The following is a 55,130-nucleotide window of genomic DNA, read 5'->3' on the forward strand; positions in this document are numbered from 1 at the left end:
GACGAACAGGGGAACACACTTGCCGGCAACGGTGAGTTGGAGGCGGCCGCATACGAACAGTTCCACGGTCTGGGTAGTAGGGTGAGATATGCGGATTGAAAGTGTCAAGAAGAGCGACCATGGTCGTTTGATAGAAATATGGGAAGCGTCCGTCAGGGCAACTCATGACTTTCTAATGGAAGAAGATATAGAGGTGCTCAGGCCACTTATACTTGAGCAATACTTTGACGCGGTTGAGCTTACCTGTGCCCGGGATGAATCCGGCGAGATTAAGGGATTCTGTGGCGTGAGCGAAGGAAACATAGAGATGCTGTTCATCACACCGGAGGCACGCGGAACCGGTGTCGGGTCTTTACTGGTGGCGCAAGCCGTGGAGTGGCAAGGTGCCACAAAAGTAGACGTTAATGAACAGAACGACCAGGCTCTGGGTTTCTATAAGCGCATCGGTTTTTCGGTAGTGGGTCGCTCGCCTTTGGATGGGCAGGGTAAACCCTACCCACTATTACACATGGAATTGGCTTAGTCGGCCTGGCTGCGATCCAGAGATTCGTGCACTTCCGAGACGGCTTTGTCCCTTATCGCGCCGATTTACGGATATGAGCGACTCATCGGCTTCCTGTACTACGATCTGCCGTTGAATGGCGGGGACGGACCTGGCCGCGAGCTTTCGTCTGGAAAGCGTCGATGACGCGCTGAGTGTCATTCTGGAAGAGATCCATGTGCTCTAGATGGAGATCAGCGATGGCCGGAGCGGGAGCGATGCTGTCTGGTGGCGTTGGCACGGCAAAGCATCGGGCAGGATCAGGCAAGGGGAGTACCTTGCCGTTCGCCAGGGTTTATGTTGGCATGCTACACGTCAACCGACTTTGGCTAATCGTGAGAGCATTCCAATGACCGACGACACCTATACGCCTCCGAAAGTCTGGCAATGGGAACCCGGCAACGGCGGCAAGTTCGCCAACATCAACCGGCCCATCGCCGGCGCAACCCATGACAAAGAGCTGCCGGTGGGCAAGCACCCATTACAGCTTTACTCCCTGGCCACGCCCAATGGCGTCAAGGTCACGGTAATGCTGGAGGAGTTGCTGGCTCTGGGCCACACTGGCGCTGAGTATGACGCCTGGCTGATCAATATCGGCGAAGGCGATCAATTCGGTAGCGGCTTCGTGGAAATCAATCCCAACTCCAAGATTCCCGCCATGATGGATCACAGCGTGGATCCGCCGCAGCGTGTTTTTGAAACCGCCTCCATTGTCCTGTATTTGGCGGAGAAATTCGGCGCTCTGATACCCAAGGAGCACGGGGCCCGCACCGAGTGTATGAACTGGCTGTTCTGGCAGCAGGGCGCGGCGCCTTTCCTGGGCGGTGGTTTCGGCCACTTTTATGCCTATGCCCCGGAGAAGTATCGCTATCCCATCGATCGCTACACCATGGAAGTGAAACGCCAGCTCGACGTGTTGGATCGCCACCTGGCGGAGAACACTTATCTGGCCGGTGATGAATATTCCATCGCTGATGTGGCCACCTGGCCCTGGTACGGGCAGTTGGTATTGGGACGTTTGTACGACGCCGCTGAATTCCTGGATGTGACGTCCTACAAGAATGTGACCCGTTGGGCCAACGAAATTGACGCTCGCCCGGCGGTGAGCCGTGGCCGTATGGTGAACCGGACTTTTGGCAAGCCCGAAACCCAGCTCCGTGAGCGTCATGACGCCAGCGATTTCGATACGCGCACCCAGGATAAGCTTGAGGCGTCCTGATCACGGATGGCATGAGCAGGGATGAGTGCACTCTTTCATAACGGAAGGTACAGGCTGGATACCGTGCCTCGTGAGATGAGAATGTCTCACTGGGTCCATGCTCCGGTGCTCATTGATACGGAGACGGCCGAGGTCCTGCTGGATCTCGGCGACAGTCCTTGGGACTTACGAGGCGCGAAGGAGGAAGGGCGGGCTATCCTGCTGACACTGGCGCATTATCCGGATGGTAATAGAGAATACGAGCTGCTTTTGTATCCTGATGCCGGAACGATGGCCGTTGGTGGTTGTGAGTATCCGTTGGCCAGAGCCGCGGAGATCTTGAAAACCGCGCTGCCATAAAGTCCATTGCAAATAAAGTGCACCGTGCGACTCTGTATGCGGTGCCTGTTGGAAGCGGGGTTTACGTCATGACTTCTTTCAACCCTGTATTGGATAGAAAGGCGCATATTATCGTGGACAACAACGAGGTGGACAGGCCGTTTATCGTTAAATGGGATGATCGTTCACTGGATTGAAAGGGGCATGCGTGACCCTGGCAAGGTAAAAAATCCAATCCCCACGTCGCTAGGCGTGGTCAGTCGCTCCCCAGGAGGGAACGGATATGTCTCTTTCAGTGGATACGCTGGGTGAAATACGGGCCCTGGTGCGCGGTGGGTTCGATGAGCGTGATGACATCATCGGAATCCTGTGTGAGGAGATGTATGAACCGGGAGAGCTGGACGAGCAGGCGGTGGAGCAGGCCGTGGACGCTGCTTTCAGTGAATTGGAGCATGAAAAACGTCAATGGCCGACGGTAACGGATTGCGACCGTTTGGAGCAGGCGTTCCTGGCGCTCAATAAGCGGGGTGTGATTGCCTTGCACAATGCCGGGTACACGCAGGATGACGGCTATGCCGACGTTCAGGAAGTGTTCGCCGAACACTCTGAGCAGGACAGCGTTAGCGGCTATTGCTTTTATCACGGTCAGGATCTGGAATGCGTGGTGTCCGGCGGCGGTCTATATCTGGCCTTTGGCCCCATGGATCCGCCGCATGAAGAAACGGAGGGGCCGGTGGTGGGTGCCCTGATTGTGGAAGAGCTCACCAAAGCCGGCCTGAATGTGCAATGGGATGGGACCTTCGCCCACCGCATCTTCATTCCCGATATGGACTGGAAGCGTCGATAACGTCGCGGATTATTGCCATTTGCTTTCGATGGGGGTGCCCCGTCCCACGGTCTTGGTCACCGGGGTTTTGGCGGCGATCTCCAGTAGCCGCTGCCGTTGCTCGTCGGTCAGCTCCCTGCTGCAGGACAGGGTCCGGTCGATGAACTCGTTGCCGTCTTCGTCGCGACGGAAGTGCAGATGCACGCTGATTTCTCCCAGATCCCAGCCCTTGCGATCGGCGTACATGCGCAGGGTAATGGAGGTACAGGCACCCAGGCCGGAGAGCAGCAGTTCGTAGGGATTGGGGCCGCTGTCCTCTCCACCCAGATCGGCGCCCTCATCGGCCTGAAGGCGATGGTGGCGGGCGTGGATATGCTGCTGGTAGTGGGTGTCGCTGTATACCGATACCTTGGCCATTGCGGTCTCCTTGGCGAGGGGCGAACAGAGTTCATACTGTGCCACACCCATGCCGGTATCGGGAATGCCCCTCGCCGTTGGAATCCTGTCTCCGTCGGGAGGGGCGGTCTGAATCAGACTGCGTGGGAGGCCAGATCATTATCGATTTGCCGTGCCTTGATGGCCGCGGGGCGCTCCATCAGATTGGCGCAGTAGCGTTCGAATACCGGCCGCTTTTCAATGGCGCCGACAGCCATCTCGTAACCCAGGTAAGCGCCAGCGAGCAGGTCGGCGGCGGTGAATCGCTTTCCAACCAGGTAATCGCGCCAGCGTAGTTCGTTTTCCAGCGTATTCAGTACCCGGTCCAGCGTGCCATATCCGGCGGTGGCCGCCTTCTTGGCATCGTTGCCGATCTCGAAACCCAGCACATGGTTGGTGCAGGCGGCATCGAACGGGCCGGCGATGAAAAACAGCCAACGATAGTAAGCGCCCCGCTCCCGGCTGGTCGGAGCCGGTGCCAGTCCGGCTTGCGGGAAGGCATCGGCCAGATAGGTGCAGATCGCCGAGACTTCGGTGACAACGGTGTCGCCGTGCACCAGGGCGGGTACCTTCCCCATCGGGTTGATCGCCAGATAGTCCGCGTCTCTCATCCCCAAACCGAACGACAAAACATGAGTGCGGTAGGGCTGATTTACTTCTTCAAGCATCCACCGCGCCACCCGCGCCCGAGACATGGGATTGGTATAGAAAACCAGATCCTGACTCATGCAATCCTCTCCGTGTCGTTATTGATTGGAAGAGGAGTGTAAGAGTGTCTCCTGTCAGATAATGGCAGCAGTGTTGCCGGACGGGGCGTCAGCCCTTCTTCGCCACTTTCTCCAGCGCCAGCAGGGTATCCATGTAACTGACGAAGTGGCTCAGATAGTCCGGTGACAGGCCGCGCAGGGTTTCGACGCTGCGGGTAACCAGGCGGTGTGCGTTGAGCGGGCCGGCGTCGCCGGGTGTCTGGGCGATGGCGTGGTCGATGCGTTTTTGGGTATGCAGGCGGGCGCGGGTGGCGCGCAGCTGGCGCAGGGCCTTGAGTTCCCGCGGCGATGTCAGGGGACGGATGTCGCGAGGCCCCTTGCCGGCGACCTTCTGAAACAGGTTGGGATGGTCTCTTAGCAGGGAATCCAAAGGGGTGTTGTCGGCGTCTTCGTCGTCGATATCGTTGTTTTGCAGTGCCTCCAGCAATGCCACCAGCGGTGACGGTGATCTCCATACCTGCTGCTCGGCGAGGCGCTGGAAGGCGCGCAGGTCACCGCTTTCGAACAGATGATCCAGCTGTGCCTGTGTCGTGTCGTCGAGAGTGTCATAAGGCAAAGCGGCGCGTCGTGCCCGGGCCGCCTCCCGCGCTTCTTCGAAGCGTGTTTGATAGTCCGTCAGTGCTTGCTGCAATTTGTCCTGCTGAGCCGGTGCTGGCGCGCGCGGGCTTTCCGCCAGCCGTCGCGCCAGCGCTTCCAGATAACGGAAGCGCACTGGATCGTAGCGGTCGGCGCGGTCGTCACGTAACCGGGCAAGGCGGTCCAGAGGCGTGGGGGCCGAATTGACGTCACTCATCATTCTCTGCCTGATTGCTCTGGCGCGGTACGGTGGTGATCTCCACCCGGCGGTTCTGGGCGCGGGAAGCCTCGCTCTGGTTCGGAACCACCGGCTGGTTATCGCCGAAAGCGGCGGCGAAGATGCGATCCGCCGGCATGCCCTGGGCGATCAGGGTGCGGGTGACGGTCAGCGCTCTCTGTGCTGAGAGTCCCCAGTTGTCCTGATAACGCGGATTTCCTTTCTGGATTGCCAAGTCGTCGGTGAAGCCGCTCACCATCAGCAACTCATCATGCTCGCTGAGATAATTCCGCAGCGGTTCCACCAGGCTGCTCAGCAATTTTTCGCCCTTGGGTTGCAGGACATCGGAATTGAGCGCGAACAGCACACTTCCGCTGATGCCGATGCGGCCGTTATGGAAAGTGATGCGACCGCTGGAGAGGGGATCCCGCAGGGCGTCTTCCAGGGCGATACGGCGCTGTTCCTCCACTTGGCGGCGGGCTTTTTCCTGTTGCAGGGACTGGCTCAGCTCCAGCTGGATGCCGATCACCCACACCGTGATCAGCACAAAGATGCCCACCAGTGCCGCCATCAGATCGGAGAAGATGGCCCATACCGGCGTGGCCTGGGCCTGGCTGTCGTGCAGCTCGTCCATCAGCCGGCTCCGTTGCCGTTGGTGGCCGACTGCTGGCGCACGGCGCCAAGCGCCTCAAGCACATCCTTCTGCGAGGTCATGCTCAGGTCGATGACTTCACGGGCTTGCTCCACATAGTAAGCCAGTTGTTCGTCGCTGCGTGCGGTGGCCTGTTCCAGCGCGGTTTCCACCCGCTGAAGATGATCCACCAGCTTGTCATTGGCGTCGCTGAACAGCTGCACGGCGACGGAGAACGCCTCGCTGAGGCTGGCCACTTCATGGGCGCCGCCGGTGACGTCCGACGTCACTTCATCCAGCTTGCGGCTTTGTTCGTCCACCTGCTGCGAGAAGGCGTCGCTGACGGTTTTGAGGATATCTCCGGAATCGCGGATCAGGCTTTCCACCGCCTCGCGTTGGGCGGCGGCGGTTTCACGCTGAGCGGCCAGCAGGGTTTCCAGCTCCGCCATGATACGCCGGCGCTCCTCCAGCATTTCGTTGTCGCGTTCACTGCCGCGAGCCATCTCCTCGCGCAGCTGGCTGATCACTTCGGCGGCGGCCTTGGGCGTCTCCGAAGCGGTTTCGATCAGTCTCGTCATGGGCGCTTCCAGAGCCGCGCCCAGGTCGCCGAGATGGCGGGTAACCGTGGTTTCCAGTTCTGCCAGCCGCGCGGTGGCGGTTTCGCCGCGCCGGGCTTCTTCATCGCGCAGCGCGGACAGGGCTTCGCCCGTATCCGTTATCAGTTTCTCCAGGCCGCCGCGCTGCTGCGCTATAAGCGTCTCGGCGGCGTTCTGGAATTGCGCATTGTGGCTTTGCAGTGTCTGGGTGATGTTCTCAATCAGGCCCGCGGCGGAACGCTGCTGTTGATCCAGGCCGTGGCGCCAATGTTCGGCGGTTTGCTCGGTGGTGGCCTGGAAGCGATCGGCCAGTGTCGCCAACTGCTGCTCGCCGGTGCTTTGCAGCTGCTGGTGGTGCTCGCGAGTCTGCTCCAGCAATGCAGTGCTATGTTGGTGGAAAGTGTCGTTGTGGTCTTTCAGGGTGGCGCCAAGGGTCTCCGCCAGGTGGGCGTTGGTTTGCTGTTGCTGGTTCAGGCCATCTCGCCACAGTTCCGCCGCTTGCTCGGTGGTGGTCTGGAAGCGCTCGGCCAGCGCCGTCAATTGCGTCTCACTGGCCCGCTGCAAATGCTGATGATGCTCTTTCGCCTGAGCCAGCAGAAGTTCGCTTTGTTCACGGAAGCGTTCGCTATGCGCCCGCAGCGCTTCGGCTACTTGTTCCGTCAACTGGCGGCTGTGTTGTTGCTGTTCGCCAAGACCGGATTGCCAGACCCGGGCGGCCTGCTCGGTGGTGGCCTGGAAGTGTTCGGCCAGTTCCGATAATTGTTGCTTGCCCGTTTCGCGCAGTTGCTGATGGTGCTCCCGCGTCTGTGCCAGCAGTTCGCTGCTGTGTTGTTCGAAGCGGCTGTTGTGCGCCTGGAGCGCGGCGTCGATATCGGCGACCAGTTTGCCGCTGGTCTGTTGTTGCTCGGCAAGCCCCTGGCGCCAATGCAAGGCGGCTTGTTCGGTGGTGCTCTGGAAGCGTTCCGCCAGGGCGCCGAGTTGGCGCTCGCTGATTTCGCTGAGCGCTTGGTGGGTGCTTTCCGCCTGCTGCCCAAGGCGGGCCATGGCCGCTTCCACAATCGGGCGGGTGCTCTCCGCCGCGATGCGGCCGCTGTCCGCCAGACTTTGTTTCAGGGTCTCGCTGACCGAACGGGCCAGTTGTTGGTAGTGGCCGCTGACATTGTCGTGGAATTGCTGCTGGTTTTGCGTCAAGGCACCGCTGACCTGCTCGCTCATGTGTTCCATGCGTTCGGCAAGATGACCCAGTTGGGCGACCACTTCGGGGAAGGCGGCGGACTGCTCTCGCAACGCCTGGTAAGTGTCGCGCTGTTGCTGGCCGATCGAGAACGCACGCAGTTCCGTGGCGATATGACCGTCCAGCTCGCGGCCGGCCACAATCCGGTCACGGCGGCTCAGGACGGCGGCCAGGCCCAGCATGGCGGAGCTGGCGACACCGGCGATGGAAGTGCCGAACGCCAGACTCATGCCGCTGATCGGCGCGGCCAGCGCATTACGGATGGCGTGCAGCTCGCTGCCGCCTTCCAGGGCGGTAACGGCACCGCGCAGAGTCACGATCATGCCGATGAAGGTGCCGAGCAGGCCGAGCATGACCAGCAGCCCGGAGAGGTAAGGGGTCAGCATCGGGCCGGGCAGGGCAGCCGGTTCCCCTTCCACCCGGCGGCGTACCGTGCCGCGCAGGGAGGCCGGCAGGCCGGCGAGCCACTGACCCAGGCTTTCCGGGCTGCCCGGCAGTTGCCCCAGGCTCTGGCGCATTTGATCGGTGGCGCGGCGAAACTGTCGCAGTTCCAGAAAGCCCAGCCCATAGACCAGCGCGATCAGCAAGGTGGCGGTCAGCGCCACCAGGTCGGTGCCGAGAAAGCCCAGGCCCACCCAGATCACCGTGATGGCGCCCAGAATGAAGGTCAGCGCGAAAAGAAAACGTGTCATTGCGGGAGTGGTTCCTCGTGATTCAATGCGTCCAGCAGGCCTTGCACCGGTTCCAACCGGGTTTCCAGCTCGGCCAGCAGCAACGTCTGCATTTCCTGTCGAAACTGGTGTAACCAGCCCCCCGGCGCCACCCAGGCGTCGGCCGGATCGGGCTGATCTTCCGGTTGTTGATTGCGGTGCGCCCGCCAAAGAGAGCGAAAGCGTTTGCCCAGCACCATCGGTATGGCGGCGAAGCAGTAACGGCCATAGCTGGCCAGAGTGTTGTCGAACACCGTGTCGAGCACGGCGAGCTGGGCGAGAGTGTGATTCTGGGCGGCGAAGCCGTCACGCAGGCGTTGCCGCAGATACTGGATGGCGGTGATCAGCTGTCTCTGATGAGACAGGTAAAAACGTTCATAGGGTTTGAACACCGGTGGCGTTTCGACGGTCCGCGGCAGCCGCAGCTTCACCTTGGCCTCGCCGGGATCAAAACTCAGCGTGATGCCGCTGATGAGGGTGTCACGGGTCTGGTTGAAGTCCGCCCGGAGACGTTCCGTCAGACCTTCTTCGGGGCGGAATGGCCCCATGGACTGGTACTTATAGGCGGCGTCCAGCGCAATGGTATCGGACAGGTCAAACAGCCGGCCCATGCGCTCCGCGAAGCAACCGTGAGTACCAAGGCCGGTGCCGTTGCCCAGTGCGGCCACCAGCTGTACCAGTCGGGCGCTGGGAGGAGCCGGTTGCGCTTTTTTTTGCGTCCTGTGCGTGCTGTTGCTCATGGGCCGCCGTGGCTAGGAAAAAGGTATGACCATGCCGTCGCCTGACGCGACGGGAAACCGCCCATTCTAATCAACTGCGGCGGCCCCACCAATCCTGCGGATGCCTGAGTCGGGTTGGCGGTCAGCCGGGATCGTTGGCGGCGGACATGCTAACCACGCCCTGGGCCCGCAGAGCGTCGATAGCACTATCGGTGAAGCCGGCTTCCCTGAGCACGGCCCGGCTGTCATTGCCGAGGCGCGGCGCCGGCCGATCCGGTTGCGTCGGGGCATTGATGAAGCGCAACGGGTGGCGGGTGGCGAGCAGCTTCCCTTCGCTGGGGTGATCCACCTGTTGAAAGAAGCCCACCGCGCGTAAATGGGGGTCGGCGAGCAAGTCTTCCAGCGTGTTTACCGGGCCGCAAGGGATATCCCGTGCTATTTTGAATCAAAGGTTCACACAGTGAACCAGCATTGAAAGCCAATAGTATTCAAAAAGAGTGAGGCGCATGGGATACGCACCGGTATCGGCGGTCCTGAAAGGACTGAAAGTGTTGGAAGTGGTGAATCGTCTGGGGCCGGCAAGCCTGCGCGACATCACCGATGCCACCGGCCTGCCCAAGGCGTCCACGCTGCGGTTGCTCGATACCCTGCAGCATGCCGGCTATGTCTCGGTAATGAACGAAAGCCGCCGCTACATCGTCACCGCCCGGGTCTTGTCCCTGTCCAACAATTTCCGTCCGGACGACGCGCTTCTCGCGGCCGCCGTTCCGGTATTGAAAGCGTTGCGTGATAAAACCGGCTGGCCATCGGATCTGGGTATCTATCAGCACGGCAAGATGGTGATCGCCGATACCAACCGGCAGCCGGGCGCCTTTTCAATGAATCGTTCGGTGGGATCGCGGGTGTCCATGACCACCACTTCGCTTGGCAAGGTCTACATGGCGTTTTGTCCGGAGCCGGAACGGGAACAGATACTTCAGCACTTGTCACGGCTTGATGATCCGGATGAGAACGGTGCACTGAAAGGCGAAAAAATCGAGCGTTTGCTGAAAAAAATTCGCAAGCAGGGGTATGCCACGAGCGATCAGGAACAAGGCAAGAGTATTCGGGCGGTGGCGGTGCCGGTGCTGCTTGGCGACCGGGTCGCGTGCTCGTTCAATGTCATCGTGCCAGCTCAAGTGATGTCGATGGAGCAGGCGGTAACCGACTATGTGCCATTGATCAGCAGCGCGGCCCGGGAGATTGAACAACGTATTCAGGGATAGGCCGGCCGTGGCCGGGCATCACCATGGTAAAGGAGAGGTAACGTGATCGAGGCCTTGCTGTTTCAGGCTGGGCCGAATCAAAACAACGCACGATAAAGGTGACGTAATGAAAATAACAACGTCGATTTTGCGAAAACAGCTCCCGTTCTGGGGGTTGATGCTGACTCTTCTGTCCACGCCCTTGGCTCAGGCACGGGACATGACCCTGGCGGATTCGTTTCCTTTGGATCATTACTTGTCCAGGGAAGGCACGGTGTATTGGATGCGGAGAGTCACCGAACTGACCGGGGGTGATCTGTCCTTCCAGCATTATCCGGCGGAGCAGATCGCCAAGGCCTCGGAGATCATGCGCCGGGTTCAGGATGGCGTGGTGGATGTAGGGTACGTGGGCATTGGTTATGTCAGTGATCGCATGCCCCTGAATGGCGCCACCATGCTGCCCGGGGTGGTGCGCGACTCGAGGCGCGCGAGCCTGGCGTACTGGTCCGAATTACAAGATCCGGACAGTGTTTACCGGAAGGAGTTTGACAAAAACGGGCTGGTACCCGTGTTCGCGGTACTGTTGCCGCCTTACCAGGTAGTACTGAACAGGCAGGCCATCGACTCGCCTGGAGATTTCAAGGGATTGAATCTGCGCTCCTCCGGTAGTCTGGACCTGGCGGTGCAGGCGCTGGGCGCGTCACCGGTCTCCATGGCGGCGCCGGATATCTATCTGGCTCTGCAAAGAGGAACGCTGGACGGCACGCTGTTGCCGGTGACGAGTATCACCCCCTATCGGGTCGACGAGGTGACCTCCAGTGTCTCCACCAATGGTGCCTTCGGCAGTTTCGCCATCACCGTCGCCATGAACGCCAGTCGCTATGAGGCCCTTAGTGACGCCCAGAAGCATGCCATCCGACAGGCCGGCGACGAGACCGTTCGACATCTGAGCGAATACGAGGCGGAACAAGTGGATCAACTGCTGACGCATTTCAAGAACGAGGACATTGACGTATACGCCTTCTCCGACGCCACCTTGAAAACCATTGAGCAACGTTTGGATGGTGTTCGTGAGCAGTGGGTGGCGCGCATGGAGAAACGTGGGCTGGATGGCCGTAAGGCCTTGCAGTCCATGGAGCATGCCCTCGAACAAAACCGCCGGTAATGCCGATGTCCCGGTATCTGAAGTTGTTGGAGCAGAGCCTGGCGGCCATTGCCGTTGCCGCGGTGCTGGCGATGATGTTATTGGTGAGCCTGGACGTGATCGCCCGTTACCTTTTCAAGGCACCGTTGACCTTTCAATACAATCTGACCGAAGACTATCTGATGGTCATCATGGTGGCGCTGGCTCTGCCATGGGCGGAGAGGCGCGGTGTCTTCATTCGCCTGACGCCGTTTCATCGTTTCATGAGCCCGGCGGTGCGTCGATGTCTGTACGCGTTCAATAATCTGCTGGTCGCCTTGATGTTGCTGGCGATGACCTGGTACGCCGGTGAGCGGGTGTGGACTGACTGGCAGGAACAGAGGGTGATTTTCGGCGTGATCGACTGGCCGGTGTGGCTGTCCCATGTCTGGGTGCCGATTGGAACCCTGGCGCTTTCCCTGCGACTGTTGACCAATGCCTGCCTGTATTTGCTGGGCGTGACACCAGTACCATCGCCGCCGTCCCTGGATGAGATGCAGCAGGGCGGGGAGGCGTTGCGATGATTATCTTGATCGGAGTCGGCCTGCTTGTCGTTCTGCTGTTGATGGAAATGCCGATCGCCTTCGCGATGATGGTGGCGGCGACCGTGGGACTGTGGCTGGTGGGCGGGGAGCTCATGGTGCACAGCTTTTTGGCGGATGCCTTTCACAATGTCACCGCCTCCTACACCATGCTGACTATTCCCATGTTCGTGCTGATGGCCCAGTACATGGCTCAGAGCGGCATGGCCAGGGATATCATCACCTGTAGCGATACCTGGTTGCGGCGGCTCAATGGTGGTTTGGGCATGGCGTGCGTGTTCGCCAGCGCCTTCATGGCGGCGATCATCGGCTCCAGCACCGCTTCCTGCGCCACCATGTCCTCGGCGGCTTTTCCCTCCATGCGTGACAGCGGCTATGACCGCCGGATTTCGGTGGGCATAATCGCCATCGCCGGCACTCTGGCGATTATGATCCCGCCCAGTATCGTGCTGATTATTTACGGCATTCTGACACAGCAATCCGTGGGTAAATTACTAATCGCCGGCCTGGTGCCGGGGCTTCTTACCGCTGCCGGCTATATCCTCACCATCTGGGTCCTCAGTAAGCGGCGTCCGGATCTGGTGCCCAAACCCACGGCGTTTGATATGCGCGACACAATGAAGTCATTGCGTCCGGTCTGGCCCGCCATGCTGTTGATGGTGGTGACCATTGGCGGCCTGTACAGCGGTCTGGCCACGCCGACGGAAATCGGCGCGGTGGGCTCGCTGGCGGCCCTGGCCATCGTGTTGATGATGCGGCGTATCGATAAGCGGCGTTTCACCAGTGCCATGACTGAAACACTGGGGACCACGGTGATGATCATCACGATCATCATCGGGGCCATGATGTTCGGGTACTTTCTCACCCTGACTCAGGCCACCCAATCTCTCATCGCCATGATCAACGACGCCAACCTGTCGCCTTGGGCGGTGTTGCTGACCCTGGTGGTGATCTATCTGGTGCTGGGCATGCTCATGGACCAGATGGCGATTCTGGTATTGACCGTACCGGTAACCTTCGCGCTGATCACCCAACTGGGCTTCGACGGTATCTGGTATGGCATCGTCATAACGAAGACCGTGGAAATTGGTCTGGTGACGCCGCCACTCGGACTCAATGTGTTTATCACTTCTGGTATTACCCGGGTGCCGGTGGCGGAGTGTTTTCGTGGCGTGGCTCCTTTCGTTCTGGTGGATTTGCTGATTCTCGGATTGCTTCTGGCGTTTCCGGAGATCAGCCTGTTCCTGCCCGGCCTTATGAAATAGTGAATGACATAGGAAACCGTGATGAATTTTGATCTCCCCGAAGAACTGGTGACACTGCGTGACGCCGTTACCGATGTTTGTGAAAAGCACCTGATTCCCGGCATCAAGGATTTCGAGGAGCGGGAAGAGTTTGCTTACCCTCTGATCCGGGAGATGGGGAAAGCCGGCCTGTTCGGCGCGCCGTTTCCGGAAGAACTGGGCGGTAGTGCCGCCGGCTTTCTGGCGGTGTCGGTGATCGCCGAGGAAATTTCCCGGCTGGCGCCGGAATTCGGTTACGCCATGAACATGCAATCGATGACCTGCCCCTACACCATCTACAACTGGGGCACGGAAGAGCAGGCGCGGCGATTCGTGCCGGGATTGATTGCTGGTGAACAGATTGGCATGTTCGCCCTGTCGGAAGAAGGCAGTGGCTCCGATCCGGCCGGTTCCATGCGCACCGTGGCCAGGCGCGATGGCGACGTGTACCGCCTGAACGGTTCGAAAATGTGGATTACTTTTTCCCATGCCACTGATGTGGGGGTGTTGTTTGCCAAAACCGACCCGCACGCCGATCCGGCGCATACCGGGATTACCGCGTTCATCGTGCAGCCGAAGCTATTCGAGGGCTACAGCGCGCAACCCATCGAATTGCCGGGCCTGTCCAGATCGCTGCGCAGTTGTACCGTGTTTCTGGATGACTTCGTGGTGCCGGTGGAGAATCGCCTGGGTGAGGAGGGTGAGGGGTTCCGTATCGCCATGAACGCTCTGGAGTACGGCCGTCTGACCGTCAGCGGCCGGTTGACCGGTCTGGCGCAGTCCGCTCTGGATGTGGCGCGAAATTACGCCAACGAGCGCATCATTGGCGGTAAGCCGATCGCCCGCTTCCAGTTGATTCAGGAGCGCATCGCCGATGCCACGGTGGCGGTGGAGGCGGCGCGTCTGATGTCGCATCGGGTGGGTTGGACCATGGACCAGGGGCGGGTGTCGACCCGGGTGGCGTCCCGTGCCAAATACTTCGCCACTCAGGCGGCGCGCCTGGCCGGGGATGTGGCACGGGAAGTCCTGGGAGGCAATGCCTTGACCGCGGAATACCCGGTCAAGAAGATCAACGCTTACATTGACATGCTGACGGTGGGAGAGGGATCCGAGAACGTGCAGCGGGTGCTGATTGGCGAGGACTCCCTGGGTATCAAGGACGCCACTCGGCACGCCATGCGTAACCGCTTCGCGGGAATGTTGTAGCGCCGGTGGTGTGGAAGGCCGCAGCGGGAGCTTGCCTTGCAAGGGAAGCTCCCACGGCGGGCTTCGTAGTCCCGTTTTATGGGCCGTAATGGCCCTTTAACGAAGGCGTGTTTATTACCGGAGCCTGTTGTCTCAGAACGGCAGTGCTTTCTGAATCAGACTGGCGATATCGCCTTGCCCTTGTTTCTGGAAATACTGGAGGATCACCGGGATAAACTGCACCAGAGTATCCTTGTCCAGCCCCAGCTTTTGCATGCCGCCGGCGATCTGTGTCAGCCCGGCCAGCTTGTCACTGCCCATGCTGGAAAGCAGGCCTCCGGCCATGCCCAGCAGGGAGTCACCGCCACTTTCCGGGGCTTGCGACATCATCCCTTCCAGCTTGGGTTCGGCGCCCAGAATGCGGCCGAAGTCGGTGCCGGAGAGGTTGTCCTTCACCAGCTTCATCAGCAGGCCGGTACCGCCTTCGGCTTGCTGGCCACTGACCCCGAGAGTGGATACCAGTTGGTTGATCAGGTCCATGGCCTTGTCTCCTTGCCGGTATTTATTTGGGAATACGGATTTTCTGGCCCGGGTAGATCAGGTCAGGGTCCTTGATGACTTCGCGGTTGGCTTCAAAGATAGCGGTGTATTTGTTGCCGTCACCGTAAAACTGGCTGGCCACTTTCCACAAAGTGTCGCCTTTCTGAATTTCGTAGTACTCCACTTCTTCCACCGCGGCTTCCGCCGGCAGAGTGACGGCGTCACCTTCCACTTTTTCCACGTTTTCAACGTTGCCGGCCAACAGTACGGTTTTTTCCTTGGCGGCCTGGTTTTCGCAATCGCCACTGAGTGTGGCGCAGCCGTCGGCGAATTTCACCTCCAGGTTCGACACGCCGGGATTGTCTTCCAGAATGTGTGCTTTGATTTTCTCGGCCGCGTCCGTGTCATCGCTACCGAACAGTTTCTTACCGATGTTTTTCGCAAAGCTGAACAGATCCATGTTGCATTCCTCATACATTAAGGTGGGTCAGGCTCGGGGCCAGGGATTGATTATTTCCCTATTGGCACGGCAAACACCATGCCGGGTGATCTTTTCTTACCGTAATTCAACACTATTTTGTGATTGTCTCGTGACCGCTCTTCAGGTTATGCAACTGTTGGGTTATGGTCGGCGGATCGATGGAGCCTGAATTGCGATGATTGCTGATGCCGGTGGCAGAGGAGATCAGGGACGTGACCACCGCAAAGAAACTGCGGGTTTTCATTAGACGTTGAGAACCCTCCGGAGATTAAAAGGAGGAGACTATGACTGTATCGCTCAAAGACGTTGCCAGAGAATGGCATGCCGGTGATGAGTTTCAGTGTTATATGCATAGAGAAACCGGGGAGGTCTTCCCGGTTATGAATGAGGAGGCCCAGAAAGCGGAAGAGCCGGATCCCGACGGCCCTGACTGGCTCAAGGAGATATTGCCTAAGATCCGCGAAGTGTTGTCCTCGGACCAATACGTGCCAATGCCGGATCAATGGGAATTTGATGAGTATCATGTCATGGAGAAGTTCTGTTGGTCGGTGACGTCTGGCAGGGACAGCGAGGCGCTTGAGGATGCGATCAGAGGTCGCGGTGCCTTTCGCCGCTTCAAGTCGCTGGTCTTTGATCTCGGCCTGGAGGATGCATGGCACCGGTTCAGGGACGAGGCGTTGGAGGAGATGTTGGGGGCTTGGATGGACTCGGAGGGGATCGAATACGAGGATTAAGCGGAGGTTGATCCTCGTTCCGGTGATAATGACAATCCTGTTTCCCAAGGCGACCCCGTGAGATTGGCACCGTTGCGTCTATCCTGTTTTTTTGCGGCTCTCATATTTCTCAGTGCTGGCGCTATGGGCGACACCGTCTGGTTGAAGAATGGTGACCGGCTCACTGGCGAGATCGTGCTGATGGATAGTACCAAGCTGCTGTTGGAAACACCTTACGCGGGCTCGGTGCCCATTGACCGGGAGATGATCAGCACGCTGCAGAGTGACCACGAGCTGCTGGTGAAGTGGCCAGGGGGCAATGGCGAAGTCAGTAAGACAGTGGCGGCGGGGCAGCCTGGCCGGATCGTGGTCAGCAACGGGGAAGAAACCACGGTGGAACTGGCCAGCGTTACCCGCATGCTGCGCCCCAAGCCCTTCCTGCAGGACCTGGAATGGACCGGGGACCTGGAATTCGACATCAACTATGAACGGGCCGAGCGGGACACGGACGACTTCGACCTGACCCTGAACAATCAAGCCCGACACGGGCCCTGGCGGCATAACCTGCAGGCGGACTACAACCGCAAGTTCCGTGACGATGTGCGTATCGAGCAGGACTGGAGCGCCAAGTACGCGCTGGACCGCTTCGTCACCGAGAGCCGGTTCTGGCAGACCCGCTACGAATACCAGCGCGACTGGTTCGAGAATGTCCGTCGGCGCCGCTCCCTGGGAGCGGGACCGGGTTACCAGTTCTGGGACAATGAACTGGGGGCTTTTTCTCTGGCGTGGCTGCTTAGTTATAACCAGTTCTCCTACGCAGAGAGAAGCGACAAGGCCTTCTACGCGCTGGGCATGCAATGGGATTACAACCGGTACCTGGTGGGCAAGACCGTCGAACTGTTCGGCCGCGGCAGTGTTGGCAAGGCCTTGAGTGGTGTGGAGGGGTATTCCGTGGATGCGGAATTCGGAGTGCGCTACCGGCTCACCGACTGGGCTTCACTGAGCATGAAAGTGGAAACCGATCTGGTGAAGGATTTCTCCGAGGACCTGGATGAAACCGATTACAGTCTTGGCCTGGGCATCGGTTGGTGAGTGGGCCGGTGTGCTGAACTAGGGCCAGTTCCATATGGGGGTATTCAGCAATCCCTGGCCCATGATGTGGGTTTCCCCAAGTTCTTTTTCCAATTCCACGCCATGGCAGTCCGGTGCCTGATTCAGAGCCGCCACCAGGCGGCTGGCATGGCTGATCACCCACACCTGACTGTGGCGGCTGGCGCGGGCAATCAATCGCGCCAGGGCCGGGAGCAGATCCGGATGCAGGCTGTTTTCCGGTTCGTTCAGAACCATCAGTGAGGGCGGCCGTGGTGTCAGCAAGGCCGCGATCAGAAGCAGATAACGCAGTGTGCCATCGGACAGCTCCGCCGCTGTCAGCGGACGGAGCAGGCCGTACTGGTGGAAGGCGATCTTGAGCCGGCCGTCGTCCAGGGGAACGATGGCTAGGCGCGCGCCGGGAAAGGCATCCTCGATGGCACTGTCGAGCGCCCGGGCATCGCCGATTTCCCGAATGGTTTACAGGGCCGCCGCCAGATCGCGCCCGTCGTGATGCAGCACGGGGGTACGGGTGCCCAGCTGGACCTGCCGGGCGGGGGCGTCCTGATCGGTGCGAAAGTGGTCGTAGAAGCGCCAACCGCGAATCCGCTCGCGCAGGGTGACCACCTCTGGTGTGGTGCGGGCGTCGGCCACCTGACTGAACAGGCTGTCGAAGCTGTTGAGGTGTTCGCTGATAACCTGCCAGGGGCCTTCTCCCCGGATTTTCACCAGCGGGCCGCGGCGATCCACCAGCGTCGTGGCCGGACGATAGCCGGAGCCGGCCCAGATCAGTTCCCGTTTTATCTCCGGGTCCAGATTGAAGGCGGTGGTGGCGTCCGGTTTCGGCAGACCCAGCTCGATCAGATAGCCATAGTCCTCATCGTTGAATCCGAGACGCAGGCGGCGGCTGTGCTGGCGAGGCCCGCCCTGCACCGGCACCGAGCCGTTGCGCATGCCTTTGGTGAGGGTCTCCGGTCCGGCCCAGAACGTGGATTCCAGCCCGCCTTCGGCGGCCAAGGCGGCGATCACGTCGTCACGCGCGGTGGCGGCCAGCAACCGCAGGGCGCGGTACAGATTGGATTTGCCGCTGCCGTTGGCGCCGGTGACCACATTCAGGGGCCCCAGCGGCACGGTCAGATTCAGAACGGAACGGTAGTTGCCAATGGCCAGCGTGGTCAGCATGCTGGGCGGTTCCTGGTAGCGGGGAGTGGCCAGTAAAAGGGAATCCCGGCGCTGATTCAAGGCGGTGGCAGCGGGCCTTCCGCATCATCGGCGCCGTGCTATGCTGGCGCCCATGAAAACCGTTGCCATCATTGTCAGTGCCCTGTTGGGGGCGATGCCGTTGCCGCTGGTGGCTCAACCCTCGACGGAGTCCGCCTTCGTGGCCGCCCTGGTCGATGCCGCCATGGCACGCACCCGGGTGTCCGTCACCTATGACGGCGGCTATCGCCGTATTGGCTACCCCAACGGTGATGTGCCCGACAATATCGGTGTATGCACGGACGTGGTGATTCGCTCCTATCGCAAGGCCGGGGTGGATCTGCAGCGTCTGGTGCATGAGGACATGACGCTAGCCTTCGGCGCCTATCCGAACCACTGGGGGTTGCGCCGCCCCGATCCCAATATCGATCACCGGCGAGTGCCCAATCTGCAAACGTTCTTCGAACGCCAGGGGGCGGCGCTGCCAGTCTCCGACCAGGCCGATGCCTACCGCCCCGGTGATCTGGTCACCTGGATGCTGCCCGGTAATCTTCCGCATATCGGCGTGGTGACCGGGCAACGTTCCACCGATAGCGGCCGCCCCTTGATCGTTCACAACATCGGGCGCGGACCGGAATTGGAGGATCTGCTGTTCTCTTATCCCATCACCGGGCACTACCGTTATATCCGGCCTCCCAGCCGGCAGGCATCGCCTGTCGATGCCCATTGATATGTTGTCTCAGCGGCCCTGCCGCCGTTCAATGGCGGCCTGAATCAACGGCATCCGGTCATTGCCGAAGTACATGTCATCGCCGTCGATAAAAATAGTGGGTGAACCGAAACCGCCCCGTCGCATGACGGTCTCCGTATTCTCGCGCAACTGGTCCTTGATCCCGGGTTCCTGGATGCCGGCGAAGAAAGCATCCCGGTCCACGCCCAGCTGTTCCAGAATCGGGATCAACTGGTCGTCCTGGGCGATGTCCTTGCCATCGCGCCAATAGCTCTGGAACACCGCCCGGGCGAATGGCACCAGCTTGCCCTGAGGGGCGAGCCAGAGACAGCCGCGCATGGCCTTGACGCTGTTCACCGGAAACACCTCCGGCCAATTGATCTCCAGCCCCTGATAGCGCGCCCAGTCCCGCAGATCCTTGCGCATATAGCTCGCTTTCTGCGGTACTGGTTTTTCCCGCGAAGCGTACACGGAGGGATTGATGGTATTGAAGATGCCGCCCACCAGAATGGGTTTCCATTCGATGCTGGTGCCGGTGTCCTTGGCGACGTTTTGAATACTCTCGAAGCCCAGATAAGTCCAGGGGCTGGAGCAGTCGAAGTAAAACTCGATCATGGCGAAATCCTTATGGTGTTATTCGTTGGTCGCGGTTTGGTTCTGGCCGAACAGGACTCGTTTGGCGTCGTCGGACATGGTGCTCTGGCGCAGCGTCTTGCCCACCGCCAGGCCTTTTTGCAGGGCTTCGCGGCCCCGCAACTGCGAGAACCAGCGTGCTACGTTGGGGAAGTCGTCCAGTGTGATGCCCTGGGCTTTGTGGGTCATCACCCAGGGAAAGATAGCCATGTCGGCGATGGAATAGTCGCCGGCCACGCAAGGGGCGTCAGCAAGGGCCTGATCCAGCACGCCGTAGAGGCGCCGGGCTTCGCGGCCGTAGCGGTCAATGGCGTAGGGTACCTTTTCCGGTGCGTATAACAGGAAATGCCCGTTTTGACCCAGCATTGGGCCCAAGCCGCCCATTTGCCACATCAGCCACTGTTTGACCCGATAGCGTCCGCGCAGGTCCGCGGGCAGGAAGCGGCCACTCTTCTCGGCCAGATACTCCAGGATGGCTCCGCTTTCGAAAAGGGAAACCGTCTCGCCGCCATCCTCCGGCGCATGATCCACCAGTGCCGGCATCCGGCCATTGGGACTGAGCACGAGAAACGTGGGATCGAATTGCTCTCCCGCGCCGATATTGACCGGCACGATGCGGTAAGGCAGCCCGCACTCCTCCAGCATGATGGTGATTTTCCAGCCATTGGGGGTGGGCCAGTAATACAGGTCAAGCACGAGCGTCTCCCGGAGTGGTTGTCATGATTATGGGCGGCATGCCGCCGGGCCAAACCAATCTAAAACATTCCCACCGGTTTCGCGAAAGCGACGGATCGGATGATGGTTGTCATGAGGGGAGTGGGTTGACGGTGGAGAATGATCGTTCTACTCTCTTGATCATGATCACTTCAGCACGACAATCCGCCACGGAGTCTCCGCAAACAGTGAGAGCAAAGCTGCTCGCTGTCACCGAACAGCTGATCTATAGCGGTGGCATTCACGCCACAGGCATGGATCGCATAGTGCGTGAATCCGGCGTGGCGAGGAAAAGCATTTACCGCTACTTCCCCACCAAGGAAGCTTTGGTGGCGGAGGCGCTGCGTGAGCGGGACGAGCGTTGGATGCGCTGGCTCGTCTCAGAATGCGAAGCGGCGCCGCCGGGGCCGCCACGCTTGCAGGCGATCTTCGAAGCGCTGGCGGACTGGTTTGCCCGGGATGATTTCAATGGCTGTGCTTTCATTAACGCCGCCGGCGAAGTCGCCGCTGGCCCCATTCATGACGTGGCCCGGGCCCACAAGCGCCGATTGCGGGATTATCTTTGTTCGGTGCTGGCGGAATGTGGTGTGGCCGATGTGGAAACCGTGGCGGCGGATCTCTCGATTCTGATCGACGGCGCGATCACCAGCGCCCGCGTCGGAGGGGATTCCCGGGCGGCGGAGCGGGCCGCGCGCATGGCGCGCCTCCTGATTCAGGATAGCGACGTTTTATAAACCACCGGAGACGGTCATGACCACTGCTACACGCCCACCCTTGCCCCCCTTTACCCGCGAAAGTGCCATTGAGAAGGTGCGTTTGGCGGAAGATGGCTGGAACAGCCGGGATGCCGATAAGGTCGCGATGGCCTATAGCCTGGATACCCGTTGGCGGAATCGGGCCGAGTTCGTGCAAGGCCGGGACGAGGCCCGCGCCTTCCTTGAACGCAAATGGAACAAGGAGCTGGAATACCGTCTGATCAAGGAGCTATGGGCGTTCTCGGAGAATCGCATCGCCGTGCGCTATGCCTATGAATGGCGGGATGATTCCGGCAACTGGTTCAGATCCTACGGTAACGAGAATTGGGAGTTCGACGATGATGGTCTGATGCGCCATCGATACTCCAGTATCAACGACCTGCCGATTGGCGAGCAGGAGCGTAAATTCCACTGGCCATTGGGACGGCGCCCCGACGACCACCCCGGTTTATCCGATCTGGGCCTATAACCGACCGGTCATGGCAGATTGAGTTGCCAGGACACACCGAAACGGTCGGCTACCCAGGCAAAACGAGTACTGAATCCATAATCGTCCAAAGGCATCATGACCTCCCCTTGTTCGGACAAACGGTTATAAAGGGAGGTCAGCTCTTCTTCGCTGTCACAGTCGATGAAGAAGGAAAACGACGGCGTGAAATCGAAATCATGGGGAACTGGTGAGTCGATGCAACGAACCCTCTGCTGCCCCAGGCGAAACATGGCCTGATACACCCTTCCGGCGACCTCCGGCTGTGTCTCGTCATAATGTGACAGGCTGATGATCTCGCTATCCTCGATCAGAGAGACATAAAAGCGCAACGCCGCTTCGGCGTTGCCCTGGAACATTAAAAAAGGAGTGATTGCCTGTGCCATGGCGCGCTCCGGTCAAAAAGGCAAAAATCAGGAGCATCAGTCTAGTCATCATTGAAGGATGGAGACAATGCCGGAGACCGTGATCCGGGATGTTTGCCTCGCTGATGCCGAAGCCATGGCGCCTTTGTATAACCATTACGTCCACCGAAGCATCGCGACCTTTGAAACGGAACCGGTAGCGGCGGTGGAAATGGCCCGGCGCATCCAGAAAGTCAAGGCGTCGTCATTGCCCTGGCGGGTGGCGGAAACGGCGGGCGAATTATCCGGATACGCCTACGCGACCCGTTGGCATGATCGCCATGCCTACCGGTTCAGTGTTGAATCCACGGTGTACATTGATGCCGGGGCGGTTGGTCAGGGTCTGGGCGAGCGTCTGTATCTGTCTTTGCTGTCACAACTTCGTCATCAGGGGCTGCATACGGTGATGGCGGTTATTGCCTTGCCGAACGCCGCCAGTGTGGCGTTGCACGAGAAAGTCGGGTTCCGGCAAAGCGGCGGTCTGCGTGCGGTGGGCCGAAAATTCGAGCGCTGGATCGATGTCGGGTACTGGCAGTGTTTCCTGACGGACGCGCCGGAGCCATAGTCATCGCTCATGACAGGGACGGCGCAAATAGTGTATGTCCCCTTTTTCTGACGAGACGTCGTTCCCCTTCCGATTGTTGACACCGGCCTGGCGGCTGCTTAAAAGGGGAAGGGGAAACAGTCTGTTTCTTAATGATGGAACAACAGAATAACTAAGGGATGAGAACCATGGAATTCAGTGATGGGCAAGACCCCTATACCCGCGACGATTTCAAAACGGAGATTGAAGAAGCCATTACCCGTCTGGAAAAGGCCAATGACGTGGCGCAGGAGGCGGTGAGTTTCCACCTGGCGCGTGCTTCCGGTTTGTTCTTCAGCCGCTTTGGCACCATGGATGAGTTCATGATGGCCTCGGAAGACGTGAAGATGGGCTATATCGAGGAACTGAATCAGCGCGAGGATGAATACGCGGAAACGGACCGCTTTGCTTCCTACGCTTTTGCCCTGTTCAAAATGTGGGTGGGAACAGTGATCGAATGCGACCGGGAATTAATGGTTCTTTTCGTGGAACGACTGGGACCGTTCATGAACCGGGGAGAGAAGCTCATCCTGGAGTTGCTGGATGAGGAGGAGAATGAGAACACGCACTAGTTCTCGGTTGCCCGCCGTCCGGGCGGTTCCCCAAGCCTGTTTGCGGGCCTTGGAGAAATGAATTCAGAAGTTGCTACAAGGCCGCTGTGGGAGCCAGCCTGCTGGCGAATGCGGTGTATGGTGTCGGGTATTCGCTTGCAGCGGCCCGGACAAGCTCCCACGACGGCTTCGTAATCCAGTCTCACTGTCACGACACGCCCGCATACGCCTCTTCCTGCCTTGCTTGCCGCAGGGCGTTCGCCCACCACCACAACTGTGCCAGCAGTTTGGTGAGATTCCGTGAGGTCCGCTCCGGATCCCGCGGATATCCCTGTTCGTCGAATTGCTCGGGGGCATTGGGGAAGCTCACCACCTGCCGAATGGTGGCGGCGTGAAGTTCGGCGAACACCAGCCGCAATTGCTCCACGGCCCGCAACCCGCCGGACACGCCTCCGTAGCTGATGAAAGCCACCGGTTTGGCCTGCCAGACGCCATAAATACTGTCCAACAGGTGCTTCAGGGGCGCGCTGAAGCTGTGATTGTACTCCGGCGTGGCGACCACGAAGGCGTCGGCGCGATCCAGGCGTTGCTGCAAATCATTGGCGGCGGAGTCGCTCGGAGGCTCATTGGCAGGGTTCGGAAACAAGGGCGAGGGATCGATGACGTCCAGCTCGAAGGCTTCGTGGCCATCGATCTCGCGGGCCGCCCAGCGGATGATCGTATCGCAGAATCGGCCTTCCCGGGTGCTGCCGTAAATCAAGGCAATACGGATTGGTTTGGCCATGTTGTTACTCCAGTCAGCTGGTGTGATGAAATCGTGGTTGTGACTCTAAAACCTAAAGCAAGGTTTAGATCAAGGAAGGTTCGATCTCTTGTGGCGATAGGCGCAAAGCATCGCGGTGTTGAAATGGTGTGACGGCGATGGATGAAGACAAGAGTGCCGATGTCTCCGGCGCTACTGGCATGCAACTTGCCTCCACTGATTCATGCTTTGGACAATGGCGCTCAACGAAAGGGGGGGAGATGGGATATCAAAGTACCATGCAGGAAAGGGTTGAAGCGGTTCGCCTGGCGTCGGCGGTGGACGTCTGTAGCCTTTATCTGGCTTTGCCGGAAACGGGAGAGCTGGAATTGGTGGCCAGCAGTGGGTTGGACCCGGAGGCTATGGGGGCACGGATGACGTTTTCACAGGGGTTGACCGGCAAGGTGGCGCGTACTGGTCAGCCGGTGGTGGCAAGGCAGGTAGCCGATCATCCGGACTATCATCATGTGGCCAACTCCGGCGAGGAGCGCTTCAAGAGTTACCTGGGGATCCCTTTGCGCAATGACGATCAACTGATCGGTGTGCTGGTGATCCAGACTGTGATCGCCAAGAGCTTTTTCCATAACGATATCCGTGAGTTACATCGCGCCGGTAGAGATGTTCGCGAGGCGTTGCTGGCGCGGCAGGGGATAGCGGGCATAACGGGTTGAGTACCTTGGGAGGGCGGAGGAGAATGTGGGGCCGTTGTCATCAATAACCATAACAGGAGGACATCATGCTCAGAGAACAGCTCCCTTATCCAAAACATGAGAAGGTTATCCACGGCAAACGCCTGGCCTATGTGGATGAAGGCGAGGGCGATCCGATTGTTTTCCTCCACGGTAACCCCACATCATCCTTTCTCTGGCGTAATGTCATGCCGGAATTGGCCGGACAGGGCCGCCTGATCGCCCCGGATCTGATCGGGCAGGGTGACTCGGAAAAGCTGCCCGCCGGAGAAGGGGCCGAAGCCTACGGCTTCGATACCGCTTACCACTATCTGGAAGGCCTGCTGGAGGCGCTGGGATGTCATCAGCGGGTCACGTTGGTGGTGCACGATTGGGGCAGTGCGCTGGGGTTTCATTGGGCCCGTTGTCATCCGGATGCGGTGAAAGGCATTGCTTATATGGAAGCCATCGTCATGCCGGTGACCTGGGAGGATTGGCCGGAGGCGGCACGGGGCATCTTCAAGGGTTTTCGCTCCGACAAGGGCGAGGATCTGATCCTCAATCGGAACATGTTTGTCGAGGCGGTATTGCCGGGCTCGGTAATTCGTGATCTGAGTGAAGCGGAAATGGCGGAATACCGGCGTCCGTTCCAGAAACCGGAAGATCGTCAGCCGACCCTGGACTGGCCCCGGGACATTCCTATTGATGGCGAACCCGCGGAAATGGTTCGAGTGGTGCGGGATTATGCCGACTGGCTGGCGGCATCGCCGCTGCCGAAGCTGTTCGTCAACGCGGATCCGGGCTCCATTTTAATTGGCCGGCAGCGTGAGTTTTGCCGCACCTGGCCGAACCAAACCGAGGTGACGGTGCGCGGCAATCATTTTCTTCAGGAAGACTCGCCGGTGGAGATCGGGCAGGCGGTGGCGCGCTGGCTGGAGGCCATGCCCAATTCATAAGGGGCGTCCGCGGTTTTGGAACCGGCATGCCGTTTCATGGTGATCGGAGTATGATGGCCCTCCCGGGAAGCATGCCGGCTGACCATGACCCGCGGTCCCTTACTTCCCTTCAGACTGAACAGGATGCACCAGTGAGTACTTTACCTTCCTGCCCGCAATGTGGCTCCGAATACACGTATGAGGACGGTGCGTTTTTTGTCTGTCCGGAGTGCGCTTATGAATGGAATACCGAGAGCGAAAGCGCGGATAGCGAATCTATGGTCCGGGACGCCAATGGAACGGTCCTTGAGGATGGTGACACCGTGACCGTGATCAAGGATCTCAAGATCAAAGGCTCCTCCTCGGTGGTGAAGGTCGGTACCAAGGTGAAGAATATCCGCCTGGTGGACGGTGATCACAATATCGATTGCAAGATCGATGGCATCGGGGCAATGAAACTGAAGTCCGCGTTCGTCAAGAAAGTCTGATTTCTTTGTTTACACCCTCCGCCCAGGGGGGTGTTTCCGTTTTTTTAGTCAAAGGTCGAATTGAGGTAGGCGGTCGTTTGGCGGTTCCCTATTCTGTTGTTTAATCCGCCATTGGCGGAATAACGATAACAACTGGGAGACCCTCATGTTGAATACCATCGCCAAACCCTTCGTGCGTCTGGTGGAACGCTATCTACCGGACCCTTATATCTTTGTTTTGATTTTGACGCTGGTGGCGTTCGCCGCCGCGATGCTGGTTGAAGGCAACTCCCCGCATGCCGTTATGGTGATGTGGGGAGACGGTTTCTGGGGCCTGTTGACGTTCTCCATGCAGATGTTGCTGGTGCTGGTCACCGGTTTCATGCTCGCCAGTACCCCGCTGGTAAAGGGCATTCTCAATCGGCTGGCATCGCTGGCCCGTACACCAGGCCAGGCCATCTTGTTGGTAACCTACGTGGCCCTGGCGGCCAGTTGGATCAACTGGGGCTTTGGCCTGGTGGTGGGCGGATTGTTCGCCAAGGCATTAGCCCGGCAGGTGCGGGTGCATTACCCGTTGTTGATTGCCGCCGCCTATTCCGGCTTTATCGTCTGGCATGGTGGTCTGGCGGGGTCGATTCCCCTGACCATCGCCACCGAAGGGCACTTCACCCAGGAGCAGATCGGTATCATCGGCACCGGGCAGACGATTTTCTCCTTCTTCAATCTGGCGATCGTGGTGATGTTGTTTATCGCCGTACCGCTGGTCAATCGATGGATGTTGCCGCCGGAGGAGGACAGCCATTACGTCGACGCTGAAACCCTGAAGGATGGTACCGAGGTGGACGTGGCGGTGACGCGGCCGGCCGAGCATCTGGAAAACAGCCGGATCCTGGCCTGGCTGATCGGCTTCAGCGGTATTGCCTACGCCATCAACTACTTCGCCGGTGGCGGTGGTCTCAACCTGAATATTGTCAACTTCATGTTCCTGTTCCTGGCTATCGTATTGCACCAGACACCGCGACGCCTGCTCAACAGCCTCCAGGAAGCGATCAAAGGCGGTGCCGGCATCGTCATTCAGTTCCCGTTTTACGCCGGCATCATGGCGGTTATGACGCAATCCGGGCTGGCCGCCACCATCTCCAACGGCTTCGTTTCCATCGCCAGCGCCGACTCCCTGCCGTTCTGGAGCTTTATCAGCGCCGGCGTGGTGAATATTTTCGTGCCTTCCGGCGGCGGGCAGTGGGCGGTGCAGGCGCCGGTGATGATCCCCGCCGCCCAGGAACTGGGCGCCGATCTGCCCCGGGTGGCCATGGCGGTGGGCTGGGGGGATGCTTGGACCAATCTGCTGCAGCCGTTCTGGGCATTGCCGGTGCTGGCCATCGCCGGTCTCAAGGCGAAGGACATCATGGGCTTCTGTCTGGTGCAACTGATCATTACCGGGGCACTGATCAGTATTGGTCTGACCTGGTTCTAGCCCGCCCCTTTCAGCGCGGGGGGCATGGGCATGGCCCGGTCAGGCCGACCGGGCGTGCCGGTGCTCCACCGCCGAGCTCTGAGACGCTTCGTCGCCGAGGTTGTATTCAATGACGCCGAACCAGCCGAGGCCTTGGTAGGTTTCGTAGCCCGGGGTCAGAGCAAAGGCGACCAGCCGCTGTTTATCCGCCAAATAGTAGCCGCTGGACAGATCGTTATTGGCCAGCGGGTAGGCATCCCCCAGCGCGCCTTGGTCACTGGAGTCGGCCAGTATCCGATGGCGGGCATCCAGCAGCATGACCCGGCACCGCTCTCGTTCCTCGTCGCTGAGGCCGACACCCCGCACGACCGCTCTGGCCTGGGGCGTCCAGTCGAAGAAGATGCCCAGCACGCCCACCGGGGAACCGCTCTCATCCCGGATGGCGGTGGCGTATGTGGCCACCGCGGCGTTATCCAGACAGGAATTGCGGGCCACATCGGCGACGGTGAAGTCATCGCTACTGGCGGTGGCCATGGCGTTCCGGAACCAGCCTGTCTGAGCGACATTGTCGCCGGTAACATCGGGATAGCGGTCAGGACGCCCGTTGGCGATGATATTGCCGTTGGCATCGGCGATCCACAGGTCCAGATACACGGTGTAGGAGCGTAGAATCGTGGCCAGCCGGCTGCTGGCATAGTCGCTTAGTTGGCGGTCATCGGGCGAGCGCGCTGCCGCTACCACGGCACTGTCGGTGGCCCACCAGCGCACATCGCAGGAACGCTCGAACAGATTGCGATCGATAATATCGATGGCATTGAGTGACAGGTCGGTCAGACGCTGACCACGGAATTCGGTAAGCATGCGGCCACCGATATCCTCGATTTCGCGGGTATGGGCTTCCACCGCCTGGCGGAAATCGGCGGCGATATGGTTGATCTCCGAAGACACCTGGCCGATTTCCTCCGCCACCACGCCGAAGGCCGCGCCAGCGCTACCGGCTCGCGCTGCTTCGATACGAGCGTTGAGAGCAAGTATGCGGGTGGCGTGCATGATCGATTCGATCGCCCCGACCTTGTCGTGGGTGATCCTGGAAATATCGTAGGCCAGTTGAAGCAATGTGGTGTCTTGCATGGATGCGTCCTCTTATTGCGTGACCTCTCCCGTTCACCGCCCGCTTCGCGCGGGAAGGGACGGAGAGAGAATCGGAACTGGCAATAAGCGGGCCGATTTACTCCCATGCCTTTGTTTTAAAAGAATAAAATTGGACGTGGCGCTAATATCGGCAAGAGCTGAAAAAACTTTAATGGCGACGCTTCCTGCAACCCAATCCGGGGCCTTTCACGCGATGATGCCGTGCCAGTCGCGGAATCCGATGGCGCCAGCAGCGGTGGTTTTACGGGTATCCATGCAGCAGCGGTAGAGGCTGGCCTTGGCCGAGGTCCTGGCAATGCATGCGCGGGCCATCGACGTTGATGAAATGTTGCCGTGCCGCCATCGCTTCGCCACTTGTCAGCAGGTTAAGCAAGATTAAGCCGGTCCGAGGAATGGAGGCGATTACCTGGGAGGTGAAGATCGCCAGGGTTGCGCAAATTAAGGTGATGCGGGGGTCGGAGCCGCGAATTCAGCGGTGGCTACGAAGTCGTTGTAGGAGCTTGCCTGCAAATGCCTTCTTGGGGATCGTCCCCAACTTGCAGGAAAACTCCTACAGCAACATCGTAGCCCCTCCGTGGGAAGCTGTCTGGAAAGCCCCGGGTGCGCCGCGATACTACTCGTCCCAGAGATTCTCCAGGGTGTAGGGACTGCCCGGCTGTGCCCAATTGGCGCCGGATACGTAACGGCGGTGTTTATCCAGGGCGGCGATGCGATCCATATCACCGTCGTCCAGTTCCAGGTCGGCGGCGGCCAGGTTCTGGCGCAGGCGTTCGGGATTCACCGATTTGGGAATCACCGCGGTGCCCCGTTGCGTGGCCCAGCGAATCAACACCTGAGCGGGGCTGGCCTGATGCCGTTCGGCGATCTCCACAATCACCGGATCTTCCAGCAACACCGGTTCATCGGCGGCCTTGAACGCCTCCGGCCGGTCAAAGGAGCCCAATGGCGAATAGGCGGTCAGATGAACACCGTTGGCGTGGCAAAACGCCAGCATGCTGTTCTGTTGCAGGTAGGGGTGCAGTTCAATCTGGTTCATGGCCGGTTTGATCCGCGCCGTTTCCAGCAGCGCTTGCAGCTTCCTTATGCTGAAATTGGACACGCCGATGTGACGGGTCAGGCCCTCATCGACCAGGGTCTCCAGGGCAGCCCAGGTGGCGGCTATCGGGCGCTCTTCCAGCGACAACAGATCTTCTCCGCTATTGGGGAAAACCACACCGGGTTTATGCGCTACCGGCCAGTGGATCAGATACAGGTCCAGATAATCCAACCCCAGGTCGGACAGTGTTTGCCGCAACGCCGGCGCCACGTCTTCCGGAGCATGGGCGCTGTTCCATAATTTCGAGGTGATCCATAATTCCTCACGGCGCACTTCGCCCGCGCTCAGCGCCTCGTTCAATGCCTGGCCCACTTCTTTTTCATTGCCATAAATGTGGGCGCAATCGATATGGCGATAACCGGCACGGATGGCTTCGCGCACCGCCTGATGGACCTCTCCGGGCTGGGACTTCCAGGTACCCAGACCGATAATGGGCAGGGTGTCGCCGTTCTCAAAAGCAAGCGTTTGCATGGAGTGACTCCTTGGCCTGTGTTGTCGTCCCGTTGGTTGGGAGCACGCCCGCCGCTGGCGGGCGGTGAAAGGTAAAAAAGGAAGGTGTTCCAGGTTAGACGAGAGACGTTGTTTTTTGAATGTGGCTTTATGGGGAATCGTTGCCTGATTCTGCTTGATGTTGTGCGGCCAATTATGACGAAAGGAGAGTGACCTTTGACCAGATTTGCGAGGCCTGGGGTGATGGCGGGCCATGGGGTATGGGGCTTGGCGTTGATCATCTTGCTGTCGGTCCTGGCCGGGTGCGCCGGCTTGCCTTCCCTGGAAGGACGTACCGCCAGCGTGGCGCTGTCTCCGGAGTATGCGCGAACTTCCGCCATGGGGAAGATTATCGCGCCGCTGGTGGACGCCCACCCTGGCGACAGCGGCATCCATGCCCTGGTTGATGCGCGGGAGGCCTTTGCCGCTCGCATGCTGCTGGCGGACGCCGCTGAGCACACTCTGGATATCCAGTATTACATCTGGCACGCCGACATCACCGGGACACTGCTGTTCGAGGCGCTGCACCGGGCCGCCGATCGTGGCGTTCGGGTCCGGTTACTGCTGGATGACAATAACACGGTTGGGCTGGATGAGATTTTGTCGGCTCTGGATGCCCATCCCAATATCGAGGTGCGGCTGTTCAACCCCTTTGTTTTGCGTTGGCCACGGGCCCTGGGTTTTATTACGGATTTCTCCAGGGCCAACCGGCGCATGCACAACAAGTCCTTCACGGTGGACAATCAGGTGACGGTGGTGGGCGGGCGCAATGTGGGGGACGAGTACTTCGGTGCCACCGATGGCCCATTGTTCGCGGATCTGGACGTGCTCGCCATCGGGCCGGTGGTGAACGATGTATCCGTTGACTTTGATCGCTACTGGGCCAGCCGTTCCTCCTATCCCGCCGACCTGATTCTGTCGGATAAGCCGGTTCCCGACCTGCAGGCGCTGACGACGTCGGCATCGCGCTTGGAAAGAACCCGCAAAGCCGACGCCTATATACGTGCCTTGAAACAATCCAGGCTGGTGACTCAGTTGCGTAATGGCAACCTGCCGTTCGAATGGGCGGCAACCCGGATGGTCTCGGACGATCCCGCCAAGGGGCTGGGTGAGGCGGCGCCGGAGGGGCTTCTGATGGCACAACTGTCGGAGGTCATTGGCACACCCGCTGCCAGCCTGGAACTGGTTTCACCGTATTTCGTGCCGACCGCCGCCGGGGTAGAGGCGTTTACCGCTCTGGCCGAGAGTGGCGTTGATATCCGGGTGCTCACCAACTCTCTGGAAGCCACGGACGTATCGGCGGTGCACGCCGGGTACGCAAAGAGACGCAAGGATCTGTTGTCCGCCGGTATCCAGTTGTATGAAATGCGGGCCACCGCGGACAGTGTGGAACGCAATAAAAGCGCGGGCCCGTTTGGCAGCTCCGGCTCCAGCCTGCATGCCAAGACCTTCGCCGTGGACCAGGAGCGGGTGTTCGTTGGCTCTTTTAACTTCGATCCGCGCTCCGCCAATCTCAACACCGAGTTGGGATTTGTCATTGAAAGTCCGGTTCTGGCCAAAGCAGTGGCACACGCCTTTGCAACGCGGGTTCCGGAAGGCGCCTACCAGGTAAAACTGGACCAAAGCGGTGATCTGTACTGGGTGGAAGAATTCGCGGAGGGTGAGCGGCTTTATCGCAAGGAGCCCGGGGTAGGGGTGGTCAAACGCTGGGGGGTGTCACTGTTGTCCTGGTTGCCGATCGAGTGGTTGCTATGACGAAAGCAACGTTTATGCCTCGGACCGTGACAACACATAATTGAACAGGCCCCAAAAAAAGAGGGGCCATCGGGCCCCTCTTCGTTCTCCTCTTCCTGTTGCCAATCATCGTAGTCCTCCAGGGCATCCCGCCAGTCCAGGCGCGGGCGCATCGTCTGCCGGCCGGGCTGGTGGGGACCGCCCTTGCGCATCAGCGGATTGCAGGCCGCCGGATTGCGCATCGGTTTACGCATCTTCTTCATATCGTTCTCCTGTCGCGGGTTTCAGCCTTTTACACACAACACTTGTTTCAGCGTGTGCACGATGTCGACCAGGTCGGTTTGATCCGCCATGACCTGATCGATGTCCTTGTAGGCGCCGGGGATCTCATCCAGCACGCCTTTGTCCTTGCGGCATTCCACGCCCCGGGTTTGGGCTTCCAGGTCGGAGCGGTTGAACCGCCGCTTCGCCTCGCTCCGGCTCATGGTGCGACCGGCACCGTGGGAGCAGGAGCAGAACGATTCGGCATTGCCCTTGCCACGAACAATGTAGGAGCGGGTGCCCATGCTGCCCGGAATGATCCCGAGCTGATCCCGGGCAGCGGCAATGGCGCCTTTGCGGGTCAGGAACAGGTCCTGGCCAAAATGCGTCTCCCGCGCCACGTAGTTATGGTGGCAATTAATTGCTTCCTTGCTGACCTGAAACGGCGGCAGCAAAGGGCGCAGCGCTTCCACCACCAGCCGCATCATCTCCCGGCGGTTGGCCAGCGCATAATCCTGTGCCCATTCCACCGCGTGCACGTAGTCATCGAAATGCTCCGCGCCCTCCTGAAAGTAGGCCAGGTCTCGATCCGGCAAATGCAGCTGGTGCCGTTGCGCGTCCTTGCGCGCCAGGCTGATGAAGTAGCGGCCGATTACATTGCCGATGCCCCGGCTGCCGGAGTGCAGCATCACCCACACCGCCTGATTTTCATCCAGGCAGAGTTCGATGAAGTGGTTGCCGCCGCCCAGGGTGCCCAATTGGCGTGCCCAGACATGAGGCTTCTGCATCTTGGCGATGCCCGGGTGCCGGCCGATGATTCGGTCCAGCCCCGCATCGAGCTGATTCACCGCCTTGCGCTGCACGGTGGGCTTGTCGTGATGATTGAAGCCCACCGGTACCGCCTTCTCAACGGCGCCGCGCAGCCGGCGAAGATCATCCGGCAGATCGGCGGCTTTCAATGTCAGGCGTACCGCGTTCATGCCACAGCCGATGTCCACCCCGACGGCGGCGGGAATGATGGCCCCGGCGGTGGGGATCACCGAACCCACGGTGGCGCCGATGCCGGCGTGCACGTCGGGCATGGCGGCCACGTGGTGGTGAATGATCGGCAGCTGCGCGATGTTGATTAATTGGTTCAAGGCTCCGTGTTCGATCTGATCGGTGTAGATCTTGATCGGCACCCGGCCTTTGTTGATCACTTGTTTGACTGGCATGGTGTCCTTCCGGTATTGCTTCGCGGTCCGTGTCCGCTTCCTTGTTGCGTCTTCCACCATGCCATAACGAAAAAACCCTGATGAACAGGGTCCACCAGGGTTTTCGGCAGGCCGCTGGAAGACGTTGTCGCGCCTTCCAGTGGTCTCAGGAAGGCGTTTTAGCGCTGTGAGCTCTTAAGCTGTGATTTCATGGGGCCTCCCTGTTAATGTCGGGTTGATAGCAATGAGGATGCGAATAATACGCCGCCTGGGCGGCGACGCAACCCCCCTTGTCCTTGATTCGTGAAGAGGCCCCAAAAGTGTATCAGCCCCGTGCCTTTCGACAGACAGACGCCACCGCCCTGGACGATCTTATCCGGGACTTTCCGTTCGCTACTCTGGTGATTGAACAAGAGGGGCTGGCCGCCAATCATCTGCCACTGCTGTTGCGGCGACGTGGTGACGGCCGGGCCACACTGGTGGGGCATCTGGCTCGAGCCAATCCTATGTGCGACGAAGGATTCGAACCAGTATCGGCTCTGGCTATCTTTCATGGCCCACAAGGCTATATCTCTCCCAATTGGTACCCCAGCAAGGCCCGGGATGGCCGGGCAGCGCCAACATGGAATTACGCGGTGGTGCATGTGCGCGGCACACTCACACTGGAGCACGATCCGCGCTGGCTGAGGGCCCTGTTGAATCAGCTGACCGATCATATGGAATCGGGATTCGACCCCCCCCTGGCGATTGCAGGATGCACCGGAGGATTATTTGGCGCGGATGATTGCGGCCACTGTCGGTGTGCGTCTGGAGGTACGGGAGATCGAAGGCAAATGGAAGCTCAGTCAGAACCAGCCGGAGGAGAACCAGAAAGGCGTGATCTCCGGGCTCGGGCGGGACCGCCAGCCGGAGCTGGCGGCCTGGGTGGAGAAGGTCACGGCTGGCGGCTGAGCCGCTTCTCTGGACGGTCGATCAATGCACCAGCTACCGCCAGATCAATTGCAATCCCATTGTCAGCATCACCACCCAGGTGATGACGATGCCGCTCTGGCGGCCCAGGTTGACGGTGGAAGGGCGCGCCAGGCCCCAGGCGTGAAGCAGACGTCCGATGAATAGGCCGGATCCATAGAGGTGAAGGAGTGTGGCGCTGGTGCCCAGATTCTCCAGAACAGCCAGGCCAATCAGAACAATGGGAACATACTCAGTGGCATTGCCATGGGCGCGAACCGCCTTCTGGAGTGACGGGTTGCCGCCATCACCAAGTGAGACGTGGCCGCTTAGCCGGTTGCGAACCACGTTCGCGGCCAGGGCCAGTAGTAACAATATAAACAGCCCGCTGTAGAGAGCGGTGATGGTGAGACTCATGGATTCACTCCGATTGGGTTCCGTTGGCGGATGATAGAACGATGGTCATTGAAACCGTCAGTTATTTCGGGCCTATAGTGGGCCTCAGCCGCCCGCTGCTCTGGAAGCCATGAAGGGGATGGGTTGGGTCAAGCGATGTGACATACTATAAGGTTTGTCCGCGATTGAATTTTGCCGCGCCGAGTATCTCGGTATAAGCTGAGTAGATAAATTTGAATGCTGTTCCGCTATGCGGAATGCATAAGCCATTTTATTACAACAACAGTGAATCGGGAGAGCACACTGATGGGTGTTTTGAAGTCGACCTCCATTCTTTTTTCCGCCCTTGTTACAGGCTCTTTGATGGTTTCAGGCAGCGCTTTGGCCGCCGAGGACGTCAAATTGCCCAAAACTGTCGCCATGACCGCTTACGGCACGGGATCCGGCGGTTACACACAGATGGTGTCGATCGGTAATCTGCTGAAGAACGAGTATGGAGTTTCTGTCCGTATTCTGCCTGGTGAAAATGATGTATCGCGGATGACACCGTTACGTACCGGCCGGGTGCCGATGTGCGCCTGCGGTATTGCCAGTTACTACGGTTCGGAAGGGGTGCTGATGTTCGCCAGCAAGGAATGGGGGCCCCAGCCGATCCGTGTGATCGCGACTTCCACCGCCAGCTTCGGTCTGGGCCTGGCGGTGGCAGGTGATCTTGATGTAAAGACTCCGGCGGACCTGAAAGGCCGGAAGGTGTCATATATCCGTGGCGATGACGCAAATAATCTTGGTACCGAGGCCTATCTGGCATTTGGTGGTCTTACCTGGGATGACGTTGAGAAAGTGGAGTTCCCCGGCTATGCCCGCACCTTTGACGGGGTTGTTGCCGGGCAAAGTGATACCGCCTTCACCATGACGGTGACTCCGGTGGCGCAGCAGTTGGCTGCCAGTCCTCGCGGTATCAACTGGCCGACTCTGGACCCGAATGATAAGGAGGGCTGGGACCGCCTTAAGGCGGTTGCGCCGTATTTCCAGTCCCACAAGGTGACGTCCGCTGCGGGGCTTGGAGAAGGCGAGATGTGGCAGGGTGCCACCTACCCCTATCCGATTCTGGTCAGCAATGCGGATGAAAAATCCGGTTTGGCCGGTTCCTTGGTCAAGGTACTGATTGAAGACTACGACAAGTTCAAGGACGCGGCGCCGGGCAACGCCGGTTACGCCTTGGAAAACCAGAACATGCAGTGGGTGATTCCGTTTCACGACGAGGTGGTGGCTTACTACAAGGAGATCGGTCACTGGACCGACGAGATGCAGGCGCATCAGGATCGATTGGTGGAGCGTCAGGGGATCCTGCAAAAGACCTGGAAGGCTTATACCGAAGGCAATCCCCCGGAAGATGACGAGGCATTCCGCAAAGGATGGATGGAAGCCCGGGCCAAGGCATTGGAAGCAGCAGGTATGAACCCGGTATTCCGTTAACCGACGCATAGGTAGTAAACGGTGAAATTCGAAGCGGAAACCGAACCCTCAAAGGGCCAGGTATCCGGTGTGCGGGACTTGCCGGGGCTGTGGCCCTGGCTGCCGCGGCTGGTCACCCTGGTTCTGACTCTTCTGACCCTGGATTACGTGCTTAATCTCGGGTTTTTCAAATTGGTCACCGCGCTGGAGAGCCAGTTTCTCTACACCGTGGTGGCGTTGATGTTACCTCTGGTCTTTATCCTTTGGCCGATCAAAACCGGCATCGCCTCCAAGCGTGTCCCCTGGTATGACGTGCTGCTGTTTTTGCTGGCGTTGGCGGTCTGTGGATACTTCGTCTACAACGCGGAGCGGATTCTCGACAACGGCTGGGAATACGCGGCACCGCAAACCGCCATGGTGATGAGTTTCCTGCTCTGGGCGATTGTGGTGGAGGCGGTGCGGCGCGCCGGTGGCTGGCCGCTGGCCTTGATATGTGGTCTCGCCAGTGTCTACCCGATAGTGGCGGACAAGATGCCGGGCCCGATTCAGGGCTTTCCATCGTCACCGGATCAGACCGCGATCTACCACGCCATGAGCCGGGAAAGCATGTTGGGGATTCCCTTGCAGGCGTTCGCCAACCTGGTGATCGGCTTCTTGCTGTTCGGTGTCGCGTTGCAAAAGACCGGTGGCGGCAAGTTCTTCATTAATCTGGCTTTCGCTCTGCTTGGCCATGTTCGTGGTGGTCCGGCCAAGGTGTCGATTTTTTCCAGTGGTCTGATGGGATCGATGAGCGGCAGTGTGATCACCAATGTGCTCACCACCGGCGTGCTGACCATCCCGGCCATGCGCCGGGTTGGCATTGGCCGCTCCTATGCGGCGGGCGTTGAGGCGTGCGCATCGACTGGTGGGGTGTTGATGCCTCCGGTGATGGGGGCCACGGCGTTCGTGATGGCCAGCTTCCTGAATATTCCCTATGCCACCATCGCGCTGGCGGCGGTGGTGCCGTCGCTGCTGTTTTATCTGGGCCTGTTCGTGCAGATCGACGCTTACGCCGCGAAATATCAGTTGAAGGGATTGCCCCAGGAAGAGCTGCCGTCTTTGCGCCAGACCTTGAAGGAAGGATGGTATTTCATCTTTGTCTTCGTACTGCTGATTTGGATGCTGTTCTACTTGCGCCGTGAGGCTGTCGCACCGTTCTATGCCACCGCGCTGTTGCTGGTCATCAACCAGATCCTGCCGTATCACCGCTGGGGCTGGGCCGAGTGCAAGGACTTCTTTTCCAGCGCCGGCAAGTTGTTCGCCGAACTGATCACGATCCTGGCCGGGGTCGGGCTGTTGGTGGGCGCGTTGTCGGTAACCGGCCTGTCCGGCACCATCGCCAACGATCTGATCTACATCGCCGGCGGTAATCCGCTGGTATTGTTGATCATGGGGGCGGTTACCAGCTTTATTCTCGGTATCGGCATGACGGTGACCGCCGCATATATCTTCCTGGCGGTGGCATTGGCCCCGGCTCTGGTGCAGGGCGGTGGTATGAACCCACTGGCGGTGCACCTGTTCATTCTCTATTGGGGCATGCTCAGTTTCATCACGCCACCGGTGGCTTTGGGCGCTTTCGCCGCCGCCACCGTGGCCGGTGCGAGGCCGATGGAAACCGGCTTGAAGGCGATGCGGCTGGGTAGCGTGATTTACTTCATCCCGTTCCTGTTCGTGCTCAATCCGGCGCTGATTCTGCAGGGCCAGTGGCAGGATATCGTGATTGTGCTATGCCAGGCGTTGGTGGGTGTGGTGCTGATCGCCGGTGCCATGCAGGGCTATCTGATCGGCATTGGAGACCTGACCGTGCACCGGGCGTTGCAATGGCCGATCCGGGTGATGCTGGTCATCGGTGGTCTGGCCTTCGCTATCCCTGGCGGGGGCGCCATGCCGCTGGATCATGGTGAATTATTCATGCTCAGTCTCGCCCTCACTCTGCCGGCGCTGATTGTCGCCTGGCTTCTGGTCCGCAACGTACAGCGGGCACGCCCTCACGGGGCTTAAGCGGTGCCCCTCACCGGGCCTTCCGGCCCGGTGATTCCTCCTCTGTTCTCATTCTGTCGCCATCAGTGACCCGCTGAAAGCCGGCGTTTCGCCGATGTGCATTTTATTTCTTTTCTCGTTTCGTGGTTTCGGACTAATGGGTCACGAAGCTTGACGCCGTGCCGTTGTTTTTCTTAAATAGAAAAGACTTTCGGAGAAAGAAAAATGGCGAACAGCTACCAACTACAAACACTGGCCCGGGCCCTGGATGTTCTGGAGCTGCTGGAGCGGACTTCCAATCCGATGTCTCTGACGGAGATCGCCGAGGTCCTGGGGGAAGCGACCGCCATTGTTTATCGAATCCTGCACACCCTTGAGAACAGGGGCTATCTCTACCGCCGACCGGAGGATAAGCGATACAGCTACACCGGACGTTCCACCGGAGCAGGGGCGGTGTCCCGGGCGGTGGATTTGCTGCTGGCGGCAGCCGAAAACGTGCCCGGAGGGGCGCCGGCGGAGCAGCTGGCGCGGCGGGTGGGGCTGGATCCGAGAGTGACCGAAGAGATTTTGATTCCGCTGAGAGAAAAAGGTTGGATCCGCCAGGAAGACGGCAGCGATCAATGGCATCTGTCCCATACGGTGATGGCGTTGAGCCGGCCTTTTCTGAATAGCGACGATGTGTTGTCACGCGTCCGTCCGCTGATGGAGCGGCTCCATGTCGACACCAGGGAAACCGTGTCCCTGTTCCATCGCGCCGGTGACAGCCAGGTTGTCACCTCCGTGCTGCCCAGCCCCCATCCGGTCCGCTATGCGCTGGATATAGGGACCACCGTTCCGCTTTATCTCGGTGCCGCGGGTAAGGCGATGATGGCATTTCTGCCGGAATCCGAAGCGGAAGCGCTGATCAGGAACCACCGGATCACCGCGTTGACCCGCTATATCCCCAGGACCGGTGCTTTACGGAAAGAACTCAAGTCCATTCACCGTAGGGGCTATGCCATTTCCAACGGTGAACGGGTGGAAGGCGCCAGCGCGGTGGCCGTGCCAGTACTGCGCGAAGACGGTTATCCAATCGCTGTGCTGGGTCTGATGATGCCCAGCTTCCGCACTTCCGACGGTGAGTTGCATGGTCTCGGCGAGAAGCTGGTGAAGGAGCTAAATCTGTTGCGGGTTGCCACGGCCCAACGGCAAAGCGCGCCCTCCGCCTCGCTGGAGGCAGAAAGGGCATCCAGCAGACGCGATGAAAATAGTGTGAACAGGCCCTAGACCAAAAGTGAATGGCCGGGCGACCGGCATAAGGAGAACAAGATGATTCGTGATCCGGAGAGCTTCCAGATCTTCCTGAATGAAATCCGTCGCTGGGTGAAGGAAGTGGCCATGCCGGCCGAGGCTCGCGTGGAAGCCGAGGACCAGATTCCAGAGGAACTGGTCGAGCAGATGCGCGATCTGGGTTTTTTTGGCTGGAGCATTCCCGAACAGTTTGGTGGCGCGGGCCTGACTGCCGAGGAGCTGGTGCTGGCGGCGATGGAGTTATCCCAATGCGCCACCGCTTTCCGTGCCCGGGTCGGGACCAACACAGGAATCGGCTCGGAGGCGCTGGTAGCCGACGGCACGGAAGAGCAAAAGGCCCGTTATCTGCCATCGCTGGCGAGCGGTGAGGTAACCGGCTGTTTCGCGCTGACCGAACCGGAAGCCGGGTCCCAGGCCACGGCCTTGCGCACTCGCGCGGTGCGGGACGGTGACGAGTACATCCTTAATGGTTCCAAGTGTTTTATTACCAATGCTCCCATTGCCGGGTTGTTCACGGTGATGGCGCGAACCGATCCAGAAGATCTGTCCGCCAAAGGCATCAGCGCTTTTATTGTCGAGGGAGACACGCCGGGCCTGAGTGTGGGTAATCCGTACAAAAAAATGGGCCAGGCCGGATCACCGGTATCGGAAGTGTATTTCCAGGATTGCCGGGTGCCCGCGGCCAATCTGATCGGCGGGGTGGAAGGCAAGGGGTTCGTCACCGCCATGAAGGTGCTGAACAAACAACGTCTGCATCTGAGTGCCTTGTGTACCGGGCCGGCCATGCGTATGCGTGACGAGGCTCTGGCCCATGCACTGAAGCGTCGCCAATTCGGTCAGCCGATCGCGGATTTTCAATTGGTGCAGGCAATGATCGCCGACATCCAGACGGAGATCCACGCGGCCCGCGCTTTGATTCTGGAGACCGCCCGTAAGCGGGATCAGGGAGAAGATATAAAGCTGGAAGCGTCCATGTGTAAATACTTCGCGTCGGAGATGTGTGGTCGGGTGGCGGACAAGGCGGTACAGATTTTCGGCGGTGCCGGTTACGTGGCCGACTACAGCTGCATCGAAAGGCTCTACCGGGATGCTCGTCTGTTCCGCCTGTATGAAGGCACCAGCCAGATCCATCAACTGAATATCGCCAAGCTGACCCTGCGCGCGGCTTGCTGAAACCTTTGACATTCACTAACCCGGAAGGAAAGACGACATGCTTACAACAATCACGCGTCGAATCCTGAAACTGATCGTCCCCGCCCTGATTATGGCGGTGGCATCGTTGTCTCAGGCGGCCGACTATCCAGAGCGTCCCCTCACCGCCATGGTGCCGTTTCCCGCTGGTGGTAGCACCGACCTGATGGCCCGCGCCATCGCCAGGGAACTGACCGATTCTCTTGGCACCAATGTGGTGGTGGACAATCGCGCCGGCGGAGCCGGCACGGTAGGGATGGCCGCCCTGGCTCGTGCGCGCAATGATGGCTATACCATCGGCGTGGTCCCGGCCGCTCCGCTGGTGAATCAGCCGCATATGCGGCGCACGCCTTATAACCTCGATTCTTTTGACTATATTTGCCAGTTCTTTCTGAGCCCGCAGGCGCTGGCGGTAAAGCCGCAATCGCCATTCTCCAGCCTTGATGAGATGGTGGCTTACGCCAAGGCGCATCCCGGAGAGCTTACCTATGGCAGCCCCGGTCCGGGGTCTCTGCCAAATCTGTCCATGGAGCAGTTCCTGGAGAAGGCCGGGGTAAAAGTCACTCATGTCCCGTTCGCCGGCGACGGCCCCGGTGTCACCGCTTTGATGGGCGGGCACGTGGACATGTACATGACCATGTCCAATGTGATCGCCGATCGGGAACTGAAGGCCATTGGCATTTTCAGTGAGGCGCCCTTGGACACTCTGCCCGGCGTGGAAACGGCGATAAGTCAGGGCTACGACTTGACCGCGTCCTGGTGGGGTGGGGTGATCGCACCCACGGGCATCCCCGACGAGGCCCGAAATACGCTGGAAAAAGCCTGCCAAAAAGCCACGGAGTCCGAGCGCCTTGATCAGGTCCTGGGGCGACTGGGGACCCAGGCTGCCTATCTGGGCTCAGGTGACTTTCTCAAGCAAGTAAACCGCATCTCGGAAACCAACGGACGGTTGATCGATAAGGTGCTCAAGAAACAACAGTAATCCGATGGCTCCGGCAATCGGGGCCAAACCGCGCTTATCTGATATTCAGGAGAACAACATGAAGATAACAAAACTATTGTCTCTTGCTCTGACCGCCGCTCTGCCGTCTCTGCTGGTGTCCCCATTGGCGTTGGCGGAGGATTTTCCCACCAGACCAATAACGGAAATCGTGCCGTATCCCGCCGGTGGCAGTAGTGATTTGGCCGGTCGGGCTCTCGCCAATGCCCTTGCCGATCATCTTGGTGTCAACGTGGTTGTCGATAACCGTTCCGGTGGTGGTGGCAGCGTCGGCATCAGCGCTCTGGCTCGGGCCCGGACGGACGGCTACACCATCGGCGTGGCACCAATAGGCACCATCGCCAATCAGCCTCACATGCATCGCACGCCCTACAACACGGAATCGTTTGACTACTTGTGCCAGTTCTACTACGGCCCTGAAGTCCTGGTAGTGAAACCGGATTCGCCGTTCAACACTCTGAATGAGGTGATCGATTACGCCAAGGCCCATCCCGGCAAGTTGTCCTTTGGCAGCCCCGGGCCGGGCACTTTGCCGCACCTGGACATGCTCAGATTCCAGCAGGTGGCGGGTATCGAGCTGACCCACGTTCCCTTTGCCGGCGACGGCCCGGGTTTGACCGCGTTGATGGGTGGACATGTGGATCTGTATATGGCGATGCCGAACACGGTTACCGACCGCAATCTTGATGCGGTGGCGGTATTCAGTGATGAACCCATGGCTTCCCTGCCCGGTATCAAGACCGTGATGGAACAGGGCCACAACATGACCGCTTCCGTTTCCGGCGGCCTGGTCGCCCCCAAAGGGCTGCCGCAGGACATTAAACAGAAGTTGGTAAAGGGCTGTGAGCAGGCCACTGAAGCCGAAGAGCTGAAAAAGGTACTGGCCCGTGTCGGCTTCGAGGCTCGCTATCAGGGCCCGGATGAGTTCCGTCAATTGGTGGAGCATACGTCCGAGGTGAATGGCCGCTTGATCAATGATGTGATCAAAAAAGGCGGAGGCCGGTAATTATGAAAGCACGTGTCCTTGACGCTGGCTATGGCGTTGCCGTGCTGGTCGCGGCATTGGCGGTGTATTTCGCCGGCGGTGGCGACGACAGCGTGCAGCAGGTGGCCAATGATCCGTTCTGGTATCCGAAGGTGCTGCTGGTCTTGATCGGCGTGTGTTCGGTGTGGCTGCTGGTGAAAAGCGCGTTGGGGCGTTCCGGGACGCCGCCCTCGAGCATTCAGTGGCGGGCCTTGGCGGCAACGGCGATGATCAGCGGTGCTTACCTGCTGGCCTATGAGGCGCTGGGCTTCGTGCCCAGCACCCTGGCTCTGATGTTGGTGATGAGCGGGGTGCTGGGGTTCCGGCGCCCACTATGGCTGGTGGTTATCTCGGTATTGTTCACCGCGATGATCTGGTACGGCTTCGCCGATTTGTTGAATCGGACGCCCCCGGGGCCAGCGTTGCCTTCCTTGAGTTCACTGTTCCAATAATTTTTCCAAAAAAATACATACCGGATAACCGGAGGCTATCGAAATGGATGCCTTTTTAAGCGCCCTCAGTATGCTCACCTCGATGGATGCCCTGTTGGCCGTGGTGGCGGGTACGCTGGTGGGTATCATCATCGGCGCCTTGCCCGGCCTGGGGTCGTTACTCGCGATCACCATGGCCCTGCCATTGACCTTCGTCCTGGGGCAAGGTGCCAGTATCGCGTTGCTGCTTGGCATTTACTGTGGATCGATCTACGGCGGCTCGCTATCCGCGATTCTCATCAATACACCCGGTACGCCGCAGTCCGCGGCAACGGTGCTGGATGGCTTTCCCATGGCGCGGCGTGGCGATGCCGGGTTGGCGCTGGGCTGGTCGACCACGGCGTCGGCCTTTGGTGGCATCCTGGCCACCATCATTCTGGCGGTGGCCTCGCCGTTGCTGGCGAAGATCGGCATTCGCTTCGGGCCGGTGGAGTATTTCGCGCTGGGCCTGTTCGCGTTGACCTGCATCGTGACGGTGTCACGGGACAACCTGGTGAAGGGATTGCTCGCCGGTCTGCTGGGCTTGTTCGTGGCGGTGGTGGGGCAGGACCCCGTGACCGGCTATTTGCGTTACGACTTTGGTGTCTTCGATCTCTCCGCCGGTATCGGCCTGGTGCCGTTTCTGGTTGGGTTGTTCGCTTTGTCCGAGGTGTTCTGGCGAGCGGCGGAAAAAAAGGAGGAAATCGGGCCGGTTATCCGCTCCGCCTTCCAACTGCCGACACTGCTGGATCTGCGCCAGCGTGCCTCGGTGCTGATCAAGTCATCACTGATCGGAACCTGGATTGGTACGCTGCCGGGCGTCGGCGCCGCCTCCGCTTCCATGGTCAGCTATGCGGAAGCCAAGCGAAGTTCTCCGAACAAGGACAAGTTTGGCACCGGTGAGCCGGATGGTTTGATTGCTTCCGAGGCGGCCAATAACGCGGTCAGCTCAGGGGCCATGGTGCCGACCTTGTCTCTCGGCGTGCCCGGTGATCCGATCACCGCGGTGATGCTTGGTGCCCTGGTGCTGCAGGGGGTCACACCGGGCCCCCGGTTGTTCCTCGAGAATCAGTCGCTGGTGCTGTTCATCTTCATGATGCTGTTCGTGGCGAACATCTGCATGTTTCTCGGCGGGATGCTGATGTCGCCGTTATTTTCGCGGATCCTGCGTCTCCCCGAGCCGCTGTTGATGGCCTGCGTGGTGGCGTTGGTCGCCACCGGCACCTACAGCATCAACGCCAACCCTTTTGATTTGCTGGTGGTGTTGATCGCGGGTATTGCCGGTTTGCTGCTGCGCTACAACGGTTTTCCCCTGGCGCCGATGGTGATCGGGTTCGTGCTGAGCCCAATGATCGAACAAAGCCTGCGGCAAGGCCTGATTCTGAATCAGGGCAGTTTCGTCGCTTTCGCCGCCAGCCCGATTGCCGCGGTGCTGTTTGCTTTGACCACGCTGTTTCTGCTGTGGCCTGCGATCCGGCTTATTCAGCGGCGTGTGCTGCAACGGCGGAAGGGGCAGCCGTCAACTAATTCGAATTAATCAGGAAGTACAGGGAGAATAATGGCTATGACGGAGAATAAAAAAGCGCTGGATGGTGTCCGGGTGGTGGAGTTCGGCCAGTTCATCGCGGGCCCCGGCGCCACCCAGATTCTGGCGGATCTGGGCGCCGACGTGATCAAGATTGAAAGCTTCAACGGCGATAACAGCCGGAAGTTCGGTGTCAGTGAGAAAAGCGGTTATCGCAGTGGCATGTTCATGGCCTATAACCGTGGCAAGAAATCCATAACCCTGGATCTGCGCAACCCCGAAGGCGTGGAAATCGCCCGCAAGCTGGCCCTGCGGGCCGATGTGGTGGTGCAAAACACTCGTGTGGGCGTGATGGAAAGTATCGGTCTGGACGCGGCCACTCTGCGCGCTGAAAAGCCGGGCCTGATCTACGCTTCCATTTCCGGATTCGGCACTGGCGGCCCTTCCCGGGAGCGCCCCGGGCTGGATATCGCCGCGCAGGCGGAAAGCGGCATGATGTCGCTGACCGGTGAGCCGGGAGGCACACCGCTGAAAACCGGGTTCGCCGTGGTCGACGCGGCCACCGCCACGGCCACCGCCAACGCCGTGCTCGCCGCCTTGTTCCGTTTTGCCCGGACCGGCGAAGGAGAAACCATCGAAGCCTCCCTGCTGGCCACGGCAATCGGATTGCAGTCACAGATCTGGGCGGAGTACGCCTGCTCCGGCAGTTTGCCGCAGAGGGCCGGCAATGCTCAGCCACTGGTGGCGCCAGCGGCGGATCTGATCGCCGTGCAGGACGGTTACATTGTCATCTCCGCCTATATGGAGGATCACTGGCAACGGCTGTGCCGTGCCGTGGAGCTGCCGGACCTGGCCCGGGACGAGCGTTTCGCCACCAGCAACGACCGTGTCAGAAACCGGCCGGCGATGATCGATATTCTGAGTACCGCTCTGGGTGACTACAAAGGTGAAGAGGCGCGTGCCCAACTGGAGAAGTTCGGTGTGGTCTGTGGGGTGGTGCGGGATTACCGTCAGGTCCGGGCCAGTGCCGATGTCCAGGCGACCGGTATCTTCAAGCGTGTGAACGACGGCCGGGGCCAGGAGGTGGAGATCCCCGGGCTGCCTTTCACTTTCGCCGACGCCGGTGAGATGGAGAAACCCTATACGTTGCCCGAACTGGGGGAACATACCCTGGAGGTTCTGGCGCAGATCGGTTTTACGCCGGAACAATGCCAGGCGCTTCTGGACAGGAACGTGATCGCGGCTGGCGGCTCGGCATGATATGGGCCGCATAATAAAAGCAACGTGCTGTCACGCGTCTGCTGTGGACAGCCTCCGGTGAATTGGGTATTGCTGAATCCATAACCGAGCCGGTTCCCCGTCAGCCAGGGGCCGGCGAATCCGAAGAATCACGACAAGAATAAGGATGCAGCAACTTGCCTAACCGGTCCGAGCCTCAGCCCCCGGTGGGGGCCCGCGTATTGGCGATACTGCGGCGCCTGCCGCCGGTACGCCGTGCCGAAGCCCGTTTTCAGCATGTGGAAGAAGAGGTGCTTCGTGGTCTCAGGGAGCGGATGGATGCCCTGGATCCCGGGGCCTCCCGTCATGCCGAATCGTTCCAGAACCGCCTGGCCGTCAGCCTGGAGCAGGATACCGGCACCCTTGAGCTGGAGATCGTCCAGGGCCTCGCCGGCCATCTGGTTTCCGATGAATGGCGTCTGCTGGCGGCGCTGTCCGACGGTTCCGGTTATCCAATGCTGACCCTGCGCCGCGCCCGCTGGCGTGACAGCGGGGAAGCGCTGCACCGCTATTCCAGTATCGGCCGCAGTGCCGGCGTGTACGCTCAGGAATACGTGCCGCTGTATCTGGCCCGTCTGATCAATAATGGTCTGGCGGCGGCGTTGCCGGAACGGGCGTCGCTGCGAATGGATTACGAGCTGTGCGAGGGCGATGCCACGTTCCGGGAAGCCCTGCGCCGCTGGGACGGGGAGCGGCCGCCGCTGAGGAGCTGTCGCGAGACTCTGGTGATCAGCCCCGCGGGCCAGCGCCTCTGGGATGCGGTGATGCAACTGGGTGAGGAGGAAAGGTGAGATGGATTGGTCCCTGATCCTTGCCGACGTACGCGCCAACTGGATTCTCTATCTCTCCATGCCGGTGGTGGCGGCCTTGATCGGCTATGTCACCAAGCTGGTGGCGATTCGTATGATGTTCCAGCCGCTGGAGTTCGTCGGTAAACCGCCGTTGCTGGGCTGGCAGGGGATCGTGCCGCGCCGGGCCGCCACCATGGCCAGCATCGCTTGTGATCTGATGATGGAGCGGCTGTTGAAGCCGGAGGATGTGTTCGACCGTCTGGACCCGCAACGGGTGGCGGCGGAAATCCGCGATCCGCTTATCGACGTGGTGGAAGACATTACCCGGGAGGTGGCTTCGGAATATCAGCCCGGCCTATGGGAAACCCTGCCTGAAGGGATCAAGCGGCGGGTGATCCAGCGTATTCAGAAAGAAGCGCCGCACATGGTCGAACAGATCATGGAAGACATCAAATCCAACATCCATCGGGTGTTCGATCTCAAGCACATGGTGGTGAACGCGCTGGTGCGGGACAAGGAACTGCTCAACCGGGTGTTCCTGGAGGCCGGCCATGTGGAGTTCAAGTTCATTGCCCGCTCCGGTATTTATTTTGGCTTCGCCATCGGCTGTGTTCAGGCGGTGGTCTGGGCGCTGACCCACAACGTCTGGGTGATCCCCCTGTTCGGTCTGTTCACCGGCTGGTTCACCGATTGGCTGGCGCTGAAGATGATCTTCAACCCGAAGCAGCCAGTGCGCTACTTCGGTATTTTCGAATGGCAGGGGTTGTTTCTGCGCCGTCGCAAGCAGGTGGCGGCCCGTTATGGCGAACTGGTGGCCCAGGAAATCGTCACCCCGCAGGCGATCATCGAGGAAATCCTCAAGGGACCGTTATCGGACCGCCTGTTCGCGCTGGTTCAGCGCCAGGTGCAACGCACCCTGGACGAACAGGCCGGGCTGGCCAAGCCCCTGGTGGTGTTCGCGGTGGGCACCAGCCGTTACCAGCAGATGAAAAAAGCCGTGGCGGAAAAGGTCATGGCGGCGTTGCCGGAGGCGCTTGGTCATGTGGAGGCTTATGCGCAGGAAGCCATGGACCTGAAGAATCTGCTGGTCACCAAGATGCAGGAACTGACCGAAGAGGAATTCGAGGGTCTGTTGCGGCCGGCTTTCCAGCAGGACGAGTGGATTCTGATCGCGGTGGGCGCTCTGCTGGGCTTCCTGGTGGGGGAGGTCCAGGTCCATGTCATGCTGCATTTCGCGGTGATGCCTGTGGGGTAGCGGACCGTTAGCGCGCCACGGCCCGCCGGGACTCTAATCCACCGCATCCCGTAATGGTGCCAGTGCCTCGTCCACACAGTCTTGCCAGCTTTGCGCGTCCTCGAAACGGCGATAGCCGCCGCCAGCGCCGAAAGCGCTGGAGATCACCAGGTCCGGAGACAGAGTGCGCAGGAAAATCAAACTCTTGATCAAGGCTTCGTGGTCGCTCATTGAAGGCAGGAAACCGTTGCGGCCCTGGCCGCCTTCATCGAAGTACAGAGTGTCACCCGTGAAGAGATAGCGGTCGCCGGTGGGGGATTGCACCAGAAAACAGGTGCTGCCGGGAGTGTGCCCGGGGGTGGGCAGGATTTCGATGTCGCGCGGATGATGCTCCCGTTGCGCCAGTATCACATCCACCGGGCAGTATTTTTCAATGTCTTCCAGCTCGCTCCGATGCCCGCACAACTGACTGTTGAAACGGGTCCGGATCACCGCCAGGCTGGCGCCGACTTCGTCGCGGTGACTCAGATACTGGCGATGCACGCCGCCGTGATCGGCGAAAGCGGATAACTCATCATCATGACTGGTGTTGTAAAACAACACATTACCCGCCGGATGGGCGTAGAGGTAGGCGTGGGTCTGCAAGCCGGGAGCAGGGTGTTCCGGCTCGGTCTCCCACAGGTCCTCGGCGATCTGTTTCATCTTGGCGCTCCAGGGTTGGCGTTGAGCCCATGCTAAGACCTCAACCACGGTGGAGGGCAACCCCCCGGCGCTGAAGATGTGACCTTGCTTGGGGTCAGCGGTATCCAGCTGTCCTTACCAACTGCCGGTGTTCTCCATGGAGGCCCAGGGTTCCCGTGCCGGCAGAGCATCGCCTTTTTGCAGCAATTCCACCGAAATCAGGTCCGGTGAGCGGACGAACGCCATGTGGCCGTCCCGGGGCGGGCGGTTGATGGTGTAGCCCATGTCCTGGAGGTGTTGGCATAACGCATAAATGTCATCCACCCGGAAGGCCAGGTGGCCAAAGTTGCGCGCCGAGCCCATGTCCTCTTCCGGGTCCCAATTCCAGGTCAATTCGACTTCCGCTTCCGGGCTTTCCGGCGCGGCGAGGAACACCAGGGTGAAACGCCCGGCGGGCACTTCCTTGCGGCGGACTTCCTTCAGTCCCAGTCCCTCGCAATAGAAACGCAGGGAGGCATCCAGGTCAGTGACGCGGACCATGGTGTGCAGGTATTTCATTGGCTGGTCTCCGTGAATCAGGACACTTTTGCAGGCAGGGCGCCCATTTTGTCACGGCGGCCCCGCGGGCTCCAGGGAAGAGGTCGGGATGCGCCATCGCTTGACCCGGCGGCATGGAGGGGGTTCGATTATGAAAATGAAACCAGATTCCATAACAAATGATAGGGAGAAGCTGTGATGGCGTTGCATCGTCTGAGCACCACCGAACTGGCCCGGCGTATCCGTGAGGGCGAACTGACTTCCAGTGAGGCGCTGGAATACTTCATAGCCCGTGTGGAGAAGCTGGATCCGCCGCTTAACGCGGTGGTGGTGCGGCGCTTCGACGAGGCGCGGCAGCGGGCACGGGAGGCGGATGAGGCGCTGGCCCGGGGCGAACACTGGGGTCCGTTGCACGGGGTGCCAATGACGGTGAAGGAAACCTTCGAAGTGGCCGGCTGGCCCACCACCGCCGGGGTGACGGATCTGGCCGGACATGTTCCACGGCAGGACGCCGATGCCATTGAGCGGTTGCGCGCCGCCGGCGCGGTACTGTTCGGCAAGACCAACATACCGGCCTACGCCGGCGATCTGCAGAGCTTCAACGAGATCTATGGCACCACCAACAATCCGTGGAACCCGGAATTGACTCCGGGCGGCTCCTCCGGCGGTGCCGCCGCCGCGCTGGCCGCCGGCATGACGCCGCTGGAACTGGGCAGTGATATCGGCGGCTCCATTCGTACCCCGGCGGCGTTCTGCGGTGTGGCGGGTCTGAAGCCGAGCTGGCGGCTGATTCCCACCCGTGGTCATATCCCCGGACCACCAGGCGCCCTGTCCACCCGGGACATCTCCGTGGCCGGCCCGATGTCACGGCACGTGGAGGACTTGGAACTGGCCATGGAAATTCTGGCGGGTCCGGATCAGGACGAAGGTACCGGCTGGCGCTTGCAACTGCCGGAACCGCGCCACCAGCAGCTCGAGTCGTTCCGGGTGGCGGCCTGGCTGGATGACCCCCGTTGCCCGGTGGACCGGCGTATCGTCGAGGCCCTGGAGCAATTGACCGGACAATTGGGCCAATGGGGCGTGGAGGTGGACCATGAGGCGCGGCCCGAGGGGATCGGTCTGTCCGAGGCATACGATGTTTACTATCAGTTGCTTGCCGGCACCATGGGGGTGGGGTTGCCGCCGTCGCTGTACCAGCAGATGGAAGAAGGGGCCGCCGAGGCCGCTCCGGATGATCAGGGTTACCGGGCCCGCTTCGCTCGTGGCACCACTCAGAGCCATGCGGACTGGCTGCGCGCCAATGAGCGGAGGACGGTGATGCGGCGTCAATGGCGTCAGTTCTTCCAGGACCACGACGTGTTGCTGTGTCCGGTGGTACAGACGTTGCCGTTCAGCCACCGGCAGACGCCGGGCCCGGATCAGCGTACGCTGACCGTGAACGGAGTGGATCAGCCTTATATGGACATCCTGGTCTGGGTGGGGTTGGCCGGGGCGGTCTATTTGCCGGCGGCGACGCTGCCCATCGGCGTTTCCGCGGAGGGGTTGCCGCTGGCCGTGCAGATCATCGGCCCCTACCTGGAGGATCGTACCGTGCTGCGTTTCGCCCGGTTGCTGCAGGAACGGCTGGAAGCCTTGCCAGAACCGCCTTTGGGCGGCTAAACCGGCCTGATTCCATTAAAAATGACCCAGTAGTCGTGGAAACGAAATAAGACAAAAGTGGGTATGGCGATGAGGGATCCTGTGTTAAATTTGCGCGGAATCTCATTATTTTGATCACCTATTTCGCTATGCGAAATAGGTGTCGCTTTGACCCAAACCGGTGGCGCTCACCACCCGAGAAGAAAAAGCAGGAGAACTAGAATGGTTCTATTAGCACAACTCCGTAAGCATCTGGTCACGGCCGCCGCCGCGGTGGCGGTGGCGACCAGCGTTGTTTTGCCCTCCCTGGCCTCCGCCGACGATGTCATCAAATGGAAGGTTCAGTCCCACTGGCCTGGTGCCAGCAGCTCCTACAAGGACAGTCTGGAACGCATCAAGCGGGTGCTTGAAGAACGCACCGATGGCCGTCTGCAACTGCAATTGTTTGAGTCCGGCGCCCTGTTCAAGCCCAACGAGACCTTCAACGCGGTCAGCCGTGGCATCATTCAAATGGGTACCATCTCCCCGGGTTACGCCCAGGACAAGCTGAGCCTGGGCGGCATTGCCTCCGGTCTGCCCTTCGCCTTCCACAACGTGTGGGAAGCGGTGTACTTCCACAAAAACATGGGGTTCGAGGACAAGCTGCGGGCGGAAGCCGCCAAGTACGGCGTGTACTACTCCACCGACAAGATCTACCCCACCGAAATGGTGCTCAAGAAGCCGGTGGAAAGCTGGGATGATTTCACCAAGCTGAAGATCCGCTCTTCCGGTGCTTTGCAGAAATTCCTCACCGAGGCTGGTGCCGCTGGCTCCTATATTCCCGGCGGTGAGCTGTACCAGTCGTTGTCCACCGGCGTGGTGGACGGTGCTCACTGGGGGGCCTCCCAGGGCGCGAAGAGCATGGGCCTGTATGAGGTGGCCAAGTACCACGTCAAACCGGCTCTGAACATCGCCGGCACCGACGTCTTCATCGTCAGCCAGAAAGCCCTGGACAAACTGCCGGACGGCATGGCCAAAATCGTCAAGGACGCGTTGGAAGAGCAGTTCTGGCTGCGCACCAACGAGTATCTGTACCAGGAGCGGGTTTCCCTGGCCACGGCAATGCGGGACGAAGGCGTGCAGATCAACACGCTGCCCGACGACGTACAAAAGCGCCTGACCGCCACCGCCCAAAAGACTTGGGATAAAGAAGCCGAGCGCAGCCCCGAGGCGAAAGCCATCGTGGAAGAACTGCGTGGTTTCCTGAAGGACCTCGGTTACCTGTAACGGATGACCGTCAGGATGATGAGGGCGCCCATCGTGGCGCCCTTTTCTCGTTCCCGCCCTTCTCTCGACCTATTGGAGGAATCCCATGTCCGCGGTTCGAGCGTTTATTAATGGGATCACCTGGCTGAACGACCATGTCGGCCGCTGGGTTTCCTATCTGGTGTTCGCGATGTTCGCGTTCCTGATACTGGAGGTGTTCCTCCGCTACGTGTTCGGTGCGCCCACCGTATGGACCAACGAGCTGACGCAGATGCTCTTCGGGATCTACGGCGTGCTCGCCGGCGGTTATGTCATGGCGCATAAAGGCCACGTCAACGTGGACCTGTTCCATTCCGCGTTGCCGGTACGGGTGCGCGCCGGCCTGGATGTGATCACCTCCGCGGTGTTCTTTATTTTCGTCGGGGCACTGCTGTATTTCGGCAGCTCCATGGCATTGGAATCGATCGAGGGTCTGGAAACCTCCTATTCCGCCTGGAACCCGCCGATCTGGCCGATCAAGGCCTGTATCCCGCTGGGGGCCTTGTTGCTGCTGCTGCAGGGCCTGGCCAAGTTGCTGCAGGACCTGGGCGTGGCCTTCAATTTGATCGATCCGTCGGAGATCAAGACTCTGGGTGACGAGGAGGAAGACCACCTATGAGTATCGAAATGCTCACCTTGCTGTTCTTCGGTACCCTGCTGCTTTTCGTCTTTCTGGGCGTGCCGCTGACTTTCGTACTGGGCGGTGTCTCGGTGGTGTTCCTGTATTTCACCTGGGGTGCCGACGCTTTCTATATGGTGGCCTCGCAGATCTGGGGCACGATGGAAAGTTCCACCCTGGTGGCGATCCCGCTATTCGTGTTCATGGCCATGGTGCTGGAGCGAACCGGGGTGGCCAAGGACCTCTATCATATGATGCACCTGTGGTGGGGTGGCCTGCGCGGCGGTCTGGCCATCGGTACCCTCGGCATCTGTGCCTTGTTCGCGGCCATGTGTGGTATCAGCGGCGCTGCGGTGGTGGCCATGGGTACCATTGCTCTGCCGTCGATGCTGGAGCGCGGTTACGACAAGAAGCTGGCGCTGGGGGTGATCAACACCGGCGGCGGCTGGGGAATTCTGATTCCGCCCAGCATCCTGATGATCCTGTATTCGTTGATCACCGGGGTTTCCGTGGGTCAGATGTTCGCCGCCGGGGTGTTGCCGGGCCTGTTGTTGATGGTGCTGACGGTGCTGTACATCGTCGTGCGGTGCGCCTTCCAGCCGAATCTGGCACCGGCCTTGCCCAAGGAAGAACGGGGCAACATGGCGGAGAAGATGCGCGCGCTGCGGGCGGTGATCCTGCCGATCCTGATCGTGGTGATGGTGCTGGGCTCCATCATCAAGGGCATCACCACCCCTACCGAAGCGGCCGCCGTAGGCGTGTTTGGTTCCCTGCTTTCCGCCATCGTCTACCGTAAGCTGACCCTGGGCCTGATGCGGGAAGCGGCTCTGCGCACCTTCAAGCTTACCGGTATGATCATGTGGATCCTGTTCGCCGCCCACGCCTTCAGTGCCGCTTACCAGAGCATGGGCGCCCAGGCGTTGATCGAAGGGCTGATGACGTCGATCCCCGGCGGTCCCTGGGCGATCATTATTTCCATGATGGTGATCGTGTTCCTGCTGGCGATGGTGCTGGATCCCGTGGGTATCATGCTGATCACGCTGCCGGTGTTCATGCCAATCGTACAGAGTCTGGGTTTTGATCCGATCTGGTTCGGCATCCTGTTCGTGATCAACATGGAGATCGGCTATATGACCCCGCCGTTCGGCTTCAACCTCTTCTATCTGAAAGGGGTGGCGCCACCGGATGTCAGTATGCGTGATATCTACTCCTCGGTGATTCCGTTCGTGATCGTGGAAATCATCGGCCTGGCCCTGATCATGATGTTCCCGGAAATTGCCACCTACCTGCCCCAAGCCCTGTTCTAGGGGGCTCCCGGCAAGCTCCCGGCATCCGTTTCAAGGAAAAGCCGGGAGCTTGTCGAATCCGCATCTTCCTGATCGACTCTCTGGTGACGTTAACCCATAAGGAGAGTCATCCGTGAACGTAAATCCCTATCTTTTCTTCCAGGGACAGTGCGAGGAAGCGCTGCGGTTCTACGCTGATCTGCTGGACGGCGAAATTCTGGCGCTGCTGCCGTACGGGCCTGAAGGCTGTAAGGACATGCCCGAGGCGAAACAGGACTGGATCATGCACGGCTGCGTAAAACTGGACGGCACCGTGCTGATGGGCTCGGACAGCCCTTCGGACCGGTATCAGGTGCCGACGGGGCTGTCGGTGTCGCTGGAGGTAAATGACCCGGAGCGGGCCGAGCACGTCTTCGCGGCGCTGTGTAGCGGCGGCAGCGTGATCATGCCCATGGAAGCGACGTTCTGGGCGCTGCGTTTCGGCATGGCCACCGACCGTTTCGGTATCCCCTGGATGGTGAACTGCCCGAGCCCGGAGGCCGGCTGCCCGGAATAGTCGGTCTTGCGGACATGATTTCGCGAGCGAGCTCGCTTCCCGCAAAGAAACTACGAGGCCGCTGTGGGAAGCTGCCTTGGCAGCGAACGGGCGTGTAACCACTGCTATCGCCAATGGCGGGGAGGCAGTGGTTCACGGGCCACGATCGGTCGGTGGCTCAGTCCCGGCCTTCGCTCTCCTTCCAGCGCGCCATCAGCGTGTTGGAAGGCAGTGATTCATCCAGCAGCTTGCGGGCCGTCTCCACGCCGGCCACCGGCAGGCCTTCCGGGTCCAGCAGGCCGATCTGCACCAGCACACTGGCCTGGTCCCAATAGATGTGTTCGTGGCACAGCTTGTCACCACGGAAGCGCACCACGCCGAGCATGGGGATTTCCACTTTCCTGCCGGTGGCGGCCACGCCGGGCAGCAGCCAGTCGATTTCCCGGTCGTGGGTGAAGCTGAGCACGAACTCGTCGACGATCTGGCAGGCGCCGATGGTGCGGGAGATCGGTGTCAGCATCATGTCCTCGGGATTACCGTGGACGAAGTGGTGCTGGTAGAAGCGGCTCAGCT

Annotated in this window: 61 protein-coding genes and 1 pseudogene (2 of these 62 cut by a window edge); 40 read left to right on the forward strand and 22 right to left on the reverse strand. The window is 59.9% G+C overall.

Annotation, left to right across the window (positions count from 1 at the left end; translation table 11 throughout):
- The 5 genes from CRO06_RS08850 to CRO06_RS08870 form a co-directional block, all read left to right on the forward strand.
- A protein-coding gene (locus tag CRO06_RS08850) for a hypothetical protein (protein ID WP_022996989.1) crosses the window boundary here: on the forward strand, positions 1–99 show its final stretch. The gene continues 240 nt to the left of window position 1, outside the view; 99 of the gene's 339 nt are visible here — the last part of the coding sequence; its start codon lies beyond the left edge, outside the window; the stop codon is at positions 97–99.
- Positions 89–523, forward strand: coding sequence for an acetyltransferase (locus CRO06_RS08855; protein WP_022996988.1), 435 nt, complete (start codon positions 89–91; stop codon positions 521–523). The genes CRO06_RS08850 and CRO06_RS08855 overlap by 11 nt, the downstream gene beginning before the upstream one ends.
- 367 nt (positions 524–890) lie before the next feature.
- Complete coding sequence (yghU, locus tag CRO06_RS08860; protein WP_097058265.1) at positions 891–1,760, forward strand: glutathione-dependent disulfide-bond oxidoreductase; 870 nt, start codon at positions 891–893, stop codon at positions 1,758–1,760.
- An 81-nt stretch (positions 1,761–1,841) separates the two neighbouring features.
- A complete protein-coding gene (locus CRO06_RS08865; protein ID WP_143247735.1) occupies positions 1,842–2,099 on the forward strand; it encodes a hypothetical protein in 258 nt (85 codons plus the stop codon).
- Between the two features lie 262 nt (positions 2,100–2,361).
- Positions 2,362–2,925: a DUF6891 domain-containing protein gene (locus CRO06_RS08870; RefSeq protein ID WP_097058267.1), complete on the forward strand. Its 564-nt coding sequence runs from the start codon at positions 2,362–2,364 to the stop codon at positions 2,923–2,925.
- A 9-nt stretch (positions 2,926–2,934) separates the two neighbouring features.
- Here the strand turns inward: CRO06_RS08870 and CRO06_RS08875 are convergent, their stop codons facing one another.
- The 7 genes from CRO06_RS08875 to CRO06_RS08905 form a co-directional block, all read right to left on the reverse strand.
- Positions 2,935–3,321, reverse strand: a complete 387-nt coding sequence (locus CRO06_RS08875) for an OsmC family protein (RefSeq protein ID WP_055099395.1) — start codon at positions 3,319–3,321, stop codon at positions 2,935–2,937.
- Between the two features lie 113 nt (positions 3,322–3,434).
- Entirely contained in the window at positions 3,435–4,067 is a 633-nt protein-coding gene (locus tag CRO06_RS08880; protein ID WP_022996980.1) for a glutathione S-transferase family protein, read from the reverse strand.
- An 88-nt stretch (positions 4,068–4,155) separates the two neighbouring features.
- Positions 4,156–4,899 carry a DUF2894 domain-containing protein gene (locus tag CRO06_RS08885; RefSeq protein ID WP_101536272.1) on the reverse strand — a complete coding sequence of 248 codons (744 nt, stop codon included), beginning with the start codon at positions 4,897–4,899 and terminating at the stop codon, positions 4,156–4,158.
- A complete protein-coding gene (locus CRO06_RS08890; RefSeq protein WP_022996978.1) occupies positions 4,892–5,533 on the reverse strand; it encodes an OmpA family protein in 642 nt (213 codons plus the stop codon). The genes CRO06_RS08885 and CRO06_RS08890 overlap by 8 nt, the downstream gene beginning before the upstream one ends.
- Positions 5,533–8,052: a DUF802 domain-containing protein gene (locus CRO06_RS08895; protein ID WP_244902800.1), complete on the reverse strand. Its 2,520-nt coding sequence runs from the start codon at positions 8,050–8,052 to the stop codon at positions 5,533–5,535. Before CRO06_RS08895 ends, CRO06_RS08890 begins: the two co-directional genes overlap by 1 nt.
- Positions 8,049–8,810 (reverse strand): DUF3348 domain-containing protein, encoded by a 762-nt coding sequence (locus CRO06_RS08900; protein WP_051414149.1) that lies wholly within the window; start codon positions 8,808–8,810, stop codon positions 8,049–8,051. The genes CRO06_RS08895 and CRO06_RS08900 overlap by 4 nt, the downstream gene beginning before the upstream one ends.
- A 121-nt stretch (positions 8,811–8,931) precedes the next feature.
- Positions 8,932–9,228 (reverse strand): CoA transferase, encoded by a 297-nt coding sequence (locus CRO06_RS08905; RefSeq protein WP_097058269.1) that lies wholly within the window; start codon positions 9,226–9,228, stop codon positions 8,932–8,934.
- A gap of 67 nt (positions 9,229–9,295) precedes the next feature.
- On the opposite strand from CRO06_RS08905, the gene CRO06_RS08910 reads away from it, so the two are divergent.
- The 5 genes from CRO06_RS08910 to CRO06_RS08930 all read left to right on the forward strand — a co-directional run bounded on the left by CRO06_RS08910 (position 9,296) and on the right by CRO06_RS08930 (position 14,247).
- The gene (locus tag CRO06_RS08910; protein ID WP_097058270.1) at positions 9,296–10,054 is read left to right on the forward strand and encodes an IclR family transcriptional regulator domain-containing protein; all 759 of its coding nucleotides are present in this window, start codon (positions 9,296–9,298) and stop codon (positions 10,052–10,054) included.
- 106 nt (positions 10,055–10,160) lie between these two features.
- Entirely contained in the window at positions 10,161–11,198 is a 1,038-nt protein-coding gene (locus CRO06_RS08915; protein WP_081706040.1) for a TRAP transporter substrate-binding protein, read from the forward strand.
- Between the two features lie 5 nt (positions 11,199–11,203).
- The gene (locus tag CRO06_RS08920) at positions 11,204–11,740 is read left to right on the forward strand and encodes a TRAP transporter small permease (protein WP_158549003.1); all 537 of its coding nucleotides are present in this window, start codon (positions 11,204–11,206) and stop codon (positions 11,738–11,740) included.
- Positions 11,737–13,023, forward strand: coding sequence for a TRAP transporter large permease (locus tag CRO06_RS08925; RefSeq protein ID WP_097058271.1), 1,287 nt, complete (start codon positions 11,737–11,739; stop codon positions 13,021–13,023). The genes CRO06_RS08920 and CRO06_RS08925 overlap by 4 nt, the downstream gene beginning before the upstream one ends.
- A 21-nt stretch (positions 13,024–13,044) precedes the next feature.
- Positions 13,045–14,247 (forward strand): acyl-CoA dehydrogenase family protein, encoded by a 1,203-nt coding sequence (locus CRO06_RS08930; RefSeq protein WP_022996970.1) that lies wholly within the window; start codon positions 13,045–13,047, stop codon positions 14,245–14,247.
- A gap of 132 nt (positions 14,248–14,379) precedes the next feature.
- Here the strand turns inward: CRO06_RS08930 and CRO06_RS08935 are convergent, their stop codons facing one another.
- Both CRO06_RS08935 and lysM read right to left on the reverse strand, forming a co-directional pair.
- A complete protein-coding gene (locus CRO06_RS08935; protein WP_022996969.1) occupies positions 14,380–14,766 on the reverse strand; it encodes a DUF2780 domain-containing protein in 387 nt (128 codons plus the stop codon).
- Between the two features lie 22 nt (positions 14,767–14,788).
- The gene (gene lysM / locus CRO06_RS08940; RefSeq protein ID WP_097058272.1) at positions 14,789–15,226 is read right to left on the reverse strand and encodes a peptidoglycan-binding protein LysM; all 438 of its coding nucleotides are present in this window, start codon (positions 15,224–15,226) and stop codon (positions 14,789–14,791) included.
- Positions 15,227–15,531: 305 nt separating this feature from the next.
- Here lysM and CRO06_RS08945 point away from each other — a divergent pair, with 305 nt between their 5' ends.
- The gene (locus CRO06_RS08945; protein ID WP_097058273.1) at positions 15,532–15,981 is read left to right on the forward strand and encodes a UPF0158 family protein; all 450 of its coding nucleotides are present in this window, start codon (positions 15,532–15,534) and stop codon (positions 15,979–15,981) included.
- A gap of 123 nt (positions 15,982–16,104) precedes the next feature.
- Positions 16,105–17,052 carry a DUF481 domain-containing protein gene (locus tag CRO06_RS08950; RefSeq protein ID WP_097058274.1) on the forward strand — a complete coding sequence of 316 codons (948 nt, stop codon included), beginning with the start codon at positions 16,105–16,107 and terminating at the stop codon, positions 17,050–17,052.
- An 18-nt stretch (positions 17,053–17,070) separates the two neighbouring features.
- On the opposite strand, the gene CRO06_RS20320 is transcribed toward CRO06_RS08950, so the two are convergent.
- Both CRO06_RS20320 and CRO06_RS20325 read right to left on the reverse strand, forming a co-directional pair.
- Positions 17,071–17,526: an AAA family ATPase gene (locus tag CRO06_RS20320; RefSeq protein ID WP_342352127.1), complete on the reverse strand. Its 456-nt coding sequence runs from the start codon at positions 17,524–17,526 to the stop codon at positions 17,071–17,073.
- A gap of 3 nt (positions 17,527–17,529) precedes the next feature.
- Entirely contained in the window at positions 17,530–18,231 is a 702-nt protein-coding gene (locus CRO06_RS20325; RefSeq protein ID WP_342352126.1) for an AAA family ATPase, read from the reverse strand.
- A gap of 112 nt (positions 18,232–18,343) precedes the next feature.
- On the opposite strand from CRO06_RS20325, the gene CRO06_RS08960 reads away from it, so the two are divergent.
- A complete protein-coding gene (locus CRO06_RS08960; RefSeq protein ID WP_031228905.1) occupies positions 18,344–18,979 on the forward strand; it encodes a DUF1287 domain-containing protein in 636 nt (211 codons plus the stop codon).
- Between the two features lie 9 nt (positions 18,980–18,988).
- Here CRO06_RS08960 and CRO06_RS08965 read toward each other — a convergent pair whose 3' ends face one another.
- Entirely contained in the window at positions 18,989–19,594 is a 606-nt protein-coding gene (locus tag CRO06_RS08965) for a 2-hydroxychromene-2-carboxylate isomerase (RefSeq protein WP_022996962.1), read from the reverse strand.
- Between the two features lie 18 nt (positions 19,595–19,612).
- On the reverse strand, positions 19,613–20,308 hold the full coding sequence (locus tag CRO06_RS08970) for a glutathione S-transferase N-terminal domain-containing protein (RefSeq protein WP_097058275.1): 696 nt from the start codon (positions 20,306–20,308) through the stop codon (positions 19,613–19,615).
- A gap of 206 nt (positions 20,309–20,514) precedes the next feature.
- Here CRO06_RS08970 and CRO06_RS08975 point away from each other — a divergent pair, with 206 nt between their 5' ends.
- Positions 20,515–21,060 (forward strand): TetR/AcrR family transcriptional regulator, encoded by a 546-nt coding sequence (locus CRO06_RS08975; RefSeq protein ID WP_026948406.1) that lies wholly within the window; start codon positions 20,515–20,517, stop codon positions 21,058–21,060.
- A gap of 16 nt (positions 21,061–21,076) precedes the next feature.
- Positions 21,077–21,550 (forward strand): nuclear transport factor 2 family protein, encoded by a 474-nt coding sequence (locus CRO06_RS08980; RefSeq protein ID WP_022996959.1) that lies wholly within the window; start codon positions 21,077–21,079, stop codon positions 21,548–21,550.
- 8 nt (positions 21,551–21,558) lie between these two features.
- Here CRO06_RS08980 and CRO06_RS08985 read toward each other — a convergent pair whose 3' ends face one another.
- Complete coding sequence (locus CRO06_RS08985; protein WP_097058276.1) at positions 21,559–21,954, reverse strand: VOC family protein; 396 nt, start codon at positions 21,952–21,954, stop codon at positions 21,559–21,561.
- 67 nt (positions 21,955–22,021) lie between these two features.
- Here CRO06_RS08985 and CRO06_RS08990 point away from each other — a divergent pair, with 67 nt between their 5' ends.
- Together CRO06_RS08990 and CRO06_RS08995 are read left to right on the forward strand one after the other, a co-directional pair.
- A complete protein-coding gene (locus CRO06_RS08990) occupies positions 22,022–22,537 on the forward strand; it encodes a GNAT family N-acetyltransferase (protein ID WP_097058277.1) in 516 nt (171 codons plus the stop codon).
- A 167-nt stretch (positions 22,538–22,704) separates the two neighbouring features.
- Entirely contained in the window at positions 22,705–23,127 is a 423-nt protein-coding gene (locus CRO06_RS08995; protein WP_022996956.1) for a hypothetical protein, read from the forward strand.
- Between the two features lie 187 nt (positions 23,128–23,314).
- On the opposite strand, the gene CRO06_RS09000 is transcribed toward CRO06_RS08995, so the two are convergent.
- Positions 23,315–23,890 (reverse strand): NADPH-dependent FMN reductase, encoded by a 576-nt coding sequence (locus CRO06_RS09000; protein ID WP_063142133.1) that lies wholly within the window; start codon positions 23,888–23,890, stop codon positions 23,315–23,317.
- A 239-nt stretch (positions 23,891–24,129) separates the two neighbouring features.
- Here CRO06_RS09000 and CRO06_RS09005 point away from each other — a divergent pair, with 239 nt between their 5' ends.
- The 4 genes from CRO06_RS09005 (at position 24,130) to CRO06_RS09020 (ending at position 27,452) form a co-directional block, all read left to right on the forward strand.
- A complete protein-coding gene (locus tag CRO06_RS09005; RefSeq protein ID WP_244902802.1) occupies positions 24,130–24,579 on the forward strand; it encodes a GAF domain-containing protein in 450 nt (149 codons plus the stop codon).
- A gap of 65 nt (positions 24,580–24,644) precedes the next feature.
- On the forward strand, positions 24,645–25,532 hold the full coding sequence (locus CRO06_RS09010; protein WP_097058278.1) for a haloalkane dehalogenase: 888 nt from the start codon (positions 24,645–24,647) through the stop codon (positions 25,530–25,532).
- A gap of 131 nt (positions 25,533–25,663) precedes the next feature.
- A complete protein-coding gene (locus tag CRO06_RS09015) occupies positions 25,664–25,999 on the forward strand; it encodes a zinc ribbon domain-containing protein YjdM (protein WP_031228901.1) in 336 nt (111 codons plus the stop codon).
- A gap of 145 nt (positions 26,000–26,144) precedes the next feature.
- Positions 26,145–27,452, forward strand: a complete 1,308-nt coding sequence (locus tag CRO06_RS09020) for a short-chain fatty acid transporter (RefSeq protein ID WP_022996951.1) — start codon at positions 26,145–26,147, stop codon at positions 27,450–27,452.
- 39 nt (positions 27,453–27,491) lie between these two features.
- Here CRO06_RS09020 and CRO06_RS09025 read toward each other — a convergent pair whose 3' ends face one another.
- Entirely contained in the window at positions 27,492–28,562 is a 1,071-nt protein-coding gene (locus tag CRO06_RS09025; protein WP_097058279.1) for a cache domain-containing protein, read from the reverse strand.
- 634 nt (positions 28,563–29,196) lie between these two features.
- Positions 29,197–30,150 (reverse strand): aldo/keto reductase, encoded by a 954-nt coding sequence (locus CRO06_RS09030; protein ID WP_097058280.1) that lies wholly within the window; start codon positions 30,148–30,150, stop codon positions 29,197–29,199.
- A gap of 246 nt (positions 30,151–30,396) precedes the next feature.
- On the opposite strand from CRO06_RS09030, the gene CRO06_RS09035 reads away from it, so the two are divergent.
- A complete protein-coding gene (locus tag CRO06_RS09035; RefSeq protein WP_244902803.1) occupies positions 30,397–31,923 on the forward strand; it encodes a phospholipase D family protein in 1,527 nt (508 codons plus the stop codon).
- A 263-nt stretch (positions 31,924–32,186) separates the two neighbouring features.
- On the opposite strand, the gene CRO06_RS09040 is transcribed toward CRO06_RS09035, so the two are convergent.
- The gene (locus CRO06_RS09040; protein ID WP_022996946.1) at positions 32,187–33,377 is read right to left on the reverse strand and encodes an RtcB family protein; all 1,191 of its coding nucleotides are present in this window, start codon (positions 33,375–33,377) and stop codon (positions 32,187–32,189) included.
- Positions 33,378–33,676: 299 nt separating this feature from the next.
- Here CRO06_RS09040 and CRO06_RS20395 point away from each other — a divergent pair.
- Positions 33,677–34,036, forward strand: a pseudogene (locus tag CRO06_RS20395) (FMN-binding negative transcriptional regulator); the annotation flags it as partial.
- A 100-nt stretch (positions 34,037–34,136) separates the two neighbouring features.
- The gene (locus tag CRO06_RS20200) at positions 34,137–34,307 is read left to right on the forward strand and encodes a hypothetical protein (RefSeq protein ID WP_244902804.1); all 171 of its coding nucleotides are present in this window, start codon (positions 34,137–34,139) and stop codon (positions 34,305–34,307) included.
- A 33-nt stretch (positions 34,308–34,340) separates the two neighbouring features.
- On the opposite strand, the gene CRO06_RS09050 is transcribed toward CRO06_RS20200, so the two are convergent.
- Positions 34,341–34,721 (reverse strand): MAPEG family protein, encoded by a 381-nt coding sequence (locus tag CRO06_RS09050; protein ID WP_097058282.1) that lies wholly within the window; start codon positions 34,719–34,721, stop codon positions 34,341–34,343.
- A 285-nt stretch (positions 34,722–35,006) separates the two neighbouring features.
- Between CRO06_RS09050 and CRO06_RS09055 the strand changes: the two genes are divergently transcribed.
- The 11 genes from CRO06_RS09055 to CRO06_RS09105 all read left to right on the forward strand — a co-directional run bounded on the left by CRO06_RS09055 (position 35,007) and on the right by CRO06_RS09105 (position 47,998).
- Positions 35,007–36,176 (forward strand): TAXI family TRAP transporter solute-binding subunit, encoded by a 1,170-nt coding sequence (locus CRO06_RS09055; RefSeq protein ID WP_097058283.1) that lies wholly within the window; start codon positions 35,007–35,009, stop codon positions 36,174–36,176.
- A gap of 21 nt (positions 36,177–36,197) precedes the next feature.
- Complete coding sequence (locus CRO06_RS09060) at positions 36,198–38,195, forward strand: TRAP transporter permease (protein WP_097058284.1); 1,998 nt, start codon at positions 36,198–36,200, stop codon at positions 38,193–38,195.
- Between the two features lie 204 nt (positions 38,196–38,399).
- On the forward strand, positions 38,400–39,440 hold the full coding sequence (locus CRO06_RS09065) for an IclR family transcriptional regulator (RefSeq protein WP_244902805.1): 1,041 nt from the start codon (positions 38,400–38,402) through the stop codon (positions 39,438–39,440).
- A gap of 42 nt (positions 39,441–39,482) precedes the next feature.
- Positions 39,483–40,637 carry an acyl-CoA dehydrogenase family protein gene (locus CRO06_RS09070; RefSeq protein WP_022996940.1) on the forward strand — a complete coding sequence of 385 codons (1,155 nt, stop codon included), beginning with the start codon at positions 39,483–39,485 and terminating at the stop codon, positions 40,635–40,637.
- A 37-nt stretch (positions 40,638–40,674) separates the two neighbouring features.
- On the forward strand, positions 40,675–41,637 hold the full coding sequence (locus tag CRO06_RS09075) for a Bug family tripartite tricarboxylate transporter substrate binding protein (protein ID WP_097058285.1): 963 nt from the start codon (positions 40,675–40,677) through the stop codon (positions 41,635–41,637).
- Between the two features lie 58 nt (positions 41,638–41,695).
- Positions 41,696–42,661 (forward strand): tripartite tricarboxylate transporter substrate binding protein, encoded by a 966-nt coding sequence (locus tag CRO06_RS09080; RefSeq protein WP_097058286.1) that lies wholly within the window; start codon positions 41,696–41,698, stop codon positions 42,659–42,661.
- Positions 42,662–42,663: 2 nt separating this feature from the next.
- Complete coding sequence (locus CRO06_RS09085; protein ID WP_063142164.1) at positions 42,664–43,131, forward strand: tripartite tricarboxylate transporter TctB family protein; 468 nt, start codon at positions 42,664–42,666, stop codon at positions 43,129–43,131.
- 43 nt (positions 43,132–43,174) lie between these two features.
- On the forward strand, positions 43,175–44,686 hold the full coding sequence (locus tag CRO06_RS09090) for a tripartite tricarboxylate transporter permease (protein ID WP_097058287.1): 1,512 nt from the start codon (positions 43,175–43,177) through the stop codon (positions 44,684–44,686).
- A gap of 27 nt (positions 44,687–44,713) precedes the next feature.
- Positions 44,714–45,934 carry a CaiB/BaiF CoA transferase family protein gene (locus CRO06_RS09095; RefSeq protein WP_035450508.1) on the forward strand — a complete coding sequence of 407 codons (1,221 nt, stop codon included), beginning with the start codon at positions 44,714–44,716 and terminating at the stop codon, positions 45,932–45,934.
- Between the two features lie 155 nt (positions 45,935–46,089).
- Positions 46,090–46,743 (forward strand): Abi-alpha family protein, encoded by a 654-nt coding sequence (locus CRO06_RS09100; RefSeq protein ID WP_022996934.1) that lies wholly within the window; start codon positions 46,090–46,092, stop codon positions 46,741–46,743.
- A gap of 1 nt (position 46,744) precedes the next feature.
- Complete coding sequence (locus tag CRO06_RS09105; protein ID WP_022996933.1) at positions 46,745–47,998, forward strand: hypothetical protein; 1,254 nt, start codon at positions 46,745–46,747, stop codon at positions 47,996–47,998.
- Positions 47,999–48,031: 33 nt separating this feature from the next.
- Here CRO06_RS09105 and CRO06_RS09110 read toward each other — a convergent pair whose 3' ends face one another.
- Together CRO06_RS09110 and CRO06_RS09115 are read right to left on the reverse strand one after the other, a co-directional pair.
- Positions 48,032–48,679, reverse strand: coding sequence for an MBL fold metallo-hydrolase (locus CRO06_RS09110; protein ID WP_022996932.1), 648 nt, complete (start codon positions 48,677–48,679; stop codon positions 48,032–48,034).
- Positions 48,680–48,793: 114 nt separating this feature from the next.
- Positions 48,794–49,216 (reverse strand): VOC family protein, encoded by a 423-nt coding sequence (locus CRO06_RS09115; RefSeq protein WP_022996931.1) that lies wholly within the window; start codon positions 49,214–49,216, stop codon positions 48,794–48,796.
- A gap of 177 nt (positions 49,217–49,393) precedes the next feature.
- Between CRO06_RS09115 and CRO06_RS09120 the strand changes: the two genes are divergently transcribed.
- The 5 genes from CRO06_RS09120 (at position 49,394) to CRO06_RS09140 (ending at position 54,578) form a co-directional block, all read left to right on the forward strand.
- A complete protein-coding gene (locus tag CRO06_RS09120) occupies positions 49,394–50,854 on the forward strand; it encodes an amidase (RefSeq protein ID WP_097058288.1) in 1,461 nt (486 codons plus the stop codon).
- Between the two features lie 201 nt (positions 50,855–51,055).
- The gene (gene dctP, locus CRO06_RS09125; protein WP_022996929.1) at positions 51,056–52,099 is read left to right on the forward strand and encodes a TRAP transporter substrate-binding protein DctP; all 1,044 of its coding nucleotides are present in this window, start codon (positions 51,056–51,058) and stop codon (positions 52,097–52,099) included.
- A gap of 85 nt (positions 52,100–52,184) precedes the next feature.
- Positions 52,185–52,736 (forward strand): TRAP transporter small permease subunit, encoded by a 552-nt coding sequence (locus CRO06_RS09130; RefSeq protein ID WP_022996928.1) that lies wholly within the window; start codon positions 52,185–52,187, stop codon positions 52,734–52,736.
- On the forward strand, positions 52,733–54,043 hold the full coding sequence (locus CRO06_RS09135) for a TRAP transporter large permease (protein WP_097058289.1): 1,311 nt from the start codon (positions 52,733–52,735) through the stop codon (positions 54,041–54,043). Before CRO06_RS09130 ends, CRO06_RS09135 begins: the two co-directional genes overlap by 4 nt.
- Before the next feature lie 112 nt (positions 54,044–54,155).
- A complete protein-coding gene (locus CRO06_RS09140; RefSeq protein ID WP_097058290.1) occupies positions 54,156–54,578 on the forward strand; it encodes a VOC family protein in 423 nt (140 codons plus the stop codon).
- Between the two features lie 157 nt (positions 54,579–54,735).
- Here the strand turns inward: CRO06_RS09140 and CRO06_RS09145 are convergent, their stop codons facing one another.
- Positions 54,736–55,130, reverse strand: the 3' end of a protein-coding gene (locus CRO06_RS09145; protein WP_097058291.1) for a dienelactone hydrolase family protein. It continues 844 nt past the right edge of the window; only the last 395 of its 1,239 coding nucleotides appear in the window; the start codon falls outside the window, past its right edge — the gene reads right to left on this strand; its stop codon occupies positions 54,736–54,738.

Source organism: Alloalcanivorax xenomutans (assembly GCF_900217905.1).
GTDB lineage: Bacteria > Pseudomonadota > Gammaproteobacteria > Pseudomonadales > Alcanivoracaceae > Alloalcanivorax > Alloalcanivorax xenomutans.

Coding starts and splice junctions, on each gene's coding strand:
- CRO06_RS08960 (WP_031228905.1), top strand. CDS start 18,344: ATGAAAACCGTTGCCATCATTGTCAGTGCCCTGTTGGGGGCGATGCCG.
- CRO06_RS08945 (WP_097058273.1), top strand. CDS start 15,532: ATGACTGTATCGCTCAAAGACGTTGCCAGAGAATGGCATGCCGGTGAT.
- dctP (WP_022996929.1), top strand. CDS start 51,056: ATGGTTCTATTAGCACAACTCCGTAAGCATCTGGTCACGGCCGCCGCC.
- CRO06_RS09070 (WP_022996940.1), top strand. CDS start 39,483: ATGATTCGTGATCCGGAGAGCTTCCAGATCTTCCTGAATGAAATCCGT.
- CRO06_RS09090 (WP_097058287.1), top strand. CDS start 43,175: ATGGATGCCTTTTTAAGCGCCCTCAGTATGCTCACCTCGATGGATGCC.
- CRO06_RS08870 (WP_097058267.1), top strand. CDS start 2,362: ATGTCTCTTTCAGTGGATACGCTGGGTGAAATACGGGCCCTGGTGCGC.
- CRO06_RS09020 (WP_022996951.1), top strand. CDS start 26,145: ATGTTGAATACCATCGCCAAACCCTTCGTGCGTCTGGTGGAACGCTAT.
- CRO06_RS09055 (WP_097058283.1), top strand. CDS start 35,007: ATGGGTGTTTTGAAGTCGACCTCCATTCTTTTTTCCGCCCTTGTTACA.
- CRO06_RS08950 (WP_097058274.1), top strand. CDS start 16,105: ATGGGCGACACCGTCTGGTTGAAGAATGGTGACCGGCTCACTGGCGAG.
- lysM (WP_097058272.1), bottom strand. CDS start 15,226: ATGGATCTGTTCAGCTTTGCGAAAAACATCGGTAAGAAACTGTTCGGT.
- CRO06_RS08875 (WP_055099395.1), bottom strand. CDS start 3,321: ATGGCCAAGGTATCGGTATACAGCGACACCCACTACCAGCAGCATATC.
- CRO06_RS09135 (WP_097058289.1), top strand. CDS start 52,733: ATGAGTATCGAAATGCTCACCTTGCTGTTCTTCGGTACCCTGCTGCTT.
- CRO06_RS09025 (WP_097058279.1), bottom strand. CDS start 28,562: ATGCAAGACACCACATTGCTTCAACTGGCCTACGATATTTCCAGGATC.
- CRO06_RS08915 (WP_081706040.1), top strand. CDS start 10,161: ATGAAAATAACAACGTCGATTTTGCGAAAACAGCTCCCGTTCTGGGGG.
- CRO06_RS09065 (WP_244902805.1), top strand. CDS start 38,400: ATGGCGAACAGCTACCAACTACAAACACTGGCCCGGGCCCTGGATGTT.
- CRO06_RS08885 (WP_101536272.1), bottom strand. CDS start 4,899: ATGAGTGACGTCAATTCGGCCCCCACGCCTCTGGACCGCCTTGCCCGG.
- yghU (WP_097058265.1), top strand. CDS start 891: ATGACCGACGACACCTATACGCCTCCGAAAGTCTGGCAATGGGAACCC.
- CRO06_RS09030 (WP_097058280.1), bottom strand. CDS start 30,150: ATGCAAACGCTTGCTTTTGAGAACGGCGACACCCTGCCCATTATCGGT.
- CRO06_RS09080 (WP_097058286.1), top strand. CDS start 41,696: ATGAAGATAACAAAACTATTGTCTCTTGCTCTGACCGCCGCTCTGCCG.
- CRO06_RS08995 (WP_022996956.1), top strand. CDS start 22,705: ATGGAATTCAGTGATGGGCAAGACCCCTATACCCGCGACGATTTCAAA.
- CRO06_RS08890 (WP_022996978.1), bottom strand. CDS start 5,533: ATGGACGAGCTGCACGACAGCCAGGCCCAGGCCACGCCGGTATGGGCC.
- CRO06_RS09050 (WP_097058282.1), bottom strand. CDS start 34,721: ATGAGTCTCACCATCACCGCTCTCTACAGCGGGCTGTTTATATTGTTA.
- CRO06_RS08880 (WP_022996980.1), bottom strand. CDS start 4,067: ATGAGTCAGGATCTGGTTTTCTATACCAATCCCATGTCTCGGGCGCGG.
- CRO06_RS08910 (WP_097058270.1), top strand. CDS start 9,296: ATGGGATACGCACCGGTATCGGCGGTCCTGAAAGGACTGAAAGTGTTG.
- CRO06_RS09110 (WP_022996932.1), bottom strand. CDS start 48,679: ATGAAACAGATCGCCGAGGACCTGTGGGAGACCGAGCCGGAACACCCT.
- CRO06_RS08930 (WP_022996970.1), top strand. CDS start 13,045: ATGAATTTTGATCTCCCCGAAGAACTGGTGACACTGCGTGACGCCGTT.
- CRO06_RS08900 (WP_051414149.1), bottom strand. CDS start 8,810: ATGAGCAACAGCACGCACAGGACGCAAAAAAAAGCGCAACCGGCTCCT.
- CRO06_RS08855 (WP_022996988.1), top strand. CDS start 89: ATGCGGATTGAAAGTGTCAAGAAGAGCGACCATGGTCGTTTGATAGAA.
- CRO06_RS09130 (WP_022996928.1), top strand. CDS start 52,185: ATGTCCGCGGTTCGAGCGTTTATTAATGGGATCACCTGGCTGAACGAC.
- CRO06_RS20200 (WP_244902804.1), top strand. CDS start 34,137: ATGATTGCGGCCACTGTCGGTGTGCGTCTGGAGGTACGGGAGATCGAA.
- CRO06_RS08925 (WP_097058271.1), top strand. CDS start 11,737: ATGATTATCTTGATCGGAGTCGGCCTGCTTGTCGTTCTGCTGTTGATG.
- CRO06_RS08980 (WP_022996959.1), top strand. CDS start 21,077: ATGACCACTGCTACACGCCCACCCTTGCCCCCCTTTACCCGCGAAAGT.
- CRO06_RS09005 (WP_244902802.1), top strand. CDS start 24,130: ATGGGATATCAAAGTACCATGCAGGAAAGGGTTGAAGCGGTTCGCCTG.
- CRO06_RS09085 (WP_063142164.1), top strand. CDS start 42,664: ATGAAAGCACGTGTCCTTGACGCTGGCTATGGCGTTGCCGTGCTGGTC.
- CRO06_RS08935 (WP_022996969.1), bottom strand. CDS start 14,766: ATGGACCTGATCAACCAACTGGTATCCACTCTCGGGGTCAGTGGCCAG.
- CRO06_RS08865 (WP_143247735.1), top strand. CDS start 1,842: ATGTCTCACTGGGTCCATGCTCCGGTGCTCATTGATACGGAGACGGCC.
- CRO06_RS09000 (WP_063142133.1), bottom strand. CDS start 23,890: ATGGCCAAACCAATCCGTATTGCCTTGATTTACGGCAGCACCCGGGAA.
- CRO06_RS09095 (WP_035450508.1), top strand. CDS start 44,714: ATGACGGAGAATAAAAAAGCGCTGGATGGTGTCCGGGTGGTGGAGTTC.
- CRO06_RS20325 (WP_342352126.1), bottom strand. CDS start 18,231: ATGCTGACCACGCTGGCCATTGGCAACTACCGTTCCGTTCTGAATCTG.
- CRO06_RS09105 (WP_022996933.1), top strand. CDS start 46,745: ATGGATTGGTCCCTGATCCTTGCCGACGTACGCGCCAACTGGATTCTC.
- CRO06_RS08990 (WP_097058277.1), top strand. CDS start 22,022: ATGCCGGAGACCGTGATCCGGGATGTTTGCCTCGCTGATGCCGAAGCC.
- CRO06_RS09120 (WP_097058288.1), top strand. CDS start 49,394: ATGGCGTTGCATCGTCTGAGCACCACCGAACTGGCCCGGCGTATCCGT.
- CRO06_RS09115 (WP_022996931.1), bottom strand. CDS start 49,216: ATGAAATACCTGCACACCATGGTCCGCGTCACTGACCTGGATGCCTCC.
- CRO06_RS08985 (WP_097058276.1), bottom strand. CDS start 21,954: ATGGCACAGGCAATCACTCCTTTTTTAATGTTCCAGGGCAACGCCGAA.
- CRO06_RS08965 (WP_022996962.1), bottom strand. CDS start 19,594: ATGATCGAGTTTTACTTCGACTGCTCCAGCCCCTGGACTTATCTGGGC.
- CRO06_RS08920 (WP_158549003.1), top strand. CDS start 11,204: ATGTCCCGGTATCTGAAGTTGTTGGAGCAGAGCCTGGCGGCCATTGCC.
- CRO06_RS09010 (WP_097058278.1), top strand. CDS start 24,645: ATGCTCAGAGAACAGCTCCCTTATCCAAAACATGAGAAGGTTATCCAC.
- CRO06_RS09040 (WP_022996946.1), bottom strand. CDS start 33,377: ATGCCAGTCAAACAAGTGATCAACAAAGGCCGGGTGCCGATCAAGATC.
- CRO06_RS09075 (WP_097058285.1), top strand. CDS start 40,675: ATGCTTACAACAATCACGCGTCGAATCCTGAAACTGATCGTCCCCGCC.
- CRO06_RS08895 (WP_244902800.1), bottom strand. CDS start 8,052: ATGACACGTTTTCTTTTCGCGCTGACCTTCATTCTGGGCGCCATCACG.